General features: G+C 45.6%; 52 protein-coding genes and 2 tRNA genes (2 of these 54 running past the window's edge). 31 read left to right on the forward strand and 23 right to left on the reverse strand.

All coding sequences use genetic code 11. The annotated features are described in order from the left end of the window. Together K7R11_RS06030 and K7R11_RS06035 are read right to left on the reverse strand one after the other, a co-directional pair. Positions 1 to 687, reverse strand: the 5' portion of a protein-coding gene (locus tag K7R11_RS06030) for an LETM1-related biofilm-associated protein (RefSeq protein WP_224489473.1). Its footprint begins 522 nt before the window's first position; the window shows 687 of its 1,209 coding nt (coding positions 1–687); the start codon lies at positions 685 to 687; its stop codon lies off the left edge, out of view. A gap of 137 nt (positions 688 to 824) precedes the next feature. Next, complete coding sequence (locus K7R11_RS06035; RefSeq protein WP_224489474.1) at positions 825 to 1,373, reverse strand: DUF2911 domain-containing protein; 549 nt, start codon at positions 1,371 to 1,373, stop codon at positions 825 to 827. A gap of 269 nt (positions 1,374 to 1,642) precedes the next feature. On the opposite strand from K7R11_RS06035, the gene asnB reads away from it, so the two are divergent. The 5 genes from asnB (at position 1,643) to secDF (ending at position 10,888) form a co-directional block, all read left to right on the forward strand. Continuing rightward, the gene (gene asnB, locus K7R11_RS06040; protein WP_224489475.1) at positions 1,643 to 3,313 is read left to right on the forward strand and encodes an asparagine synthase B; all 1,671 of its coding nucleotides are present in this window, start codon (positions 1,643 to 1,645) and stop codon (positions 3,311 to 3,313) included. Positions 3,314 to 3,481: 168 nt separating this feature from the next. Continuing rightward, positions 3,482 to 5,422, forward strand: coding sequence for a DNA topoisomerase (ATP-hydrolyzing) subunit B (gyrB, locus tag K7R11_RS06045; RefSeq protein WP_224489476.1), 1,941 nt, complete (start codon positions 3,482 to 3,484; stop codon positions 5,420 to 5,422). An 85-nt stretch (positions 5,423 to 5,507) separates the two neighbouring features. Further along, positions 5,508 to 6,518: a DUF6588 family protein gene (locus K7R11_RS06050; protein WP_224489478.1), complete on the forward strand. Its 1,011-nt coding sequence runs from the start codon at positions 5,508 to 5,510 to the stop codon at positions 6,516 to 6,518. Between the two features lie 310 nt (positions 6,519 to 6,828). Then, a complete protein-coding gene (gene mdh / locus K7R11_RS06055) occupies positions 6,829 to 7,755 on the forward strand; it encodes a malate dehydrogenase (protein WP_224489481.1) in 927 nt (308 codons plus the stop codon). A 160-nt stretch (positions 7,756 to 7,915) separates the two neighbouring features. Then, positions 7,916 to 10,888, forward strand: coding sequence for a protein translocase subunit SecDF (secDF, locus tag K7R11_RS06060; RefSeq protein ID WP_224489484.1), 2,973 nt, complete (start codon positions 7,916 to 7,918; stop codon positions 10,886 to 10,888). Positions 10,889 to 11,001: 113 nt separating this feature from the next. Here secDF and K7R11_RS06065 read toward each other — a convergent pair whose 3' ends face one another. The 8 genes from K7R11_RS06065 to K7R11_RS06100 form a co-directional block, all read right to left on the reverse strand. After that, complete coding sequence (locus tag K7R11_RS06065; protein WP_224489487.1) at positions 11,002 to 11,436, reverse strand: hypothetical protein; 435 nt, start codon at positions 11,434 to 11,436, stop codon at positions 11,002 to 11,004. Between the two features lie 610 nt (positions 11,437 to 12,046). After that, a complete protein-coding gene (locus K7R11_RS06070; protein WP_224489488.1) occupies positions 12,047 to 12,532 on the reverse strand; it encodes a DUF192 domain-containing protein in 486 nt (161 codons plus the stop codon). Next, positions 12,522 to 13,346, reverse strand: a complete 825-nt coding sequence (gene lgt / locus K7R11_RS06075) for a prolipoprotein diacylglyceryl transferase (RefSeq protein WP_224489489.1) — start codon at positions 13,344 to 13,346, stop codon at positions 12,522 to 12,524. Before lgt ends, K7R11_RS06070 begins: the two co-directional genes overlap by 11 nt. A gap of 91 nt (positions 13,347 to 13,437) precedes the next feature. Continuing rightward, positions 13,438 to 13,671 carry a membrane protein insertion efficiency factor YidD gene (gene yidD / locus K7R11_RS06080; protein WP_224489490.1) on the reverse strand — a complete coding sequence of 78 codons (234 nt, stop codon included), beginning with the start codon at positions 13,669 to 13,671 and terminating at the stop codon, positions 13,438 to 13,440. A 31-nt stretch (positions 13,672 to 13,702) separates the two neighbouring features. After that, on the reverse strand, positions 13,703 to 15,190 hold the full coding sequence (cysS, locus tag K7R11_RS06085) for a cysteine--tRNA ligase (RefSeq protein WP_224489491.1): 1,488 nt from the start codon (positions 15,188 to 15,190) through the stop codon (positions 13,703 to 13,705). Between the two features lie 52 nt (positions 15,191 to 15,242). Further along, on the reverse strand, positions 15,243 to 15,923 hold the full coding sequence (gene folE / locus K7R11_RS06090; RefSeq protein ID WP_224489492.1) for a GTP cyclohydrolase I FolE: 681 nt from the start codon (positions 15,921 to 15,923) through the stop codon (positions 15,243 to 15,245). 285 nt (positions 15,924 to 16,208) lie between these two features. Continuing rightward, positions 16,209 to 17,726 (reverse strand): OmpP1/FadL family transporter, encoded by a 1,518-nt coding sequence (locus K7R11_RS06095; RefSeq protein WP_224489493.1) that lies wholly within the window; start codon positions 17,724 to 17,726, stop codon positions 16,209 to 16,211. Positions 17,727 to 17,778: 52 nt separating this feature from the next. Beyond that, entirely contained in the window at positions 17,779 to 19,035 is a 1,257-nt protein-coding gene (locus K7R11_RS06100; RefSeq protein ID WP_224489495.1) for a hypothetical protein, read from the reverse strand. 95 nt (positions 19,036 to 19,130) lie between these two features. Here K7R11_RS06100 and proS point away from each other — a divergent pair, with 95 nt between their 5' ends. The 6 genes from proS to K7R11_RS06130 all read left to right on the forward strand — a co-directional run bounded on the left by proS (position 19,131) and on the right by K7R11_RS06130 (position 22,892). Beyond that, a complete protein-coding gene (gene proS / locus K7R11_RS06105) occupies positions 19,131 to 20,606 on the forward strand; it encodes a proline--tRNA ligase (RefSeq protein WP_224489497.1) in 1,476 nt (491 codons plus the stop codon). Between the two features lie 85 nt (positions 20,607 to 20,691). Further along, positions 20,692 to 20,763: transfer RNA gene (locus K7R11_RS06110), tRNA-Glu, on the forward strand. Between the two features lie 65 nt (positions 20,764 to 20,828). Beyond that, a tRNA-Glu gene (locus K7R11_RS06115) sits at positions 20,829 to 20,900 on the forward strand. A gap of 71 nt (positions 20,901 to 20,971) precedes the next feature. After that, positions 20,972 to 21,226, forward strand: a complete 255-nt coding sequence (rpsT, locus tag K7R11_RS06120) for a 30S ribosomal protein S20 (protein ID WP_224489500.1) — start codon at positions 20,972 to 20,974, stop codon at positions 21,224 to 21,226. 123 nt (positions 21,227 to 21,349) lie between these two features. After that, positions 21,350 to 22,282: a peptidylprolyl isomerase gene (locus K7R11_RS06125; protein WP_224489502.1), complete on the forward strand. Its 933-nt coding sequence runs from the start codon at positions 21,350 to 21,352 to the stop codon at positions 22,280 to 22,282. Between the two features lie 64 nt (positions 22,283 to 22,346). Beyond that, positions 22,347 to 22,892 carry a YfiT family bacillithiol transferase gene (locus K7R11_RS06130; protein ID WP_224489503.1) on the forward strand — a complete coding sequence of 182 codons (546 nt, stop codon included), beginning with the start codon at positions 22,347 to 22,349 and terminating at the stop codon, positions 22,890 to 22,892. A gap of 9 nt (positions 22,893 to 22,901) precedes the next feature. On the opposite strand, the gene K7R11_RS06135 is transcribed toward K7R11_RS06130, so the two are convergent. Together K7R11_RS06135 and K7R11_RS06140 are read right to left on the reverse strand one after the other, a co-directional pair. Continuing rightward, on the reverse strand, positions 22,902 to 23,534 hold the full coding sequence (locus K7R11_RS06135; protein WP_224489506.1) for a peroxiredoxin: 633 nt from the start codon (positions 23,532 to 23,534) through the stop codon (positions 22,902 to 22,904). A gap of 116 nt (positions 23,535 to 23,650) precedes the next feature. Then, positions 23,651 to 24,208: a thioredoxin family protein gene (locus tag K7R11_RS06140; protein WP_224489508.1), complete on the reverse strand. Its 558-nt coding sequence runs from the start codon at positions 24,206 to 24,208 to the stop codon at positions 23,651 to 23,653. Positions 24,209 to 24,382: 174 nt separating this feature from the next. On the opposite strand from K7R11_RS06140, the gene K7R11_RS06145 reads away from it, so the two are divergent. Both K7R11_RS06145 and K7R11_RS06150 read left to right on the forward strand, forming a co-directional pair. Continuing rightward, positions 24,383 to 24,685: a phosphoribosylpyrophosphate synthetase gene (locus tag K7R11_RS06145; protein WP_224489510.1), complete on the forward strand. Its 303-nt coding sequence runs from the start codon at positions 24,383 to 24,385 to the stop codon at positions 24,683 to 24,685. Between the two features lie 14 nt (positions 24,686 to 24,699). Further along, positions 24,700 to 25,038, forward strand: a complete 339-nt coding sequence (locus K7R11_RS06150; protein WP_224489512.1) for a tRNA-binding protein — start codon at positions 24,700 to 24,702, stop codon at positions 25,036 to 25,038. Between the two features lie 164 nt (positions 25,039 to 25,202). On the opposite strand, the gene K7R11_RS06155 is transcribed toward K7R11_RS06150, so the two are convergent. From K7R11_RS06155 to K7R11_RS06185, 7 genes are all read right to left on the reverse strand, one after another. Beyond that, positions 25,203 to 26,303, reverse strand: coding sequence for a DUF6920 family protein (locus K7R11_RS06155; protein WP_224489513.1), 1,101 nt, complete (start codon positions 26,301 to 26,303; stop codon positions 25,203 to 25,205). A 277-nt stretch (positions 26,304 to 26,580) separates the two neighbouring features. After that, positions 26,581 to 27,297: a VIT1/CCC1 transporter family protein gene (locus tag K7R11_RS06160; protein WP_224489514.1), complete on the reverse strand. Its 717-nt coding sequence runs from the start codon at positions 27,295 to 27,297 to the stop codon at positions 26,581 to 26,583. A 117-nt stretch (positions 27,298 to 27,414) separates the two neighbouring features. Next, positions 27,415 to 27,807, reverse strand: coding sequence for a DUF1398 domain-containing protein (locus K7R11_RS06165; RefSeq protein ID WP_224489515.1), 393 nt, complete (start codon positions 27,805 to 27,807; stop codon positions 27,415 to 27,417). 245 nt (positions 27,808 to 28,052) lie between these two features. Beyond that, positions 28,053 to 29,495, reverse strand: coding sequence for a S41 family peptidase (locus K7R11_RS06170; RefSeq protein WP_224489516.1), 1,443 nt, complete (start codon positions 29,493 to 29,495; stop codon positions 28,053 to 28,055). A gap of 342 nt (positions 29,496 to 29,837) precedes the next feature. Beyond that, positions 29,838 to 32,345, reverse strand: coding sequence for a M14 family metallopeptidase (locus K7R11_RS06175; protein ID WP_224489517.1), 2,508 nt, complete (start codon positions 32,343 to 32,345; stop codon positions 29,838 to 29,840). Between the two features lie 80 nt (positions 32,346 to 32,425). Continuing rightward, complete coding sequence (locus K7R11_RS06180) at positions 32,426 to 32,809, reverse strand: PUR family DNA/RNA-binding protein (protein ID WP_224489518.1); 384 nt, start codon at positions 32,807 to 32,809, stop codon at positions 32,426 to 32,428. Between the two features lie 74 nt (positions 32,810 to 32,883). Continuing rightward, positions 32,884 to 34,644, reverse strand: a complete 1,761-nt coding sequence (locus K7R11_RS06185; protein ID WP_224489519.1) for an ABC transporter ATP-binding protein — start codon at positions 34,642 to 34,644, stop codon at positions 32,884 to 32,886. Between the two features lie 140 nt (positions 34,645 to 34,784). Here K7R11_RS06185 and K7R11_RS06190 point away from each other — a divergent pair, with 140 nt between their 5' ends. The 4 genes from K7R11_RS06190 (at position 34,785) to yajC (ending at position 37,807) form a co-directional block, all read left to right on the forward strand. Beyond that, the gene (locus K7R11_RS06190; RefSeq protein WP_224489520.1) at positions 34,785 to 35,888 is read left to right on the forward strand and encodes a Glu/Leu/Phe/Val family dehydrogenase; all 1,104 of its coding nucleotides are present in this window, start codon (positions 34,785 to 34,787) and stop codon (positions 35,886 to 35,888) included. Positions 35,889 to 35,979: 91 nt separating this feature from the next. Then, on the forward strand, positions 35,980 to 36,921 hold the full coding sequence (gene nusB, locus K7R11_RS06195; RefSeq protein WP_224489521.1) for a transcription antitermination factor NusB: 942 nt from the start codon (positions 35,980 to 35,982) through the stop codon (positions 36,919 to 36,921). Positions 36,922 to 37,024: 103 nt separating this feature from the next. Then, complete coding sequence (locus K7R11_RS06200; RefSeq protein ID WP_224489522.1) at positions 37,025 to 37,492, forward strand: DUF1573 domain-containing protein; 468 nt, start codon at positions 37,025 to 37,027, stop codon at positions 37,490 to 37,492. A 24-nt stretch (positions 37,493 to 37,516) separates the two neighbouring features. Further along, entirely contained in the window at positions 37,517 to 37,807 is a 291-nt protein-coding gene (yajC, locus tag K7R11_RS06205; protein WP_224489523.1) for a preprotein translocase subunit YajC, read from the forward strand. Positions 37,808 to 37,841: 34 nt separating this feature from the next. Here the strand turns inward: yajC and K7R11_RS06210 are convergent, their stop codons facing one another. Together K7R11_RS06210 and pepT are read right to left on the reverse strand one after the other, a co-directional pair. Further along, the gene (locus K7R11_RS06210) at positions 37,842 to 38,432 is read right to left on the reverse strand and encodes a DUF1801 domain-containing protein (protein WP_224489524.1); all 591 of its coding nucleotides are present in this window, start codon (positions 38,430 to 38,432) and stop codon (positions 37,842 to 37,844) included. 3 nt (positions 38,433 to 38,435) lie between these two features. Next, positions 38,436 to 39,671 (reverse strand): peptidase T, encoded by a 1,236-nt coding sequence (gene pepT, locus K7R11_RS06215; protein ID WP_224489525.1) that lies wholly within the window; start codon positions 39,669 to 39,671, stop codon positions 38,436 to 38,438. Positions 39,672 to 39,784: 113 nt separating this feature from the next. Here pepT and K7R11_RS06220 point away from each other — a divergent pair, with 113 nt between their 5' ends. From K7R11_RS06220 to K7R11_RS06265, 10 genes are all read left to right on the forward strand, one after another. Then, positions 39,785 to 40,798, forward strand: a complete 1,014-nt coding sequence (locus K7R11_RS06220) for a quinone-dependent dihydroorotate dehydrogenase (protein ID WP_224489527.1) — start codon at positions 39,785 to 39,787, stop codon at positions 40,796 to 40,798. 2 nt (positions 40,799 to 40,800) lie between these two features. After that, a complete protein-coding gene (locus tag K7R11_RS06225; protein ID WP_224489529.1) occupies positions 40,801 to 41,427 on the forward strand; it encodes a LysE family translocator in 627 nt (208 codons plus the stop codon). Positions 41,428 to 41,480: 53 nt separating this feature from the next. Beyond that, positions 41,481 to 42,137, forward strand: coding sequence for an HAD family hydrolase (locus tag K7R11_RS06230; protein ID WP_224489531.1), 657 nt, complete (start codon positions 41,481 to 41,483; stop codon positions 42,135 to 42,137). Continuing rightward, positions 42,134 to 43,000, forward strand: coding sequence for a hydroxymethylglutaryl-CoA lyase (locus K7R11_RS06235; RefSeq protein WP_224489533.1), 867 nt, complete (start codon positions 42,134 to 42,136; stop codon positions 42,998 to 43,000). The genes K7R11_RS06230 and K7R11_RS06235 overlap by 4 nt, the downstream gene beginning before the upstream one ends. A gap of 134 nt (positions 43,001 to 43,134) precedes the next feature. Next, positions 43,135 to 44,328 carry a DUF4856 domain-containing protein gene (locus K7R11_RS06240; RefSeq protein WP_224489535.1) on the forward strand — a complete coding sequence of 398 codons (1,194 nt, stop codon included), beginning with the start codon at positions 43,135 to 43,137 and terminating at the stop codon, positions 44,326 to 44,328. A gap of 61 nt (positions 44,329 to 44,389) precedes the next feature. Beyond that, positions 44,390 to 45,520 (forward strand): imelysin family protein, encoded by a 1,131-nt coding sequence (locus K7R11_RS06245; RefSeq protein ID WP_224489537.1) that lies wholly within the window; start codon positions 44,390 to 44,392, stop codon positions 45,518 to 45,520. A gap of 66 nt (positions 45,521 to 45,586) precedes the next feature. Then, a complete protein-coding gene (locus K7R11_RS06250) occupies positions 45,587 to 46,966 on the forward strand; it encodes an HTTM domain-containing protein (RefSeq protein ID WP_224489583.1) in 1,380 nt (459 codons plus the stop codon). Beyond that, entirely contained in the window at positions 46,947 to 49,373 is a 2,427-nt protein-coding gene (locus K7R11_RS06255; RefSeq protein WP_224489539.1) for a TonB-dependent receptor domain-containing protein, read from the forward strand. The genes K7R11_RS06250 and K7R11_RS06255 overlap by 20 nt, the downstream gene beginning before the upstream one ends. Positions 49,374 to 49,549: 176 nt before the next feature. Further along, on the forward strand, positions 49,550 to 51,022 hold the full coding sequence (guaB, locus tag K7R11_RS06260) for an IMP dehydrogenase (RefSeq protein ID WP_224489540.1): 1,473 nt from the start codon (positions 49,550 to 49,552) through the stop codon (positions 51,020 to 51,022). Between the two features lie 158 nt (positions 51,023 to 51,180). Continuing rightward, the gene (locus tag K7R11_RS06265; protein ID WP_224489541.1) at positions 51,181 to 51,735 is read left to right on the forward strand and encodes a fasciclin domain-containing protein; all 555 of its coding nucleotides are present in this window, start codon (positions 51,181 to 51,183) and stop codon (positions 51,733 to 51,735) included. Positions 51,736 to 51,782: 47 nt separating this feature from the next. Here the strand turns inward: K7R11_RS06265 and K7R11_RS06270 are convergent, their stop codons facing one another. Together K7R11_RS06270 and K7R11_RS06275 are read right to left on the reverse strand one after the other, a co-directional pair. Beyond that, positions 51,783 to 52,013 carry a hypothetical protein gene (locus tag K7R11_RS06270; RefSeq protein WP_224489542.1) on the reverse strand — a complete coding sequence of 77 codons (231 nt, stop codon included), beginning with the start codon at positions 52,011 to 52,013 and terminating at the stop codon, positions 51,783 to 51,785. Continuing rightward, positions 52,000 to 52,458 (reverse strand): SRPBCC family protein, encoded by a 459-nt coding sequence (locus K7R11_RS06275; RefSeq protein ID WP_224489543.1) that lies wholly within the window; start codon positions 52,456 to 52,458, stop codon positions 52,000 to 52,002. The genes K7R11_RS06270 and K7R11_RS06275 overlap by 14 nt, the downstream gene beginning before the upstream one ends. Before the next feature lie 137 nt (positions 52,459 to 52,595). Here K7R11_RS06275 and K7R11_RS06280 point away from each other — a divergent pair, with 137 nt between their 5' ends. From K7R11_RS06280 to K7R11_RS06295, 4 genes are all read left to right on the forward strand, one after another. Further along, the gene (locus tag K7R11_RS06280; protein ID WP_224489544.1) at positions 52,596 to 53,456 is read left to right on the forward strand and encodes a peptidyl-prolyl cis-trans isomerase; all 861 of its coding nucleotides are present in this window, start codon (positions 52,596 to 52,598) and stop codon (positions 53,454 to 53,456) included. A 41-nt stretch (positions 53,457 to 53,497) separates the two neighbouring features. Beyond that, positions 53,498 to 54,913 (forward strand): peptidylprolyl isomerase, encoded by a 1,416-nt coding sequence (locus K7R11_RS06285; protein ID WP_224489545.1) that lies wholly within the window; start codon positions 53,498 to 53,500, stop codon positions 54,911 to 54,913. A gap of 7 nt (positions 54,914 to 54,920) precedes the next feature. Further along, positions 54,921 to 55,874 (forward strand): AAA family ATPase, encoded by a 954-nt coding sequence (locus tag K7R11_RS06290; RefSeq protein ID WP_224489547.1) that lies wholly within the window; start codon positions 54,921 to 54,923, stop codon positions 55,872 to 55,874. Between the two features lie 182 nt (positions 55,875 to 56,056). Beyond that, positions 56,057 to 57,671, forward strand: the 5' portion of a protein-coding gene (locus K7R11_RS06295; protein WP_224489549.1) for an aconitate hydratase. The gene runs 656 nt beyond the window's last position; 1,615 of the gene's 2,271 nt are visible here — the first part of the coding sequence; the start codon lies at positions 56,057 to 56,059; its stop codon lies beyond the right edge, outside the window.

The following is a 57,671-nucleotide window of genomic DNA, read 5'->3' on the forward strand; positions in this document are numbered from 1 at the left end:
AAGAATATTAGTGTTCACCTCCAGAAGATCTTTATAACTGTAATAGTCCTTATTACCCCCTGCCGCACCATAGCGGGAGGAGGTTTCCAGTAGTTGCAGAAGCCGCTGATTGTATACCGAGTTGGTGTTCTTCGCGTCGATCACATGGTAGCTGAGGTTCATGATGATCTGCTCCAGCCGCTGTTCATTGCGCTTGAGGTTGCGCTCGCCATGCAGGTACCTCTGGAAATTAAGCACGTCTGTGAACAGCATGGAATTGGTAAGCATCTGGTTAAATGCCCGGGAAATAATATTGTCATTCAGGCTGATACGCTGGTGCAGGAGATATTCCAGCTGGTGCGAGGTCTTTCTTCCGGCCAGGAGTCGGTCGAAAAAGGAAAACTCTTCAATGTGTAGTAGCTGGTAAAAAACAGAGAGGTCCTCCAGGAAGTCGTTGAATCCGGCCTCCCGGCCCTTGTTTAACAGGTAAACATGATAGAGCGCACTTAACAGGTTGATCTTTGCTTTTTCCTCCTCAGAGATCAGTGCAGGAACAGGGATCCCTTTAAGGGTGCTGATGTTGATGCCATAGATGAATCCCATCGAACGGAAATGCTGGTAGAATTCCAGTTCGCTGTTCAGGTTGGAGGGGGCTTTGCGAAGCAAAGACCCGAATTTTTCGATCCATCCCTGTGCAGAGGGGTTCATATGCTCTTGTCTTTAGATGGGGATAAAATTACAACCTTATGGATAATCCCGGGAAAAGAAGATGTAATTACTTCGTTGTGGTAAACAAAAAAGACGCCATAAGGGCGTCTTTAATGTGTTTACATGCAGGGGTGTCTTTACTGGACTGCCTTAAATGGTACAGAGACTCTGGTGGTTCCCCATCCCATGTGCATGTTGGCCCCCTCCTGGGTAGGCTCAAATGCTATGGAAAAAGCATCCAGGGATTTACTGTCATTTCCTGCTGGCACATTAAAACGAACCACATCCTTGCTTTCGTCATAATTGTAAGCCCCCCAAACGTCGGTGTCGCTGTTCAGGATAATTGTCCATTCATCCTTTCCGGGAATGCTGAACAGAGAATAGGTGCCGGCTTTCACGGTTTGATCGCCCAGCATCATATCCTGGTAGAGGTGAACCTCAGTGGCCTCATTGGCTCCGGTTCTCCAGACTTCTCCGAAAGGAGCCAGGTCAACTCCGATCTGCCGCCCTTTTAGCTGGGGTCTGGAATATACGACCTTGATCAGAGGCGCAGCGCCCCGTTCCGGTCTGTAATAAGAAATATCGGCCGGACTTTTATCGAGTCCGCTGAATTCCTGGGCACTTAATTCGCTGCTGAGCCCCATAACCACAGCGAGAAAGAAAACAGTAAAAATGTTCCTGATCATAATGATGGTGATTTTAATTTGAAATAAAACTACAAAAACCAACGCGTATCCCCCAGTAAAATTGTGATCATCTTTGTTTTTGGGAGCATCTTTTTTGAGTGCTTACTTACGAATTGGCAGATTTTTGAGAGGGAACCGTGGATTTACAAAGAAATAGTAAGTATTATTATTGTTTTAATTTCAATTGTAAATCAATTAATGATTATTGGTTTAAAATATAAATACAAAGAATCATATTTGTTATGTATTGAAATCTAAATAACAACCTTATGTGTGGAATTGTTTGTGCCTTTGAGCTGAAAAGAAGTGCTGAGGTCCTCCGGCCTCAGATCCTGGATATGTCTAAAAAGATCCGTCATCGCGGACCCGACTGGAGTGGAATTTACAGTAATGAAAAGGTGATCATGGCTCATGAACGTCTGGCTATTGTGGATCCGGCGTCAGGGAAGCAACCCCTGGTGAGCCCCGATGGAAAATTAATTCTCGCAGCCAACGGGGAAATATATAACCACAGGGAACTCAGAAAGGAGCTGGAGGGGGTTTATGATTTTAAGACCGGATCCGACTGTGAAGTGATTCTCGGGCTGTATAAAAAATACGGAATGGATTTCCTGGATAAGCTGAACGGGATCTTCGGATTTGTACTTTATGATGTTGATAAGGATGTTTACCTGATCTCCCGGGATCATATGGGTATTATTCCGTTGTATACAGGAAGGGATCGTGAGGGTACATTTTATGTAGCTTCTGAGTTAAAGGCACTCGAAGGGGTGTGCAGCACCATAGAACTTTTTCCACCGGGGCATCGTTTCGGGTCTGATACAAAGGAACTGGTGCGCTGGTATGAAAGGGATTGGATGGATTACGAGGCAGTGAAGGAAAATAAAAGCAGCATTGCAGAGCTAAAGGATGCTCTGGAGGCTGCCGTGCATCGGCAGTTGATGAGTGATGTGCCCTATGGGGTGCTCTTATCCGGAGGGTTGGATTCTTCGGTTACTTCGGCCATTGCCAAGAAGTATGCAGCCAAACGAATAGAGAGTGATGACACCAAGGAGGCGTGGTGGCCTCAGTTACATTCGTTTTCCGTTGGGCTGGAAGGATCTCCGGACCTCAAGGCGGCCAGAGCCGTGGCTGACCATATAGGAACGATCCATCACGAGATCATTTTTACCCTTCAGGAAGGATTGGATGCTATTCGCGATGTGATCTATCACTTGGAAACTTATGATATCACCACCGTGCGTGCCTCCACTCCAATGTACCTGATGGCGCGGGTGATTCGTTCGATGGGAATCAAAATGGTGCTTTCAGGAGAAGGCGCAGATGAATTATTCGGGGGGTATTTGTATTTCCATAAGGCGCCTACGGCAAAGGATTTTCATGAGGAGACGGTGCGAAAGCTGGATAAGCTGCACATGTACGATTGTCTTCGAGCCAATAAATCACTGGCGGCCTGGGGGGTGGAAGGCCGGGTGCCCTTCCTGGATAAGGAATTTATGGATGTTGCCATGCGCATGAATCCCGATGATAAGATGATCAACGGGGAACGCATGGAGAAATGGCTGATCAGAAAGGCTTTTGAAGATTACCTGCCTGCAAGTGTGGCCTGGCGGCAGAAAGAACAGTTTTCTGACGGGGTTGGATACAGTTGGATAGACACCCTGAAAGCCGTAGTGGAAGAACAGGTAACCGATGAGCAAATGGCCAACGCGTCCTACCGTTTCCCTATTCAGACACCTGGCAGTAAGGAAGAGTACTTCTACAGGAGTATTTTTGAGGAGCACTTTCCTTCGGATGCTGCAGCGCTGAGCGTGCCTTCCGTGCCCTCTGTAGCTTGTAGTACTCCCGTAGCACTGGAATGGGATGAGGCATTTAAAAATATGAATGACCCTAGTGGAAGAGCAGTGGCATTTGTCCATGAAGAGGCCTATGTGAAGTGATTTAGCGAGTTGTTTGTCAGTGTTTTGAGAAAAAGGGAGCCATTGGCTCCCTTTTTCCACAATTGATGTTAATAACTTGGAGGCTTTAAGGGGCTGTAAATCCCATTGTTTGGCTGTGTTTTGTTATATTTGTCTGTTTGACAAAACGACCTAATATCTTAATAGTTTATGAGCGAAGAACTTAATAAGAAACAGTACTCGGCCGACAGTATTCAGGCGCTGGAAGGAATGGAGCACGTACGTATGCGCCCTTCCATGTATATTGGAGATGTGGGGGTAAGAGGACTTCATCACCTGGTTTATGAGGTGGTGGATAACTCTATTGATGAAGCCCTGGCCGGTCACTGTGATACCATTCGCGTGGCCATTAATGAGGATAATTCGGTTACGGTAGAGGATAATGGTAGGGGGATTCCCGTGGATATCCACAAAAAAGAAGGAATTTCTGCCCTGGAAGTGGTAATGACCAAGATCGGTGCCGGAGGTAAATTTGATAAGGATTCCTATAAGGTATCCGGGGGATTGCACGGAGTAGGTGTGTCCTGTGTGAATGCGCTTTCTGAGAGCCTTAAGGCTACCGTATATCGCGATGGTAAGATCTGGGAGCAAGAGTATGAAAGGGGTAAAACCCTGTACCCGGTTAAGGCCGTAGGGGAAACCGACCTTCGTGGTACGGTGGTTACCTTTAAACCGGACGATCAGATCTTTAAGCAGACCCTTGAATACAATTACGATACCCTTGCCAGCCGTATGCGTGAGCTGGCCTACCTGAATAAAGGAATACGTATTACCCTGACCGATAGAAGACACACCGATGACAAAGGAGAGTTTCTCGGAGAAGATTTTTATTCTGAGGAAGGACTTAAGGAATTCATCCGTTTTCTGGATGGAAACCGGGAGCCCCTGATCGAGGATGTGATCTCTATGGAAGGCGAAAAAAATGGGATCCCGGTAGAGGTAGCAATGATTTACAATACCTCGTTTAACGAGAACCTGCATTCCTATGTAAACAATATCAACACCCATGAGGGGGGGACCCACCTTTCCGGGTTCCGTCGTGGTTTAACTACCACCCTGAAAAAATATGCAGACAATTCCGGGTTGCTGGATAAGCTTAAGTTTGAGATCGCCGGAGATGATTTCCGGGAAGGACTTACGGCTATTGTTTCTGTTAAGGTAGCCGAACCTCAGTTTGAAGGGCAAACGAAAACCAAGTTGGGGAACCGGGAGGTAACTTCTGCGGTATCCCAGGCGGTATCTGAAATGCTTGAAAATTACCTGGAGGAGCACCCTAATGATGCCAAGACCATCGTGCAGAAAGTGATCCTGGCTGCCCAGGCCCGCCATGCGGCGAGAAAGGCGAGAGAAATGGTGCAGCGTAAAACCGTGATGAGCGGTGCCGGTTTGCCCGGTAAGCTGTCTGACTGCTCTGAGCAGGACCCTCAGAAATGTGAGGTGTTTCTTGTGGAGGGAGACTCGGCAGGTGGTACGGCCAAACAAGGACGGGATCGTAACTTTCAGGCTATCCTGCCCTTGAGAGGTAAGATCCTGAATGTGGAAAAGGCCATGTCGCATAAGGTGTTTGAAAACGAGGAGATCAGAAACATCTTTACAGCACTCGGGGTTACCATAGGTACCGAGGAAGATAGTAAAGCGCTGAATATTGAAAAGCTGCGTTACCATAAAATTGTCATCATGTGTGATGCGGATGTCGATGGTTCGCACATTGCTACCCTGATCCTGACCTTCTTCTTCAGGTATATGAAGGAGCTCATTGAGAACGGGTACGTTTATATTGCCACACCTCCGCTTTACCTTGTGAAAAAGGGTAATAAGAAGGAGTATGCCTGGAACGATAAGGAAAGGGATGTACTCATCGAGCAGTTCGGAGGTAATGTGAATGTGCAGCGTTATAAGGGTCTTGGAGAGATGAACGCTGAGCAGCTTTGGGATACGACCATGAATCCTGAGTTCAGAACCCTGAGGCAGGTTACCATAGATAATGGTAGTGAAGCCGATCGTATCTTCTCCATGCTCATGGGCGATGAGGTGCCTCCAAGGAGGGAGTTCATTGAGAAGAACGCCATCTATGCCAATATTGATGCGTAAGTAAAATTTTCATATTATTGTAAAATAAAACCCACTTTTTAGGTGGGTTTTATTTTTGATGTCTACAACAATCTAAATGCTTTTTATGAAAAAGATCCTGCTTATGGTTTTCCTGGGCGTCTCAGCAATGCTCCAGGCTCAGAATGATTTTGATGTAATTCTTGCTGCGGGGGTGGATGACGCACAGCGGTTTGCTTCAGACTACCTCAAACCCGGAACAAACGGACTGATGTACAGTATGAATAATGGGTGGTTTAACAGCGGCGAGGCTAAGCCTTTTTTAGGGTTTGAGGTCTCTGTGATCGCAAATGGCGCTTTGGTAAAAGACAGTCATCGCCAGTTTACCATGAATGTTGCGGATTATGAAAATATCACTTTTACCGATGGGGCTTCTTCAAAAATGGTGGCTACAGCCCTTGGGGAAAATAATCCTGATATCGATGTTGTTCTCACCTATGACGACCCGATCTTTGGAGATCAGACCGTGGAGGTCACCCTTCCAGATGGTATTGGTACCTCGGCATCTCTGATTCCTTCGGCTTTTTTACAGGTAGGCGTGGGCTTATTTAAAGGGACAGAATTGAAAGCGAGATTCGTGCCTAAAGTCCAGTTCGATGAAGTGTCTACAGAATTGTATGGGATTGGGTTGCAGCATGAGTTCACCAAATGGCTTCCGGCAGATAAGCTTCTTCCGGTTGCGGTTTCCGGATTGGTGGCCTATACTTCCCTGAACGGATCTTATGATTTCACCGCTTCATCGGGAATAGAAGGGGAGGATCAGCGCGTGGAAAACAAAACTCATACCTGGTTGTTCGAGGGTATCGTGAGTACGAGGCTTCCTGTCATTAACTTTTATGGGGCTTTGGGTTATATAAAGGGCGAGTCGGCCTCTGATATTCTTGGAACCTACAGGGTAACAAACGGATTGTTAACCACGGAGGATATTGTGGATCCCTTCTCTGTTCAAAGTGAAATAAGCGGCATGCGCGCTACTCTGGGAACCAAGTTAAAACTTGCATTATTCAGGCTGAACCTGGATTACACCTTTGCAGAATTCGACAGTTTTTCTGTAGGGCTGAATTTCGGGCTCAGGTAAAAAAAAAGGGAGGGTGTATAGTGCCTTTTTGAATTACCAAAGCTTAGATATTCAAAATTTAAAGGGGCCTTCTGCGTCGTGTAGGAGGCCTCTCCGTTTTCCGGGATGGCATCCAGAATGGAAATATCTGCTTTCGGGTCTGTTCGGGTACTCCTGCTAGCCGCTTTCTTTCCGGAAGAGGGACTTTTAAGGGGTGGTCAATAAATTGGTGCCCAGAAGGGATTTAGCAGCGATCTTTTGCAGTCGATTATGTTAAATTTACTAGCTTTGTGATCGCTTAAATCAACGTCTAAATTATAATCTTAATTATATGAAAGTAACAGTAGTAGGTGCAGGAGCCGTTGGAGCAAGTTGTGCCGAGTACATTGCTATTAAAAATTTCGCCTCTGAGGTGGTTTTAGTGGATATCAAGGAAGGTTTTGCCGAAGGAAAGGCTATGGACCTCATGCAAACCGCTTCTCTTAACGGATTTGATACTAAAATTACCGGTACCACCGGCGATTACTCGAAAACTGCAGGAAGTGACATTGCCGTGATTACCAGCGGTATTCCAAGAAAACCCGGAATGACCCGTGAAGAACTTATCGGGATCAATGCCGGCATTGTTAAAGATGTGGCGTCCAACCTGGTTAAGCATTCTCCTGATGTGATCCTGATCGTGGTAAGTAACCCTATGGATACCATGACTTACCTGGCTCATAAAGTAGCCGGTCTTCCTGAAAACAGGATCATCGGGATGGGAGGAGCCCTGGATAGTGCACGGTTTAAATACAGACTGGCAGAGGCTCTTGAAGCCCCGATCTCTGACGTAGATGGTATGGTGATCGGTGGGCATAGTGATACAGGAATGCTTCCGCTGACCCGTCTGGCTACCAGAAATTCTGTTCCTGTTTCCAAATTCCTTTCCGAAGAGCGTCTTGAGCAAGTAAAAGAAGATACAAAAGTGGGAGGGGCTACCCTTACCAAACTTCTTGGTACCAGTGCCTGGTATGCTCCCGGAGCAGCAGTGTCGGCTCTGGTTCAGGCTATTGCCTGCGACCAGCAGAAAATGTTCCCTTGTTCTGTTAAACTTAACGGGGAATACGGTTTGAACGACATCTGTATCGGGGCCCCTGTGATCATTGGTCGAAACGGAATTGAGAAAATAGTGGAGATCGAACTGGATGAAAAAGAACAGCAAAAACTGTCAGAAAGTGCAGATGGTGTAAGAAAAACCAATGCCCTTTTAGAGGTTTAGTTTACCTTACGATAGGTAACATATTAAGAATCAACCCTGTTGCACCCCTTGTGTTAACAGGGTTTTTCGTGTTTTAAATCCCATGAAAAATAATTGTCAGTTCATATGGTATATGCTATATTTGGCCGTTTGAAAGAATTGACCATTAAATAATTTAAGAATGCAGAACAAAGGACTTATCAGACTTTTTGCTATTTTATTCGGTATCGTCAGCATTTATCAGCTGTCGTTTACCTTTGTAGCAAACAAGGTGGAAAATGAGGCCGAAACTTATGCCCTGAATCAGGTTACTGAAACCGAAGAAGATTATGTGGCAAAGCGGGAGGCTGTTGAATCGAGGTATTTGGATTCGCTGTCTAACCAGGAAGTTTTTAACCTGGGAGTCAGTAGTTATACCTACAGTGAAGTAAAGGATAAAGAGCTTAACAAAGGTCTTGACCTGAAGGGGGGTATCAATGCTATCCTTCAGATCTCGGTTAAGGATATTCTAAAGGGGCTTGCAGACAACTCTAAGGACCCGGTATTCAACGAGGCCCTGGCCAGAGCTGACGAAGCTGCTAAAGACAGTCAGGACGATTATGTAGAGCTGTTTTTCCAGGAATTTGAAGCCGTATCTAACGGATCTACCAAGTTGGCTTCTCCGGATATCTTCGCAAACAAAACACTGAGTGAAGAGATCAACTTCCAAATGTCTGATGAGGAGGTAAAACCAATTATCAGAAGAAAAATTGATGAGTCTGTTGTTTCAGCTTTTGAGGTACTGCGTAAGCGTATCGATAAGTTTGGTGTAACGCAGCCCAATATTCAGCGTTTGGGAACTTCCGGGCGTATTCTTGTGGAGCTTCCGGGAGCTAAGAATGTAGAGCGGGTGAAGAACCTGCTTCAGAGTACAGCCCAGCTGGAATTCTGGGAAACCTTCAAAACCGAAGAAGTTACCCCTTTCCTCATCAGTGCCAATAATACCCTGAGAGATCTTGTGGAAACCAAGGAAGAAGTGATCGAAGAGGAAACTTCTGAAATCGATTCTTTGTTGTCTGATGTTGCTCAGGACTCTCTTGATATCGCAGAGCAAAACAATCCGCTTTTCGATCTTATCGTAAGCGCCGGATTCCAGGGGTCTCCAATGGTGGCTACAGTAGCGATCAAGGATACCGCAGAGTTTACGTCATACCTGAAAAAGCCGGAAGTAAGAGCACTTCGCCCTGCTTCTCTTCAGTATGCTAAATTTGCGTGGGGTATCCCGGCCAAGAATGCTGAGGTGGTAAACCTTTACGTGCTTAAGAGTAATCGTAATGATGAGCCTGCAATGAACGGAGATGTGATCACCGATGCAGCTCAAACCTTTGATATCGCAGGTCGTCCTGCAGTATCCATGCAAATGAACACCCGTGGTGCTAAGATATGGGAAGAACTTACCGGAAAGGCTTTCCGCGAAGGTGGAAATATTGCCATTGTACTCGATAATATTGTGTATTCAGCTCCCGGAGTATCCAAGGGTGCTATTACAGGAGGAAATTCTGAGATCTCAGGTGACTTTAGCCTGGAAGAAGCAGATGACCTTGCCAACGTGCTAAGGGCTGGTAAACTTCCTGCCTCAGCAGAGATCATTCAATCTGATATCATCGGACCGTCCCTTGGACAGGAGGCTATCGACAGCGGTATGACCTCTTTCCTTATCGCCATGGTGCTGGTGCTGATCTGGATGGTATTCTACTACGGTAAAGCCGGTATTTTTGCAGATATAGCCCTGGTGTTTAACATCGTACTGATCTTTGGAGTGCTGGCCGGATTAGGTGCTGTACTTACCCTGCCAGGTATTGCAGGTATCGTACTTACCATTGGTATGTCTGTGGATGCCAACGTACTGATCTTTGAGCGTGTTAAAGAGGAGGTGAAGAAAGGAAAAGGACAAATGCAGGCCATCTCTGATGGTTTCAGTAACGCCCTGTCTTCCATCCTTGATGCGAACATCACTACCGGACTTACGGCGATTATCCTGTTGTTATTTGGTACAGGTCCTATCCAGGGATTTGCGACTACCTTATTAATAGGTATTGCCACATCGCTGTTCACTGCCATTTTTGTTACCCGATTGTTGATCGAATGGTACCTGAAGAGTGGTAAGAACCGTCTTGATTTTTATACCGGATTAACCAAGAATCTTTTTGCGAATATCAATGTTGATTTCCTGTCTAAGCGCAAGATATCTTATATATTCTCAGCAGTTTTAGTATTGGTTAGTGCTGTGATGTTATTTACCAAAGGACTTGACGGAGGTGTTGATTTTGTCGGAGGACGTTCTTATACGGTACGTTTCGTAGATCCGGTTAATCCAACTGAGATCGCTAACGATCTGTCGGAAGACTTTGGTACCGCCGAGGTAAAGACTTATGGGGATCCTAACCAGGTGAAGATCACTACCAAATACAAGGTGGATGAAGATGGTGCTGCGGTAGATGAGGAGATCCAGAAAACCATGTTTACCACACTTCAGAAGTACCTTCCGGACGGAATTACCTATGAGGAGTTTATTCATGGAAGTGGTGAGAAAACCATTGGTATTGTTCAGGCTATTAAAGTAGGACCTACCATTGCGGATGATATTAAGAAGAATGCGGTGTGGGCTATTCTCGGCTCTCTTGCCATCGTGTTCCTGTATATACTGTTGCGATTCAGTAAATGGCAATTCTCTCTTGGAGCGGTTACTGCCGTATTCCACGATGTGGTTATAGTGCTTGGTATTTTCTCTGCATTCTCCAGCATTATGCCGTTTAACATGGAGATCGACCAGGCATTTATCGCGGCTATCCTTACCGTGATCGGTTACTCGCTTAACGATACAGTGGTTGTGTTCGACCGTATCCGTGAGGTGATCAAGGAGAAAGGATGGAGAGGCGGAGAGAATGTTAACGAAGCGCTTAACAGCACGCTCAGCCGTACCCTGAATACCTCGCTTACCACCTTGGTGGTGCTTCTGGCCATCTTCATCTTCGGAGGAGAGTCGCTGAGAGGATTTATGTTTGCAATGATCATAGGTATCATTGTGGGTACTTACTCATCGCTTTTCATCGCTACTCCGGTAATGTTTGATACCCTTAAGTCTAAGGGCGAACGTAAGAAGAAAGCCGAATAAGTTTTGAATTGAACAGGATCTGACAAAGATCTTCTCAATACTAAAAAAGCCATCTGAATTTCAGATGGCTTTTTTAATTCCCTGGAATTAACACAGGACATTGTCAAAGTTAGCTAGGATCTTAACGAGCTTGTGAATACGCGAATTCCGGAAACAGATGGTTTAGGGATGGCATTTTCCCGGATGGGATAATCGCATACTTTACACTCTAAAGGTGAATTTGACAACGGGGTTCCCAAAGCAGGCTGGTCATTGTTAAGGATGTCCTGATAAGTTAGCCAGACGGGTGCTGCGGTACATTCTTCCTGAACATATCTCAATTTTTCTGACTTACAACGCGGACAACAAACTTTTGAGCTTTCCGTCTGCTTTGATTTTTCATTATGTTCGATGAGAATCCTGATCCGTGTCTTGGTCAGGTTTCTTTCCCGAAGATAAAGTTTGATCTGTTGTTGGGTCTCAGAGGCCAGGTTGATCGCCGTATAGGTTGCAAAATACGCCAGTTCAAGATCTGTTAATTCTCCGAGAGCCGCTCTTATAAGATTCATATTTAGATAGTTAGATTGTTTTTCAAATATATACAGAATTACCACTTATAAAAGTGGTTTTCGACCAAATGCAGGGGTGCAGTTATCAACAAAATGTTGATAATCAGTCATGTGGAAAAGCTTTTTAAGGGCTGTATTTTAAGGGGGTGATCTGTAAAACGCTGTAAATCAAGGATTAAACGCAGGCTATCGCTTTTAAGTAACTGTAAATTAGATTGTTGATAACTGTAATAAGAGTTTTTAACCGATCAGATTACTGGGTTTTTATTACGGGGGTCGTTTTTATGAAGGTTTTATGATAACTCTTGCCGGAATACTTTTGTATTCTTCAGGCCGTCCGGTATTGTTCTTTATATAAAAGGGTTTTGCCTTTAGAAAAGAGGAGAATAATGCTCTTTATTTGGTTTTCTCTTCCCAGGTGTGAAACGAAGACTGATTGGGATCCGTTGTCTTGTGGTGCAAATAGAGGAGGAGGTAGGGTGTAAGACCGGGAAGATGGGATCTGGTTATGCGGTATTTATTTTTAGCGGAAGTGAGCTGTGTTTTCCTCTGAACGGAGGACGAATACCCCGATAATAAGCTAGGGGCAATACCCTACCCGGGAAAGGAACTACTTTCCGTCATCCATTCTTTTTACGGCTATACTGTCCTGAATGGAAATATTCCAGAGGTCTGCAGTTCCTGCATTTAATTCCAGTACATATTTCGCAGGGTACTTGGAGGGGAGGGATGCTTTGTCAAAAGGGGTTGCATTTTTTACAATGCTAACGATCCTGCCGTGCTTGTCTGCGTAAAGAATATCCAGGGCGATAAGGGTGTTTTTCATATAAAAGGCTCTGGGTGCCTCCTCTTCAAAAATGAACCACATTCCCTGGTCTTGCTTCATGGATTCCCGGTACATGAGCCCGGTTTGACGCTCATATGGGGTTTCTGCGATTTCAATTTCGAGTTGGTCTACAAGGAGGCTGTCGCCTTTATAGATCTGAGCAGTGGCCTCCCTGGTAAAGGTCACCGGGGTTTCGCTGATCGCTCGGGATTTTTCCTCCTTGCAGGCCGTTAGAGCGAGAAACAGCAAAAGCAGGGATCTACGCAACATGATTTCTTTTTCTGAACATAAAGTAAAAACCGGCGATGATAAAAGGAATGCTAAGCCATTGTCCGGTGGTAAATATTCCTAATGCCGACTCAAATCCACCCTGGGATTTTTTGTAGAATTCAGCAATGAATCTTACTGTCCAAAGCAGTACCAGGAATAATCCGAATATATATCCGGGTTGATCCTTTTTATTGGTTCTCCAGTACACGGCCCAGAGGATGAGAAAAACGATCACGTAGCCAAAGGATTCGTAAAGCTGTGCGGGGTGCCTTGGGAAATCTTCTCCCAGTCTTTTGAAAATAACCCCAAAGTCGGTGTTGGTGGGTTTACCAACGATCTCCGAATTAAAGAAATTACCCAGGCGAACGAAGATGCCTCCAAGTGCAACCGGGATAACGATTCTGTCCAGAATCCAGATCACCGGTTTTTGGATGATCTTTTTGCTGTAGAGGTACATGGCGATGATGATTCCTATAGCCGCTCCGTGGCTGGCAAGTCCCTGGAACCCGGTAAACCGGAAACTGGGGCTGAATTCAAAGGGCAGGAAAACGCTTAGCGGGTCTTCAAGGAATACCTCTGGTTCATAGAATATAAAGTGTCCGAGGCGGGCCCCAAGCAAGGTGGCGATCACGGTGTAAATAAATAAAGGGTCCAGTTTTTCCACGGAGATGCCTTCGTTTTCATAGATCTTTTTCATGATCCACCATCCGAGAGAGAAGGCAATGATAAACATCAGGCTGTAATAGCGAAGCGGAAAGGATCCGATATGGAACAGAACTCCGTCAGAGTCCCAGGTAAAACTTAGAAAATGCATGTTCGGTTATGTTTTGCAGGTAAATATAGATAATTCACCTCTATATTCTGTTGTGGTCGGAGGCCAATTGTTAACAAGGCCGTGAACAGTATCACGGCACCGGGTCGTAGCCCGATCCTCCCCAGGGGTTACAACTGGCGATACGTCTTACAGCCATCCAGCCCCCTTTAAAAAGACCGTGTTTTTTAAGCGCTTCCAGGGTGTACTGGGAACAGGTGGGGGAGTATCTGCATGATGCCGGGGTGTAAGGGGAAATAGCTACCTGGTAGAACCTGACCAGAAAGATGAACGGGCTGATTAAAATATTTTTTAAGGTCCACTTCATCTTATCAGGTACGCTCTATTGGGTTTGACATTTAATTCAGCTGGAAAGAAGTACCTTCCTTCCCATCCTTTAGCTGGATGCCTATTTCAGCCAGTTCGTCCCGGATCTTATCGGCTGCGGCAAAATCCCTGTTAGCCCTTGCTTCTGCCCGCAAATGGATCAGCAGTTCAACTGCTCCGCTTAACTTGTCTGCTGACGATTCCTCGGTTTTATTTTCATCCACAAGGCCCAGGACTTCAAAAACGAAGCTGTTCATGGTGTCTTTAAGCAATTGCAGGTTTTGAGCATCGATCGTTTCCTTGCCTTCCTTGATCAGGTTGATGTGTTTTACGGCATCGAATAGCCTGGCTATAAGGATAGGGCTGTTGAAGTCGTCATTCATGGCGTCATAACATTCCTGTTTCCAGGAGGTCACATCGAAATCACTCTTCTGCGCATCGGCTTCGAGTTTGTCAAGGTCTTTAAGCCCTTCCATAAGGCGTTGAAAACCTTTTTCTGACGCCTCAAGGGCTTCATTGCTAAAATCCAGGATACTGCGGTAGTGTGCCTGCAGCATAAAGAATCTCGCAACGGTAGGAGAGAATGGTTTGCTTAAAATGTCATTATTCCCTGAAAAGAGTTCATAGGGAAGAATGTTATTCCCGGTAGATTTTGCCATTTTCTTTCCGTTAAGGGTAAGCATATTGGCGTGCATCCAGTAATTTACCGGGGAAGTGCCCTTCGATGCTTCGTTCTGAGCGATCTCACACTCATGATGCGGAAATTTTAAATCCATTCCACCGCCGTGAATATCAAAGTGTTCTCCGAGATATTTGGTGCTCATGGCAGTACATTCCAGGTGCCATCCCGGAAACCCGTCACTCCATGGCGAAGGCCACCGCATAATATGCTGGGGTTCCGCTTTTTTCCAAAGAGCAAAATCCTGAGGATTTTTTTTGTCGCTTTGTCCGGCCGTTTCACGGGTATTGTGGATCATGTCTTCGATATTTCTGCCGCTGAGTTTCCCGTAGTGGTGTTCTTCGTTGAATTTTTGCACATCAAAGTACACCGATCCGTTAACCTCATAGGCAAACCCATTGTCAAGGATCTCTTTGATCACTTCGATCTGTTCGATGATATGTCCGGTGGCAGTAGGTTCGATGCTCGGAGGAAGGTTGTTGAATTTATTCAGGGTATTGTGGAAATCTACCGTATACCTCTGGACCACCTCCATTGGCTCTATCTGCTCCAGCCTTGCCTTTTTTGCAATTCTGTCTTCCCCTTCGTCAGCGTCATTCTCCAGGTGTCCGGCATCGGTTATGTTACGGACGTACCTCACCTTGAATCCCAGGTGTTTGAGGTAGCGAAACACCAGGTCAAAAGAAATAAAGGTCCTGCAATTTCCAAGGTGAACATTGCTGTATACGGTAGGACCGCATACATACATGCCTACATGGCCTTCGTTTATAGGTTCAAAAACTTCTTTTTGTCCGCTAAGTGAATTGTGAATCTTTAATTGCTGTTCCTTGTATAATTGCATAGCCAGGCTATTCTCGTGATAGATATGTTTGCAGGATCGGGTTGTATCGGGTCTAGAATTCGGTATCTAAGTTAATATAATCCAGGAATTCTCTGCGCACCGCTGCATCTTTAAACTTTCCTCCGAATTCAGCGGTAACTGTGCTGCTTTCGATATCGCGGATCCCTCTTGAATTTACGCAAAGGTGTTTGGCGTCAACCACACAGGCCACGTCTTTTGTTCCGAGAGCCTTTTGTAGCTCCTGAACGATCTGCATGGTCATGCGCTCCTGTACCTGGGGCCGCTTCGCATAATAATCTACGATACGGTTCATTTTGGATAAGCCGATAACAGAGCCGTTGGAAATGTAGGCAACATGTGCTCTTCCTACGATAGGTAAGAGGTGGTGTTCACAGGTGGAGTACACCGTGATGTTCTTTTCCACCAGCATTTCCCCGTATTTGTATTTGTTCTCGAAAGTGGACGCTTTGGGCTTGCGTTCAGGGTGAAGTCCTGCAAAGATCTCTTTGACAAACATATTGGCTACCCTTCTCGGGGTACCTCTCAGGCTGTCGTCGGTAAGGTCCAGTCCCAGGGTTTCCATGATGCTGTATACCTGGGCTTCGATCCCTTCGATCTTTTCATCATCCGATATTTCGAAGGCATCATCCCGAAGCGGGGTTTCTGCCGAAGAACCAATGTGTTCATTACCCAGTTCTTCGTATTGCTCTTCCAGTGCTTTGTCTATCTTCATTTCTTAGTATAAAATTTAATGCCGTTTCAGGCACGGCATTCGGCCTTCCCTCAAAGCTAATGATAAGTCTTAGCAGTTGGAAAAAAATAGACTGCAAAGATAAGTATTTATCGACTATTGACGTAACGCCATCAGAAAGTTGTCTGATTTTGACATTTCGTTAACGCATCGCCAGCTTGTCGTTGTGCGACAAAGCCCTCAGGCGCCAATACGGTCGGTGCTTTCGGGCTTGTGTGTCGTAATTTTCTGAATGTATGATGCCTGAAAATGTTGTGTACTTGCTTTTTAGAATTTGATCGAATAGCTCAGTACCCAGTTGGAGAGCTCGGTGTTGATGCCGGCCTGGGTATTCATGTTAGGATAAAGGGCCTGGTTGCGATCCCTGTCGCTGGTTGCCCAGGCAAAATCCAATTGGCTGCCCCCGAAATTGATCCCTGCACCGAGGGAGTATCCGGTGAGGTCCCCAATGGCATTACTATTTTGGTAAGGGGTTTCTTCGAACCGGTATCCGCCTCTGAAGCTCCAGGCGCCTAATCGGAATTCGGCCCCAAGTCTGAGGGAAGACACAGCCTTGAGCTCCTGGTTCATCAGGCTGTTCTGTTCTGCAAAGAAAGGGTCGTTGCTGGGGCGAAGACGGGCATTACTCATGTCCTGGTAGGTGTAATCCATACTTATCAATCCGCTTTTCCCAACTACAATGGCTCCACTGGCCATATACTTGGAAGGAATACGAATGGAATAATCCGGAAACCTGTAAATAACATCAGGGTATACTTCGATGAGCTCAACTTGTCCGTTATCCGAATTCAGGAGGTCAGTATTGATGGCCTGCCAGAGTTCATCGGTTAGGTTGTACCAGGTAGGGGTTTGGTAGGAGGCTCCGAACCTTAGGCTTTCGCCCAGTTTTGCGATGATCCCTGCGTTTGCCGAGAAACCACTTCCGAAGGTTAAAAGTTCATTATCGAATTGAACGTATTGGAGAGGCGAATCGGGGTCGTAATTAAATTCGTCAAACCGAACGATCTTTCGCCGGTCTACGGCATGCAGGTTAATGCCTATTCCCATATACAGGTTGCTATTGTGCTGGGCACCCATATTAAAGGTGAACTTACTGTCGGTTCCCCTTGTGATAATGCGTTGTTCCTGTTCAAGTCCGCTGCCAAGAATTGCGTTGGAAACATAGGTGTTGGAATTGCTGCCTGAGGGGTTGATGACAAAAGCCTGGTAGCCCAGGAACCCCTGTTGCGCATTATACCCCAGGGAATTTCCGATATTGATATAAGCGTCTGTTATGGTTTCTCCACTGAGTACGCTCAGATCGTCCGGGGAGAAGCCGTTCGCATTGGCGATGAAATAATCGGCTACCGACTGGGCGCCTCTTCCGCTTATAAAAATATCATTGTCAAAGTTGGTTTGTATGTCGTAGTTGAAGCCCATGGAAAACTTTTTCCATCCGCTTTTCTGATCCCGGTTATTGAATACCAGGACTCCACCGGCCTGGTTCAGTTCGAAATTCGTATCTCTGTTTACCGACGTGGTATTTCCAAATCGGGCGACGTTTCTGTTTTGGTAGATCGATCCGGTAAAGGTGAACGTGGAATAATTGAATACCGCTGAAGCAGCAGGATTGTTATTCAGGGCAGAAAGGTCTCCCCCGAGGGCGCCAAAAGCCCCGCTCATCGCCTGGTATCGTGCTGTTCCCAGCAGGTTCGTGGTTCCCAGTGCGGTTACATCACTAATGTCCTGGCCATAAAGGGAAGACATAAGAAGTCCGGGGATCACTATAGATAGTAGTCTTTTCATTTTTGAAGTTTTAAGTGGTTCGGATTGACAGATAGCCCTTGTATAACGGGATTTAGTTATTTCCCCGGCCACCTCCGCGACTGCCTCCACCGCGCGATCCGCCTCCTCTTGAGCCTCCGCCGCTGCTTCTCACAGATCCTCCGCCTCCGCCTCGGGAGTATCCTGAACCGGATCTTCCTGAACTACCGGAAGGACGGGCAGAAGGAGAGCGTCTGGAAGAATTGCTGCGGTTGTAATTGCCCGATGAGTTTGCACGTCCCGAAGGTCGGGAATATGCATCAGATCTGGAGTAAGGGGAACTCTGGTTATATCTCCGCTGCAATGTGGAGTTGCGATTGCCTGTGGAATACCCTCTGCTACCCACCCGAACTCCGGCAGAGTTGGAGTAACCCCGACGGGTTTCGGCCTGTCGGTTACTGTATCCGGAACGGGTTGCAGCCGTAGTCCGGTTGCGGTCTGAGTACTGCGAGCTCCTTGCGGCGGTTCGGTTTCTGCCGGAATACTGGGAATTCCTTGCGGTGCTTCGGCGAACCGAGTCGGTGTAGTTTCTCAGGTCGTTGTAACGGGTGCTTCTCCTGGTGTTGGCATAAGCATAGTTTGGAGATCTTCGATATGGGTTGTACCCGTAATAGGGGTAGCCCCAGCCGTATCCCCAACCCCATCCGGGACCATACCATCCGCCATACCAGCCCGCACCGTAAAAGCCTGCATAACCCCAGTAGGGAGAATTCCAGCCCCAGCCCCAGCCCCAGCCGGGACCGTACCAGCCGCCATACCAGCCATTCCAGCCACCGTACCAGCCGTTCCAGCCCCATCCGGGACCCCAGAACGGATCATACCAACCGCCCCAACCCCAGCCGGTGTTCACTATCGTGACATCCATGCCCTGTGGATTGTCTCCCCATCCGGGATTGCCCATTTGGTAATCCATGGCATAGTTAATATTCACCTGGGTGCTGTCTGTGACATCTGTACTGTCTACAGAGGAATAGCCGTCGATATCTGTAAATACATCCTGCTCATCCATCTGGGTGATCATGCGATCCAGGGTTTGAGAGGTGTTACTGAAGTAATTTTCAAAATTGGTCATGATATCAGGATCCGAAGTATTGTCCTGTGGTCGCTGATTGTTTTGTGATTGCCGGGTTTGCGGCCTGTCCTCTTCATAATATACAATATCATCGCTGTAGATGCCGTCATTCCCGTAATAAGAAGCGGCTTCAAATGAGCCGCAGGACACCACCAAAAAGGCCATGGCCATCAGGCTCAGGTAACGGTTTTTGAAAAGAGGAGTGTATGACGGTTTCATATTGATATTTTTATTGTTGAACATAACAAAATTAGTTAGTTTTGCCAAACTAATTACAGCATAAGGGATTCAATATTTATGCCAAACTAAGGTAAATGGGTAAGAAATTAACTAAAAGATCGGAAGACTATTCAAAATGGTATAACGAATTGGTTGTCAGGGCCGACCTTGCGGAGAACTCCGGGGTTCGCGGTTCCATGGTGATCAAACCATATGGATATGCGATCTGGGAAAAAATGCAGGCGCAACTCGACAAAATGTTCAAGGAGACCGGGCATGAAAACGCTTACTTCCCTTTATTCATCCCTAAATCCTACCTTAGCCGGGAGGCTGCACACGTAGAAGGTTTTGCAAAAGAATGTGCAGTAGTCACTCATTACCGCCTTAAAAATGCGGAAGATGGCAGCGGAATCATCGTAGACCCGGATGCCAAGCTGGAAGAGGAGCTTATTGTGCGACCTACCAGTGAAACCATCATCTGGGATACCTATAAAAAATGGATTCAGTCTTACCGGGACCTTCCCGTTCTGGTAAACCAATGGGCCAATGTGGTGCGATGGGAGATGCGAACCCGATTATTTCTCAGAACCTCTGAGTTCCTCTGGCAGGAAGGGCATACTGCCCATGCCACAAGGGAGGAGGCTATAGAGGAGGCAGAGCTGATGATGAATATCTATGCTGAATTTGCAGAAAGCTTTATGGGGGTTCCTGTTATTAAGGGGCTGAAAACCGAGAGTGAACGCTTTGCAGGAGCTCTGGAAACCTATTGTATAGAGGCCTTGATGCAGGACGGGAAGGCCTTACAGGCCGGAACTTCGCATTTTCTGGGGCAGAATTTCGCCAAGGCCTTCGATGTGAAATTTGCCAATAAAGAAGGGCAACAGGAATATGTGTGGGCCACCTCATGGGGGGTATCTACCCGACTAATGGGGGCTTTGGTGATGACCCACAGCGATGATAACGGCCTGGTGTTACCACCTAAGCTTGCACCGATACAGGTAGTGATCGTTCCTATCTATAAGGGAGAAGAGCAACTTCAGGCGATTTCCGAAAAAGTAGAAGGTGTGGTAACGGAATTACGATCCAGGGGAATTTCTGTGAAGTTCGACAACAGAGATACCCATAAGCCGGGATGGAAATTCAATGAATATGAGCTCAAAGGAGTTCCCGTGCGACTGGGAATCGGTATGAGGGATATGGAGAATAATACCTATGAGGTAGCCCGCAGAGATACGCTCGAGAAACAAACCATTGCTGCAGACCAGGTGGTGGATCATGTGGAAGCGTTACTGGAAGCCATCCAGGAGAATATCTACAGAAAGGCGCTGGCTTATCGGGAAGATCATATTACCGAGGTAAATACCTTTGAAGAGTTTAAAGATGTTCTTGAAAATAAGGGCGGATTTATCGCTGCGCATTGGGACGGAACTCCGGAAACCGAGGAGCAGATCAAGGAGCTTACCAAGGCTACGATCAGGTGTATTCCATTGAATAACAATGCGGAAGAAGGAGCTTGTGTGCTTACAGGTAAACCTTCAAAGCAACGGGTGCTTTTTGCCAAGGCCTACTAGGCGAAAAAAAAATGCAAAAAAAATACAAGAGGCCTTGCAGCATTTAAAATTGTTTGTATTTTTGCATCCGCTATCAAGAAAAAAAGGTCCGTTCGTCTAGGGGTTAGGACGCCAGGTTTTCATCCTGGTAGCAGGGGTTCGAATCCCCTACGGACTACGAAGATTAAGTTTATTGATTATTACCCGCTGCCTGTAAAGGCAGTAATCTCGAAAGAGATGGATGGTCCGTTCGTCTAGGGGTTAGGACGCCAGGTTTTCATCCTGGTAGCAGGGGTTCGAATCCCCTACGGACTACTGAATATTGTAAAAACGATTTATGTAGAACAGAGGTACTGTTCTACCTCTGATTAAACACAAAGGAAAAGATGGCAAATCACAAGTCGGCGTTAAAGAGAATCAGAAGAAACGAAGCAGTTCGTTTAAGAAACAGATATCAGCACAAGACCGTGCGTAACGCGATCAAAAAGCTGCGTAACACAGAGGATAAGAAGGAAGCTGCTACTTTGCTGCCTTCAGTTGTTGCAATGATTGACAAGCTGGCAAAAAGAAATATCATTCACAGCAATAAGGCTGCGAATTTGAAATCTGGTCTTACCAAGCGTGTAAACGCTCTGGCATAAGGCAGCGTAAATAATACAGCATACTAAAACGCTCCCGGTTAGGGAGCGTTTTTTTATGCCTTTCCGGGAAAGAGGCATTTCCGGGAAAAACTTAACTTTGCAGCAATATTAAAACCAAAGGACATGCAAGACGGTATATATGCAAAATTTGAAACCAGTAAGGGAGAGATCCTGGTGAAACTTACTCATGATAAAACGCCGGGTACGGTGGGTAACTTTGTAGCCCTTGCAGAAGGGAATCTTGAAAATACGGCCAGACCACAGGGGAAACCCTATTATGATGGATTGAAATTTCACCGTGTGATCAATGATTTTATGATCCAGGGAGGATGCCCGCTCGGAACCGGTACGGGAGATCCCGGCTATAAATTTGACGACGAATTTCATGCAGAGCTGAAGCACGACAGACCAGGGGTATTGTCTATGGCCAATGCGGGCCCCGGTACCAATGGAAGTCAGTTCTTTATCACTCATGTGGCCACCCCCTGGCTGGATAACAAACACACCGTGTTTGGTTTCGTGGAGCAAGGTCAGGAGGTAGTGGATCAGATCGCCCAGGGAGATCTTATAGATAATCTCACCATCATACGCGTAGGAGCGGAAGCCGAAGGCTGGAATGCCATAGAAGCTTTCAGAACTTTCGAGAAAAGCCGGGAAAAGCGTATAGCCGAGGAAAAGAAAAGAGCTGAGGATGCATTGGAAAAACTCGCCGCCGGATTTGAAAAGACCTCCAGCGGACTGCGGTATAAGATCATTCAGAAGGGCAGTGGTGTAAAGGCCGGAAAGGGCGATACAGTTTCTGTTCACTATAAAGGACAACTGGATAACGGACAGGTTTTCGATTCGTCTTACCGACGAAATCAGCCAATTGAGTTTAAGCTTGGCGTGGGTCAGGTAATCCCGGGATGGGATGAAGGTATCGGGCTGCTCAGCGTTGGCGATAAGGCCCGGTTTGTAATCCCGTCTCATCTTGCTTACGGAAGATCGGGAGCAGGAGGGGTTATTCCACCGGATGCAACCCTGATCTTTGATGTGGAGTTGGTGGACGTGAAATAGATCATTTTATAAAATCAAATAAAATCCTGTTACCTTATCTTTAGGCAACAGGATTTTTTATTTTATGGAAAAACAAGAATTGGAATTATTGCGCTATCCCATCGGGCGCTTTGTTTTGCCCGGGAAACCCTCTTTGGAAGATGTGGAAAAGAGCATTTCAATAATCAAGGCTTTCCCGGAGCTTCTGAAAGGGGAGGTAGAGGGGTTGGATGACGCCCAACTGGATACCCCCTATCGTCCTGAAGGCTGGACGCTTCGACAGGTAGTGCATCACGTTGCTGACAGCCATATGAATGCCTACATTCGGTTTAAGTGGACTCTTACTGAGGATACACCGGAAATTAAAACCTACAGGGAAGGGGAATGGGCCAAACTTCCGGATGTGAACGGTACCCCGATAGAGATGAGTATGTCACTTTTAGAAGCCCTTCACAGGAAATGGGTGTATCTTCTTAAAGCTCTAAACCCGGGACAATGGCAGCTTGTGCTGTATCATCCCGGATTCGGTAAGGAAATAATCCTCTCCCAGTTGGTGTGCCAGTACAGTTGGCATTGCATGCATCACCTTGGGCATATCAGAAGTCTTAAGGAAAGCAATAACTGGCCATGACCTCATGCACTAAGGTTGCGGGGTAAGCCGGAGATAGGGCTTTACCTCCTTAAATCCCTTAGGGAAAAGTGTTTTGGCCTCTTCGTTGGATACAGAAGGACTTATTACGACTTCTTCACCCTGTTTCCAATTGGCTGGGGTGGCTACTTTTTTATAGGCTGTTAACTGCAGGGAGTCGATCACCCTGAGCAGTTCATCAAAATTTCTTCCCGTCGATGCCGGATAGGTGATCATTAGCTTAATGGTCTTGTCCGGTGCGATCACAAATACAGAACGTACAGTGAGTGTATCGTCGGCATTGGGGTGTATCATCCCGTACATATCACTCACCTTTCGGTCTTCATCCGCAATAATAGGGAAGTTGACCTCTGTGTTTTGGGTTTCATTGATGTCCCGGATCCACCCCTTGTGGGATTCGGTTCCATCCACACTCAACGCCAGAACTTTGGTGTTGCGCTTTTGAAAGGCATCCTTGTATTTGGCTACGGTTCCTAATTCTGTGGTGCATACCGGAGTATAGTCTGCAGGATGAGAAAATAGAATTCCCCAACTGTCTCCCAGGTATTCGTAAAAATCGATGGGTCCTTCACTGGTTGCTGCCTGAAAATTCGGGGCCTTATCCCCTAAACGTAAATTTGACATGATTTCTGAATTTTATTACTCTACTAAGCTAGTAGAATTCAAACAGAGATCACTTCATTCTTCTTATAAAACACTGTTAAAATTTTCATTATCAAGGCAATGGGGGATCCTGTAGATCAGGATTTCCATTTTATCCCGCAGCCTATAGAGGGCTTTTGTTTTTTATAGGTTTTCATACCCATGAGAGAGGCGTCGAGGGCGGTTCGGATGTCGCGTCCGCTCACCGGCATGCTGTTTCCGGGACGGGAATCGTCAAACTGACCTCTGTAGATGAGTTCAAGCTGGTCGTCGAAGACATAGAAATCCGGAGTACAGGCAGCGTCGTATGCCTTGGCTACCTCCTGGGTCTCGTCATAAAGGTAAGGGAAGATAAAGTCGTGCTCTTCGGCATTCTCCTTCATTTTGTGAGGAGCATCTTCCGGGTATTTTTCAATGTCATTACTTGAAATGGCTACAAAACCAACTTCTTTATCGACAAAGTCCTTGGCCAGCTTGGAAATGCCTTTGTTGATATGTCTTACATAAGGGCAGTGATTGCAGATGAACATGACCACGGTAGCCTTTTCGCCGTAAACATCGCTAAGCTTGAGTTTTTTCCCGGATACGGTATCTAAAAGTTCAAAATCCGGTGCCTTGGTGCCAAGTGGGAGCATATTACTTTCTGTTTTTGCCATAATGTATGTGGTGTTTTTTAGGTATTTCCAGAAATATACAATTATTCTTTAACACCGCTAAACTTATCCCGTATTGAGATCTGATATCTATGGGATTTTTGAGGACATTGTGTTTGGCAATGGGGGTAATGTTTTGTAACTTCCTGTTAACCAAGATATAAACATCAAAACGTTATGGAAAACACATATCCGAGTCTCTCGGTGGCTATAGAGGCCCTAAAGAAGGAAGGGTATTCACACGATTTCAATCTTCATGAAGAAGGGATCGAGAATAAATCGAATGGCACCCTGCATAAGGCTGAAGATCTGAAGGTGGTCAAACATTTTCGCTTTGAAGGAAATACCAACCCCGACGACAGTTCTGTACTCTATGTTATAGAGGCATCGAACGGCGAAAAAGGATTGCTGGTTGATGCTTATGGTGCCTACTCAGACCAGATCCCCAGGGATATCCTGGATAAATTAAAAATGCTTTAATTCCGGAAATGGATATGGGGGAAATTACCTGGAAGGATTTTGAAAAGATCGAGATCAGGGTGGGTACTGTAGTGTCTGTGGAATGTTTTCCGGAGGCCAGAAAACCCGCTTATAAGATAAAGATCGATTTTGGGACGGAACTTGGTGTTCGAAAGTCCTCTGCCCAGATCACCGATATCTATGATCGCTACGATCTGTTGGGGAAACAGGTAGTAGCTGTCGTGAATTTTCCCCCAAAGCAGATCGCTAACTTTCAGAGCCAATGCCTGGTGCTGGGGGTGGTCGGATCGGAGCCTGGGGTGGTATTGTTGCAACCGGAACGCAAGGTGGCCAACGGGACGCGGGTGTTGTAGGTCATTTAGGAATTTAAAAGCCTTTTCCCGACCCTGCCTGAGATCGTTCAATAAACCCGGTATCAAAAAATTCAAGGGAGATCTAAAGTACCTTCCTGAAAGTTCCTTTTTTCCCTTGATCTATAAGGAAAAGATATAATATTAGAACGGGTATAGGGTTTCGGTTATTGCTTTATCTCCTGGTTGTATTCAATAGTTCCAATGTTCAATTTTAACCAGGTCCATTGCCCGGTGTTTAAGTGCCAGGTTGCCTCGCAGGCGGTGGGTATTTTGATTCCGTTACGCACTTCAGTTTCAGTTGCGGTTACTATCCACTTTACAGGTTCTTCGTCCTTATTATTCATAAACCGCGTGGTGACAAATTTTTCAAACTGTCCGTTTTCATCAAAATAAAATATCCCTGAACCTTTTGTTCCTTTGTGTTCCATGGTGGCCCTGGCAGAAAGATCATCCAGGCCCTCCCATTGAATATAGTCGTTCAAAGCTGCCGTTGGGAACCAAACGATCTCTGCTAAGTAGCGCTGTATGGTTGCTTCATCCGTTTTTGCATTATTTTTCGCATGTGCCACCGTAAAAAGAGAAAACAGTTTAATGAGCATTTCGCCTTTCCCGTTTTCGAATTTATCCCTGCCTGACATGCTTAAAAACGGGGCGATCTTTGTTTCCAGGTTCCAGTGAAAAGCAGGGGGGTGCACCGTGAAATATTGTTCGGCCGAGGCCTTGATCCATTTTTTCTGGCCTGGTTTTAGCCTGAGCTCCAGTTCCTGGGTGAGATGTACATTGGAGATCAAAGGTTTCCCAGTAATACCACTATGAAAGAGCCACTTTTGAACTGCAGGGGGTAGGGCAGAGAGGTCGGCTGCATTGACTATCCTGTCGTTAATGGTTTTCAAATGCTGAAATAATACACTTCTTTCCTTTTCGATAAGTTTCCGAAAGCGAAAATCAGCATAGCTCAGAATTACCGCTAGGAGAAGCACTACATTTACCAGGGTTCCTGTTTTAGCATCCGACCAAAGGGAAAGGATGAGCACCTGGGAGGTAATGGAAGCGATACAGCAAAACAACCACCATGCCTGAGAACGTATCCTGTAAAGGAAAAGGGTAATGGCGAAGAGCAGGAAGGCCAGAAGCCAGATCATCCCTGCAAATTTTGAAACAGGTTGAGTTATTCCCTGGAAACCGGGAAATACAAATGCCTTGAAAAAACCGAATAGGTGAATTAGTCCGTGAATTCCTATGATGAGCGTTAGCGCTATTCGCATTGTATTTCCTGTTAGTGGTGGGAAGTTGGTGTCTTTGTTCCTTAATGTAAACTTCACGATCCTCCGATGTGTTCTTTATTCTCCAAATAGAGAGAGGGGGCTGATCTTCCTAGTCATCCTGGCTAAAGTTAGGAGCATCTGTTGGGATTTTAGAGGCTTGTTCCCGGTTCAGGGTTAGGGTTGGATTGTAAATAGTTGATTTCCAATATAGAAAAAATAATAGAATCACAGAGAGCAAAAAGGGCGTGTAAGCATCCTTTTTAACCTTGATGGTTTTTTATCCAATATTCACGTTGAATAAATACCCCACCAGCGCAGTGAGCCCCATAGCCACAGTACCCCAGAATGTAATTCGAATAACCGCTTTTCTGATACTGGAACCTCCGGTTCTGGCGGCTAAAGCACCCAGTACGATCAGGAAAAATAAGGCAAAACCATAAAGCGAATATTCCATGGTTTGCAAAGGCAGGAACAGTGTTACCAAAAAGGGTAGTAAACCGCCAACCGTAAATGCCGCCCCGGAAGCAAATGCGGCTTGTATGGGTTTGGCCTGGCTGATCTCATTAATGCCTAATTCGTCCCTGATATGCGCTCCTAATACGTCGTGCTCTGTGAGTTCTTTAGCTACCGACAGGGCCGTTTCCTTTTTGAGTCCTCTTTGTTCGTAGATCTCTGCCAGTCTTTGCAATTCGATATCCGGCATTTCTTTTAATTCTTGTTTTTCCCTTTCGATATCCGCCTTTTCAACATCGGTTTGTGAACTTACTGAAACATATTCTCCGGCCGCCATCGATAACGCCCCGGCAACCAACCCGGCTAAGGTGGCCAGGATAACAGGTTCCCGGATATCACTGGCAGCGGCAACCCCGATGGCAATACTCGCGGTAGATAAAATACCATCGTTGGCTCCAAGAACAGCCGCTCTGAGCCAATTACTTCGGTGTATATAATGGATATCCAGGTAATGGTCCAATTCCTTTGATTTTGTTGCCATCTGTATATGTGGTTTAATTTTAAGTCCTGCAGGGGTTATCTCTGCTTACTGGTTTAAGTGCTGATGCTCTTTCCGTAACGGGAAGAGGCAGGTTACTTGCTGACTCTGATACATGCATCAGGGTTTGGGTATAGGTTCAATAAGTAATTTCCGACCTTTTTTATCCAGATAGGTAACGGTCATTTCCTTCATATGAGTGGTCCATTTTTCCACTCCAGCCTCTGCAGCCTGTTCGCAAAATGTCGAATAATCCGTTTGCCCCTGCTGGTGAATTGAAATGGCGTGTTTCAGACGATCGGATGAACTTTGTTCATTTACAGGAAGTTTGGGGTATTTTGGCATTGCGTCAAGGCTAAAGTTGTTCAATCCATAATACGTGGTTCTTCCATCTGAAACATAATTGTCGTAATGCGTTACCCCAATGTTTCTCAGTTCTTGTACAAATTGAGGGAAGTCTGAACCACTTTTCACTTTGGAAAAAGCTTCTTGAATCTGATCTGTTGAAAACATACCTCCTTTATTTGGTTATTAATGATTCCATGGGTTCAGGATACAGGTTTCAGTAAGACTTTGGTTTCGATACTTCCCGGCGCTGGGCTGTTACTATTGCCTGGAATTCATGGGGAGGGCAGGAGGGGCTTTATGAAATTACTATTTTTTAGCGTAGGGGGCAAGAGCTTGTATGACCGCGGTAGCCAGATTATAGTTTAATATTCATGACAGGATGTTCAGAATTCTCTGCATATGGCTACCCATTATCGGATATAGGTGTCGATAATATATTCCAAAGGGTCTTCTTCCAAGCCAATACTATCGTCGGGTTCAACAGATTTTAATCCTTCCTCTTGGTTATTAGCGACATTATACACTGAAGAGACCTGATATGATAGTTTTGAATGAGGCAGAGTGAAATTGGCCAAGGCAAATCCGTTGAAGGAATATAAATTACCTGTTGGCTGTCCAATGATCTTTCCCATATTATAGTACTTAAACATTTCTGCAAAAATGGAGCCTGCTGAAAAGGTGTTATGGTCTGTGATCAGGTAAACATTTCCATGGAATCTTTCTTCTTCAGGCAGGGGTTGTTTCAATTCATAATTGACCGTTACCATTTCATTTTGTTTTGCTCCGTAAAAAATTCTTGAATATTCATTAACCAAATAAATGGGTTTAAACCACCGGATCGTTTCAGGAACAAACCTTCTGTCAAATGCTTCCTTAAATTCAGGGGTTATTTTCCAGTACGCTTTTGAAAGTTTTCTAAAGGGCTCTTTGGCGAAATATTTTGCCAAATGTTCGCCATAGCTGTCAGTTCCTCCACTGTGTCTCCGAAAATCCAATATTAAATGCGATATATTATGTTCTGCCAATGATCTGAAGGATTGCTTGAAAAAGTTTTTAATTTCATTTTCATCACCATTGAAGTTGACAATTTTCAATAATCCTGCATCATTGTTTAAAATTTTAAAACTATTGGAGTCGGTTTCGCTTTTGGCCGAGTTTTTCCGACTTCCCCATTTTACCCCCTTTAAAACGATGGAATCTAAAAAGGTTGATTCATCGTTTTTGTATTGAATGGCGAATTCAGAGCTCCAATCGTAGGTCTTCCATAAATAGAATCCAAAATCGTCTGAAATTTCAAGAAGTTTAAGCGAGTGGGTTTCTTTTGCAGCGTGTTGAAGTAAATCCCTGATGATATCTCTTGCCGATATTCCATTTATTTCTGTTATTTCTGTTCCATCAGATAAATCCTGTTCGGTGTTTTGATTGTTTGAAATACGTATTTTATCTTTTTCAATTCTGGCAGATAAGGGGAAAAAGCGGTTTTGTTTTTTAACGTAATCTGTTAGGACATAGCTGTCTTCTATTTTAGAATGAGCATCGTTATAACTGATTATGATTCTATCCAAAAGTCTCCAGAAATTTATTCTCGTTAAACTATCTGGAAGATGCGTTTTAAGAGAGTCAACCTTTGAAAGGAGGCGTTCTTTTTGAATAAATCGATAGGGATTGGGATGTATCTTTTCAATGGTGGCAGTTAAAGTATCAATGTCATTTATCATTTCTTTTTTGGTCAGGTAACTATCGGTCTCAATAAACCTGATGGAATCATCCATGGGTGGATCAGTCCTTAACAGGAGATAGCTCAACACAACTAACAAGCTTATAACTATTAACCAAACTATTTTCTTTTTCATCTTTTTTGATGGTCTGATTGTATTATGCTTCAGGGGAGTTTAAATACTAAGAGAGAACCAAAAGAGCAGGACATATTGGGAAAAGAATTAATGCAGAAAGTGAGGAAGAGGGAAGGCTTGGTAGCAGCCCCTTGTTGAATTAGAATATTAACTATTTGCAGTTCCTTTAGGGGGGAGGGTCTTAAACTTAAGTCTTTTAATTCTCTTTCCCTTTTTTGGATAAATCGTATCCCTGATATCACCTTTGATTTTTTTGGTTTTGAAATATTACGTACAACTTATTTGTAAACATAAAAAAAGCATCCCGATGAGGATGCTTTTTTCTTGTTGATTTTCATTTTGTTACATGATGTTTCCGAAGAAAATGGTGTTCATCAGGAGCTTATTGGTACCATACCAAAAGGCTCTGAAGTTGGTGTTGTCTGTAAATCCGCTTACCTGGCCACGGCCCATATTGTTGGTCTGGAAGGGAACACTGTTCTTTAAGAGTTCCAGGTTCTCTTCAGAGATGTATCCGCTTAATAATGGGTTCTCTGTATAGCGGATCGGGTTGTTGTAGCTTTGTTCGTCCGGTTTTAAAAAGATATTCGTATTTCTGAACATGGCCACTTCGTCATTCTTGTACCCCCAGTTCACAGGATGGGAGCGATCGGTCTTGGTATTAAAGATGGCTCCCCCGGTTACCTGGGCTCCTCTGAAATCTTCTTTTTGTTCAAAGCTAATATTTTTAGCCACCGGCTCCTGCTCGGCCTTTTTGTATTCGGTCTTGAGCATGCCTTTGGATTTAAGCCACTCTACAGAATTTCTGTACCCGATCAGGTTACCACCTTCTTTGACCCATTCCTTGAGTTTGTTGACCCCGCTCTCATCAATTGCCCAACTGCTCATGCTCGGCATAATGATGGCGGTGTATTCAGAAAGGTCGGTTCTGTTAAAGTACCCCAGGTCCAGCTTGGTTAGGGAAATATCATAACGCTGGTCAAAGAGGTGCCAGATCTCTCCTGCGTCATAAGAGCGGATACCTTCGCCTACCAGGATGGCGATCTTCTGGGGTTGAACCGGCTCGAAATCGCCGCTTCCCAGGTCGATCCCCTTGGTGAGGCCGGTGTTTACCCCGTAAATAGTCAGGTGACTGTTTTTTGCAATGTCCTCGAGGGTGCTGAACATGGCGTCGGCATCCATTTTTTGTCCTTCCACAGGGATCATTATGGTACCGTAATCATAAGTTCTTCCTTCCACCTCGAAAGGAGTTCTGGCTACCTTGGCTCTCAGACCTGCATTTAAGATCGTATTCAGGGCCTTAGGGGTGTAATACTCATGCCATTCGAAGAGGTAGGCATAATTGCTTTTCGCGCTTACCTGTCCCTGGTTTAATTCCGGAGTTACAGGGGTGGTGTTGCGAGGTACCGACTTCAGGGTGGTGTAATCCAGGTTGAAGGCCAACGGGAAGGTCCAGGCGCTGATATCATAAAAAAGACTGTCCTGGAAGGTGGTTCTTTTTTCGAACATAGCCTGTACCAGCCTTGCATTCTTCTGGGTTTTAGGGATGATATAGCTATACCCCCGTTTGTAGGTCTTGTTATCTACGGTGATAGCCTCGGAAGGTGAGAGAAGTTCCACCTCGTGTCTTTTAAGGATCTCAGCAAGATGGTAGGTCTTGGCGGCATCTTTCTCGTCTCCGAAGATCCAGTTTTGACCTTCAGAGGCTACTTCCCTGTAGAAATCTCTCATGTAGCCGAGTATGTCTGTGCGCAGGGCGTTGGCTGCCTGAAGGGTGGAAAGTCCGGTGGTAAACTGGTTTCTGATGGTAAAAGGAAAGGTTAGGACTCCATTTTCACTTTCCTGCATATGTCCTCTTGAACTTCCTTGCTCGAAAAGGATACCGATACTTCCGTTTACATCCGGAAAGGTGGAGCCTTTTCCGTAGTAGTAATCGTCGTAGTTCTCCTCTGAAAAGTAGAGGGAGCCGATCTTGTCCAGGGCTGCCGCATGGTATTTGGCGATCTCTCCTGTTAATTTCTGGTTCATATCCGGGCTAAGCGGATGCACCCTCATGGGTTCTCCCGGCTGAAAGAAGAACGTGGAATTGGTGCCCATTTCATGATGGTCGGTAAGGATATTGGGCATCCACTTATGGAAGGTGGCAATACGCGCCCTGCTTTCCGGCAGTTGCACGGGAAGCCAGTCCCGGTTCAGGTCAAACCAGTAGTGGTTTGTTCTTCCTCCGGGCCATACCTCGTGATATTCCCGGTCATTAGGATCCGGGGTCATGTTTGAATTCTTATTAGTGTTTGCCCAGTAAGCAAAGCGTTGCAAACCATCGGGGTTGAAACTTGGATCGAAGAGGATGACCGTATTTTTAAGCATGGTTTCGATCTCAGGTCCTTCTGCTGCCGCCAGGTGGTAGGCGAGGGCCATAGAGGCGTTGGAGCCGCTGGGTTCGTTCCCGTGAATGGAAAAGCCCTGATATACTACGATGGGCATTTCAGAGACGTCCTTGGAGGTATCCCCTTTTACCAGGGAAAGGTGTTCCTTTCTGATGCTTTCCAGGTTAGCATGATTTTCCGGTGCGGTAATAGTAAGCAGGATCAGCGGACGGCCCTCATAAGTAGTGCCGCGGTTTTCCAGGGTAATCCGGTCCGATGCCTGGGCAACGGCATACATATAGGTAAGGAGCTTGTCATGGGTAACATGCCATTCTCCTACCTCGTGACCTATAATGGATTCAGGAGTAGGAATGTCCTGGTTATAGGTCGTGTTTTCAGGCAGGTAATACGATAGTTCAATGCTGTCCTGGGCAATAGCCATAAAGCCCAGGAAGCTCATCATTAGAGTAGTGAGTGTTTTCATAGGGGTGTAAATTTGGTTTTTTTTAACAAAAAAAGCCACCTTCTTTTTGGAAGGTGGCTTTAGTGTATTGTAGCAATGCATTAAAGGTCCTCGAAACTGATGTCGCTGAATTTTTCAGCTGTAGCACTTTCATTTACGGTATCTTCAGATTCGTGATTGCGTTCTTTTTTAAAGTCTTTCTGGTGACGTTCGGAGATCACTTCTTCTCCTTTTTCCTCGATAACGAAGTTGGTCATTTCTTCCAGGATCTCCTGGAAAGAATGAAAGTCTTCCTTGTAGAGATAGATCTTGTGTTTCTTGTAATGATAAGATCCATCATCGTGAGTAAACTTTTTACTTTCGGTTATGGTGAGGTAATAATCTCCAGCCTTGGTGCTTCTTACATCAAAGAAATACGTTCTTCTTCCGGCTCTTAAAACTTTAGAGAAAATCTCATCTTTCTCTTCAAAACCTTTATCGCTCATAATCTCTCCTAAGTGCTTTAATTAAATGTTAACAAAATCAAAAATGTAAAAAAAAATGAAATATACCAACAAATTCAGGAGTTTTCTTTTTCTGACAATTGGGTTAAGTAAAGTTCCTTATAATACCCTTCCTGGCTTATTAATTGATTGTGAGAACCTTGTTGTATGATATGGCCCTCGTCGAGTACGATAATTTTATCTGCATTTTTTGCCGAAGAGATCCTGTGGCTAACAATTATGGTGGTGGTACGGTCTGCCACCTCTTTTAAATTGCCCAGAATTTCCTCTTCTGTTTCGGTATCTACAGCAGACAGGCAGTCGTCAAAAAGATAGATTTTCGGATCTTTGATCAGGGCTCTGGCTATAGATACCCGTTGTTTTTGTCCGCCACTCAGGGTAATACCCCTTTCGCCCAGGATGGTGTCATAGCCTTTGCTGAACCCTGCAATGTTCATGTGTACGGCAGCCTGTTTTGCTGCCCCTACAATCTCTTCTTTGGAGGCGTCTGCCTTTCCGAATCGGATGTTGTTACCGATGGTGTCTGAGAATAAAAAGGCATCCTGGGGTACGGCTCCGATGTTTTTACGCAGGGATTCCAGGTTAAAAGTTTCAATGGGTTGGTCGTCTATGCGAATCTCCCCGGAAGTTACATCATACAACCTGGCGATCAGTTCGAGAATGGTCGATTTTCCCGCCCCTGTTTTTCCGATAATGGCCAGGGTCTCCCCGGATTCTATTTTAAAACTGATATTTTTAAGGGCTGTGATGTTGGTGTCGTCATAGGTGAAGCTCACATTGTCGAATTCGATCTTCCCGCGGATGTCTTTTTCCGGAACCTGTGGACTTTTGATCTCCGGATCTTCGTTGAGAAATTCATTGATCCTTTTCTGGGATGCTTCCGCCATTTGTACGATAGAGGTTACCCAGCCAACGGTGGCCACAGGCCAGGTGAGCATGTTCACGTAAATGATGAACTTCAGGATGACCCCGGTGGTGGCGATCTCACCATTGATGTATTGAATACCTCCCATATAGATCACGAAGAGGTTACTAATTCCGATAAGGAGGATCATGAGTGGAAAGAACCATGAATTCACACTGGCCAGGGCCATACTGGTCTGTTTGCCCTGGTTGGCCAGTTGTTTCCATTGTCCGTTCACGCTGGCTTCGATACCATAGGCCTTGATCACAGAGATCCCTGAAAAGGTCTCCTGTGTAAAGGTGGAGAGCTCAGAGAGGAATTCCTGGACCTTGGTACTCCTCATATGAATGATCCGGCTGATCCGGTATATGAGTATCGACAGTATCGGAAGAGGAATCAGGGTGTAAAGGGCGAGTTTCGGTGCGGTATAGAACATCAGCGGAATAACACATACAAACAGGGTAAGGGTCTGAATGCTGTACATCAGGGCAGGACCGCCGTACATACGCACTTTTCCCACATCCTCGCTAATGCGGTTCATTAAATCCCCGGTACGGTTCTTTTTGTAAAAGTTCAGGCTTAGCCGTTCGTATTGATCGAACACCTCGTTCTTCATATCGAATTCGATATACCGTGAAACATTAATGATGGTTTGTCGCATCAAAAAGGTGAACAGGGCCGAAAGAGCCGCCGATGCAATAATGATAATAATGTTCTTTAAAAGAATGGATTTAATGCTTTCGATGTCTGTAGCCCCTTCCAGAAGGTAGGGCTCGATCGCATCAACAGAGTACTGAATGTACTCCGGCATGACCAGGGAAAAGACCCTGGCTATGATCGTGATTACCACGCCGATAAGGAGTTTCCATTTATATTTCTTAAAGAATTTGTTAATATATCGAAGTTCTTTCATAGCAATATTGGAAAAAATTCAAAACTGATAATAATTCAATACAGGGGCCCTGAGGGGTTTTTATATTGAATAATCCTTTATTTTTGTACTTATTTTTTGATAATATCTAAATTCAAAACAAACCAAACTCTAATAATAAGATGGTTTCAGATGTAATAGCTTCGGCTGAAATTAAAAAAGTTGACCCGGTATTTGGTCAGCTTTCTTTTAATGATCATGAACAGGTTGTTTTTTGCCAGGACAAAGATACAGGTTTAAAGGCAATAATTGGTATTCATAACACTGTTCTCGGGCCGGCATTGGGCGGAACCCGCATGTGGAATTATGCCAGTGAATGGGAAGCGCTGAACGATGTGCTGCGACTCTCACGGGGGATGACCTATAAATCGGCGATCACCGGACTTAATCTTGGTGGTGGGAAGGCCGTTATAATAGGGGATGCCAGAACTCAGAAAACACCGGAGCTGATGCGAAGGTTCGGGGAGTTTGTGCATTCACTTAGCGGGAAATATATCACCGCTGAAGATGTGGGAATGGAAACTTCTGATATGGATACGGTGCGGGAAGTAACGCCTTTTGTTACCGGGATCTCAGAAGATAAGGGGGGTGCCGGAAACCCTTCTCCTATCACTGCCTATGGGGTGTTTATGGGGATGAAGGCAGCGGCCAGGTACCAGTTCGGAGACGACAGTCTTGAAGATAAGAAGGTGCTGGTACAAGGTGTAGGTCACGTTGGGGAGACCCTGGTAGAGTACCTTACCAATGAAGGTGCCCGGGTCTTTATAAGTGATATCAATGAAGCGCGTCTGGAAGCCCTTCGCCTCAAATACAATGCCATTATCCTGGAAAGTAACCAGGTGTACAATGCCGATGTTGATATTTATGCGCCTTGTGCGCTCGGGGCTACCCTGAACGATGATACGATCGGGTTGCTAAAGGCTAAAATCGTAGCCGGGGCAGCAAACAACCAGCTGGCCGACGAGCTGCGCCACGGACAGATGCTCAAGGACAGGGGCATTGCCTATGCGCCAGATTTCCTTATCAATGCCGGAGGTATCATCAACGTATATGCCGAGCTGGAAGGATACGGGAAGCATGAGATCATGAGAAAAACTGAAAATATTTTCAATACTACGCTGGATATCTTTGCGCATTCTGAAAATAATGGATGTACCACTCATCAGTCTGCCCTGCGTATTGCTCAGGAGCGTATTGATAACAGAAAAATGGAAGCTAAAAAATAAGGACGGGTTTCTAAAATAGTTTTATTTTTGCAAGGCGAAAGTTGAAAATAACTTTCGCCTTTATTTTTCAATATTATAAGTTCTTTTAAGCATGTTAACAAGGAGACACATCAGGGTGAAGGTAATGCAGTCGATTTATGCTTTTATTCAATCCCAAAATTCTGATCTGAAGAAAGAAGAGAAATTTTTGAATGCCAGTATGGAGAACATGTACGGACTTTACCTCTATCTCCTGGGGCTCCTTAAAGAGATTCAGGCGCATTCTGAAGAGCAACTGCAGCTTTCTCAAAAAAAGTACCTGGCCACCAATGAGGACCGGAATCCCAACCGAAAATTTGTAGAAAACAGGTTGCTGAAAACCCTGAGTGAGAACGAAGCGCTTGCGGAAAAGCTCAAGAACCGGGGCCTGAGTTGGGAGCTTGAAGACGAATATGTGAAGATCCTCTGGAAGGCGATCCGCGAAAGTGAACTTTTCAAGGAATATATGAGTTCCGGAAAAAGTGATTTTGAAGAGGATAAACGTTTTATACACGATATCTACCAGGAGATCATTGCGCCTAATGACAAGCTTTTCGAGCACCTGGAAGATAAAAAACTCACCTGGGTAGACGACCTTCCTCTGGTAAACACCCTGATCCTGAAGATGATCAAAAAGTGGAAGGCCAACGCCCCTGAAGACTATTTTCAGCCGCCTTTATATAAGGATGAGGATGATATGGATTTTGCAAGAGATCTGTTTCGTAAGACCATCCTGAATGATGAGAGCATCCAGCAGGAAATTGAAGGGAAAACCCCCAACTGGGATACCGAGCGTATTGCAGAAATGGATAGCATCTTGCTGAAGATGGCCATCTGTGAATTTCTCAAATTCCCATCTATTCCGGTAAAGGTTACCATTAATGAGTACCTGGAGATCGCCAAGGAATATTCTACACCAAAAAGCAGCATCTTTATTAACGGGATCCTCGACAAACTGGTCAAGGAGTACCAGGCCAATAATTCTTTAAATAAGGTTGGACGCGGCTTGATGTAATAAAATATTTCTTTACATTTGACTTTTTAAGCAATTTATTAACTCAGGAATTACCCGAAATCCGGGTGATGACAACATTCAATACACTCAAATCAAAACGATTATGAAAAGAGCAATTTTACTCTCGGGAGTTGTAGCATTCTTAGCTTTTACTTCTTGTAAAGAAGATGCTTCATCAAAGGTGAAAAGTGAAAATGTGGAAATGGCCCAGCAACGCGACGAGGCGGCTTCCAAGGTTCCGGAAATGACCTTTGAGCAAACCGAACACGATTTTGGCGAAATAGTACAGGGTACTCCTGTGGAAAAGGTATTTACCTTTACCAATACCGGAGACGCCCCTTTGATCATCACAAATGCAAGCAGCAGCTGTGGGTGTACCATTCCTAAATATCCGGAAAACGAGCCTATCGCTCCGGGAGAATCAGGAGAGATCCTGGTGAAGTTTAACGGAAGCGGAATGAATGCGGTTTCTAAAACCGTAAGGCTTATTACCAACACCGAAAAAGGAACCGAGCAACTCAGGATCAAGGCTTTCGTAACGCCTAAGGATGCTGCCCAGCCGGATGCTTAATTATAAATCATTTTAAAACACTAAATGGAGGCACTAAATCAATTTGCTCCTTTTATTCTGATCTTTGCGGTAATGTATTTCTTTATGATCCGTCCGCAGATCAAAAAACAAAAACAGGAGAAAAAATTTGCACAGGAATTAAAAAAGGGAGACCGGGTAATCACCAAGAGCGGACTGCACGGGAAAATCGTAGACCTTGGGGAAGATGATACCTGTATTATCGAAACCATGGCCGGGAAAATGAAGTTTGAACGATCTGCTCTGTCTCTGGAGCTTTCGCAAAAACTGAACCCAGCGGCTCCCAAAAAGAAATAAAGAAAAAAGCACCGATCAAATCGGTGCTTTTTTTTTAACTCCTGTATTTATCGTTGAGTCCTTCTCCATTTTCAATCAATTCTTTAATCCTTTCCAGCCGCTTTAATTTGGTGGTATCCCGCCTGGCCTCGTTAATGTAGGACGAGAACTCCTTCTGTTTATAGAGAGGGAATGCCTCAAAGGCTTTTCTTAGGACTGGTGATTGCGCAAGTGCATCCTCCAGTAAAGGGGCGTTTTCTTCTGTGTGTCTGTCCCTGTTTTCGGCAGAAGCCTGCGGGCCTTCGTCTGCGAATTCAAGGGTTTCCCTTAAAAACTTTCTGAGCTGCTCCGTATCCATCTCACTGATATCGCGAAACTTCCACTGCCTCAGGTATTTCGTTTTTCCTTGTTGGGTATTCTCCAGTACTCCCGATGCATCCTGAAGACGGTGACCTTCATAGAACCATAAGGAGAAGTGATGCTTAAAGGCAGCCATTCCTAAACAATTACGCCCATTAGCCATATAAACCGGAATATTCCATTTTATGTGTTCTTCAAAAGGGAATTCCAGGATCACAGTGCGCAATTGTTCCAGTCCGGTTTTCCACACGGTATGGGAAGCTATGTAGCTGCTCACCGGGTCCATGGTCTATCGGTTCTGGTATTGTTCTGCTGTAAGGCTGGCAATTTTCACGATCACTTCGGTCGCTTTTTCCATACTTTCAACTGGTACGTACTCAAAAGGTCCGTGAAAGTTGTGACCTCCGGCAAAAATATTCGGACATGGTAGTCCCATATACGACAATTGTGAGCCATCTGTTCCGCCGCGAATAGGCTTAATAATGGGCTGGATCTTCAGTGCCCTCATGGCCTGTTCGGCAATTTCAACGATATGTTTTACGGGCTCAACCTTTTCTCTCATATTGTAATACTGGTCTTTGATCTCCAGGCTTGCAACCGCACCGTATTTGGAGTTCATGTCGCTAACGATCTTTTCCAGCAAAGCTTTACGGGCTTCAAATTTGTCTCGGTCGTGGTCGCGGATAATCCCCTTGATCTCGGTATGCTCAATGTCACCTTTAATGTCGGGGAAATGGAAAAAGCCCTCGCGTCCGCTGGTATGCTGAGGAACTTCCCTTGGGGGCAGGAGGCTGAGGAATTCTGTAGCAAAAAGCACGGAATTTTTCATTTTGCCTTTGGCATAACCGGGGTGTACGCTTTTACCTTTAAACCTGACCACTGCCGAAGCAGCATTGAAGTTCTCAAATTCCAGTTCCCCGATCTGCGACCCGTCCATAGTGTAAGCCCATTCGGCTCCAAATTTCTTGACATCAAATTTATGGGCACCTCTTCCGATCTCTTCGTCGGGGGTGAACCCTACGCGAATTTTCCCATGCTTTATTTCAGGGTTCGCGATCAGGTATTCCATGGCGGTCATGATCTCGGCGATCCCGGCCTTATCATCTGCTCCAAGTAAGGTAGTTCCATCTGTGGTGATCAGGGTTTGCCCTTTGTAGAGATTTAAGTCCTCAAAGTATTCCGGAGAAAGCACCATATTTTTCGCTTCATTCAGTACGATGTCTTTGCCGTCATAATTCTCAATGATCTGCGGATTTACATTGGTTCCTGAATAGTCCGGAGTGGTGTCAAAATGGGCGATGAAACCGATCACGGGAACCTCGTGATCTAAATTAGACGGAAGGGTGGCCATGATGTAGGCGTTTTCATCGATAGATACTTCTTCCATGCCTATCTCCCGAAGTTCTTCCACCAGTTTATGGGCCAGGTCCCATTGCTTTTTGGTGCTCGGGGTAGTGGGCGAATCCGGGTCGCTTTGGGTGTCTACGGTGATATAGCTTATAAATCGGTCCTTTATATTTTTCATCGAAATAATTTTTATCAAAAATACTATTTCGGTCGCATTTCCGGGTTCATATTCCTTTAAATTACTTCCTTATGTAGGAGGTTTCAATTATTTTTGCCCAAACTAAGTTCTGCATGTATAAAGCCTTAATTCGTCCGCTGTTATTTAAATTCGACCCAGAAGAGGTTCATCATTTCACTTTTAAAATGATCAAAACCCTGCACGGTATTCCCGGGGTGGCTTCCCTGATCAGGGGGTGCTACCAGGTGCAGGATAAGCGTCTCGAAAGGGAGGTGTTCGGATTGAAGTTTAAGAATCCGGTGGGGCTCGCAGCTGGCTTCGATAAGGATGCCAGGTTGTTTAATGAATTGTCTGATTTTGGATTCGGATTCGTGGAGATCGGTACTTTAACTCCGAAACCCCAACCGGGAAACCCCAAAAAGAGGCTGTTCCGGCTGAAGGAAGATCAGGCGGTGATCAACAGAATGGGCTTTAATAACGGGGGAGTGGATGAGGCTGTTGAGCGTCTCAAAAAGAATAAAGGCGTTCTTATAGGAGGAAACATAGGGAAGAATAAGGTAACTTCCAATGAGGAGGCGGTTAACGATTATGTGTATGCCTTTAACGCCCTTTTTGATCATGTCGATTATTTCGTGGTCAATGTGAGTTCTCCCAATACGCCCAACCTCAGGGCGCTTCAGGATAAAGCCCCCCTTACGGCCCTGCTTAAGACCCTGCAGGAGTTGAATAAGAAAAAGGAACAGCCCAAACCTGTGCTCCTTAAGATAGCCCCGGATCTTAGTGACGAGCAGTTGCTCGATATCATTGATATTGTAAAGGAAACGGGCATTGCCGGGGTGATTGCAACCAATACCACCATCGAGAGAGAAGGCCTGAAGGATACCAATAAGGAAGAAGCCGGAGGGTTGAGCGGTAAACCCCTTACGCAACGATCGACGGAGGTGATCCGTTTTCTGGCTGAAAAGAGTGGAAAGGCATTTCCAATTATAGGGGTGGGGGGTATCCACAGTGCTCAGGATGCCCTGGATAAACTGGATGCCGGAGCAGACCTGGTGCAGCTCTATACCGGCTTTATCTACGAGGGCCCGGCATTGATCAAGGCTATTAACAAAAAACTCCTGGGCTGATTTTGAATGCTGAGATCCTCTATGCTTTCATGCTTTCTTCGGCTGTACTGGCCCTTTCGCCCGGACCGGACAATATATATGTGCTGCTTCAAAGCCTGGTGCATGGTGTAAAATTCGGCCTGGCTACCGTTGCCGGTCTTATGACCGGATGCCTGGTGCATACCAGCCTGGTGGCTTTTGGGGTCTCTGCGCTTATCAGGGAAAGTCCGTGGCTCTTTATGGCTGTAAAGATCTTTGGAGCCTGCTATTTGTTCTACCTGGCCTTTATGGTTTTTAAAAGCGATGGCTCCATAAAACTGGAGACCGGAGGCGTGGCTAAAAAATCTACCGGGGCATTATATGTGCAGGGTTTTTTTATGAATGTGCTTAATCCGAAGGTTTCCATTTTCTTTCTGGCTTTTTTTCCGGGATTCCTTTTCAGCGATTCCATAGATACCGTCTGGCAGTTTTATATCCTTGGCGCACTCTTTATTCTCGTGTCTTCGATCGTGTTCTCTTCCATAGCTTTACTGGCAGGTAAAATCTCAGGGTATTTGCGGAATCATAAGAATAGCGGAATGGTGTTTAAATGGGTGCAGATCGTGGTGTTTGTACTGATCGGAGTCTTTATTCTGCTATCAGAAAATTAGTTGTTTATAGGTAGGAGGTTCGCTATCTTTGGAGGAATCTCGAAGCCGTTTTTATGAACAGATTTCTCATCTTTGATATGGATGGGGTGCTCATTAACAGTGAGCCCTTTCACAAGGAAGTACTCGAAGAAGTGTTCAGGAGAAAAGGGTTGTCTATGGATGACTCCTATTACAACAGCCTTGTGGGAATGTCCAATAAGGCGATCTGGCTCAAGGCTAAAGATGATTTCTCCTTGTCGCCCGATATTGCGGATCTCATGAAATTTCACCAGGACCTGTTTTTTGACATGCTTGAAGACAGGCACATTCCGCAGCCCGAAGGTATGCCGGAACTGCTGGAGCGTATCAGGAAGCTTGGGGTGCGATGCTCCCTGGCTTCATCCTCCCCGATGAAGCTTATAGATGTGTTCGTGGATCGGATGGGCATTGCACCCCTGCTGGATCACAAGGTCAGTGGTGAATCCCTCCCGCGTAGCAAGCCATTTCCTGATATCTTTCTAAAGGTGAGTGCACTTTACGGGGTTCCTCCGGAGAAGTTCTGGGTGATAGAAGACAGTGCACATGGCGTGGAGGCGGCAGTTGCTGCAGGAATGCAATGTATAGGGTACAGGAATCCGTTTTCAGGGAATCAGAACCTGGAGAAGGCACATATGGAGATCGTGCACTTTGATGAACTAAATGATACGGTACTGCAGAAGCTATGGAAATGACAAACCGCGTAAAACTTATCGAATGTCCCCGGGATGCCATGCAGGGAATTCGGGATTTTATTCCCACAGAAAAAAAAGCTGCTTACATTCAGGCCCTGCTGCGATGCGGATTTGATACGGTCGATTTCGGGAGTTTTGTGTCGCCAAGGGCGGTGCCGCAAATGAAGGATACAGCCGAGGTACTTGAAAAGCTTGACCTGACGACCACCAATAGCAAGCTGCTGGCCATCGTTGCCAATGTAAGGGGTGCATCCGATGCAGCTGTCTTTGAACAAATTGATTACCTGGGATACCCGTTCTCGATCTCAGAGAACTTTCAGATGCGTAATACCCACAAAACCATAGATGAGAGTATCGGGATTCTCCAGGAGATCCTGGAGATTGCCGGCAATTCGGGGAAGGAAGTGGTGGCCTATCTGTCTATGGGTTTCGGAAATCCCTACGGTGATCCCTGGGATGTGGAAATCGTAGCCGGATGGACCGAACGGCTCCATAAGATGGGGGTTCGTATTCTTTCCTTGTCTGATACCGTTGGGAGTTCTACCCCGGAGGTGATCGATTATCTATTTTCGCAACTGATACCCGCTTATCCGTCTATGGAGTTCGGGGCACACCTGCATACCAACCCGCAATCCTGGCATGAAAAAGTGGACGCAGCCTACAAGGCCGGTTGCCTCAGGTTTGATGGGGCTATACAGGGGTACGGGGGGTGTCCGATGGCTAAGGATGAGTTAACCGGAAACATGCCAACTGAAAAACTGATCTCTTACTTCAACTCTGTAAAAGCCGACACCAATGTACGGGCGATGAGTTTTGAAAGTGCCTACAACGAGGCCCTGAAGATTTTCACGAATTATTATTAGGCTTGTCTATTACTGTAAAGGATATCATTAATATTTTTTATTTAAATTTAATCTAAATAAGTTTTCTCAAAGGAAAATTCCTCTTTATTTTTGCGGACAACTAAACTTGTTATTTAAAATTAATCTAAATAAAAATGCGTAAAAATATTCTTGGAGTTTTTGCTCTTGCCCTGACTACCTTGTCATGTTCAAATGATGATACCCCTTCCCCGGATATTAATGAAGTACCTGCCACTTATACCTTTACAAGAAACGGAGTTTCAACGGTGAGCTTTGATGGGCAGACTACCAGGATTTTGATGGGAGAAGAATTAATTGCCGGATTGCTTGATCCTGCTAAAGATATACAGGCTTTGACCGCGATGTTTACTCATGCCGAAGGCGATGCTGATTTTACAGATGCTGCTTTGAATGCATCAGGGAAAAATATATACAGCAAGACGGCTGCATCGAGAGATTATTTTTCAACGAATACCACCTTGTCTAATGAGATCAAGGCCGACTTTAAGGGTTGGCTCGAGGGACAGGTTAATGAGGTTTTTCCTGTATGGGAACAGGCGGCGGCAGCCGGAACTCCTGGTTTTATTCAGGAAGCCGGTGGAGGAGCTGTCCGTTACGTGAATGCCAAAGGACTGGAATACGACCAGGCGTTCTCAAAAAGTCTGATCGGAGCCTTAATGACAGATCAGATTCTGAATAATTACCTGAGTTCTTCGGTGCTGGATGAAGGGACCAATGTAGATAATAACGATGCGGGTATAACCGAAGAAGGAAAGCCCTATACAGCGATGGAGCATAAATGGGATGAGGCTTACGGGTATCTTTATGGTACTTCGACTGATGCTTCCAATCCTGGGTTAGGGGAAGATTCCTTCCTTAACAAATATCTGGGGCGTGTCGAAGGAGATGATGATTTTGCAGGGATTGCCGATGAAATCTTCGATGCTTTTACCTTAGGACGTTTTGCCATCACTGAAAAGGATTATGAACTCCGCGATATTCAGGCCAATATTATACGTGAGAAAATATCTGAAATTATAGCCATCAGAGCCGTATACTACCTGGAATATGGTAAGGCCGCTATGGAGTCTGGTGATATGGGAGCTGCCTTCCATGATCTTTCCGAAGGATTTGGGTTCATTTACAGCCTGCAATTCACCAGAATGCCCGGAACCAATGCTCCATATTTCACAAACGAAGAAGTCAACGGTTACCTGGAGACACTTATGGCCGGAGACGGATTTTGGGATGTTGATGCTGCAACCCTTGAAGCAATGGCTTCAGAGATTGCTTCCCGATTTGATTTTACCGTAGCCCAGGCCCTCTAATATTACCCTGGTTCGGGTCAGAACGCGCTGATCTGGATCGGTTTTTAAAAGCAAACAGATTATGAAGAAGTTATTCAAAAATTCCTGGAAAGCCCTTTTAATGGCTGTGTTCCTTGTGGGATGCAGCAGTAGCAGTGATAGTGATGGCGGGGATGAAGCCACCGATCAGTTCGACAGGCAGGCCATGTTAACACATTGGGCGGACAATATTATTATTCCTGCGCTTGAAGACCTGGAGTCGGATCTGAGCAGTCTTCAGGCTGCAAAGGATGCCTTTGTTGCAGCGCCTGATCAGGCCGGTCTCGATAATCTGAGAGCTGCCTGGCTTGAGGCCTACCAAACGTGGCAATACGCCGAGATGTTTAACATTGGCAGGGCAGAAAGTATTTTATATAATTTTCAGATGAACGTATACCCGGTAAATGTTGCCGATATCCAAGGCAATATTGCTTCGGGGTCATACGACCTTTCCAGTGTCAATAATCACGATGCAGTAGGTTTTCCTGCCCTTGATTTTATGTTATTCGGTACCGGAAACAGCGATTCTGAGATTCTGGTACAATATACCACGGCAGCTGATGCTGAAGGGTATCGCAACTACCTCTCTGACCTCACCAATCGCATGCTGGAATTAACTTCGGAGGTCTTGTCAGACTGGAAATCCCAATACAGAGACAGCTTTGTTTCCAACACCGGAAATACAGCAACGGCTTCTGTGAACAAGCTTACCAACGACTATATATATTACTACGAACGGGCATTGCGCGCCAATAAAGTGGGTATACCCGCCGGGGTGTTTTCGCTGGATCCGCTTCCGGATCGGGTTGAAGCATATTACAATAAGGAAGTTTCGAAAGCATTGGCCCTTGTAGCCCTGGATGCTGTTCAGGATTTTTTCAATGGGAAGTCTTACGGAACAGGTCCGGTAGGAACCGGGTTTTCAGCCTACCTTGATTACCTTAGGACCCTTCACGGAGGAGAAGACATCAGTGCTTTGATCAATACACAGTTTAATGCGGCCCGCACGCAGATGGAGACGCTGGACAATAATTTTGCCAGTCAGATCGCCACAGACAACAGTATGATGACCAAAACCTATGATGAGCTTCAAAAAGCAGTGGTCCTGCTTAAGGTGGATATGGTGCAGGCCATGAACATTACCATTGACTATGTTGACGCAGATGGTGACTAAGATGGTCATCAATCGGGAATAAAATAATTTATGGTTCCCCGGTACTTTTCCCGGGGAACTTTTTATATGGGGATAGCCTTTAAGAAATATTTCGACACCTATACAGATGCAGCGCCGTTGGTCGTGTTCCGGATCTTTTTTGGAGTCATGATGCTTTTAAGTATGGTGCGTTTCTGGGCAAACGGGTGGATCGAAAAGCTCTACCTGGAACCCCGGTTCCATTTCTCCTTTTACGGCTTTGAGTGGGTGAAGCCTTTAGGAGGCTATACCTATCTCCTCTTTGTGATTTGCGGGTTATCTGCTGTTTTTGTAGCCCTGGGGTATCGGTACCGCTGGGCCATAGTGGTATTTTTCCTGTCGTTCACCTACATAGAGTTGATGGACAAAACCACCTACCTCAATCACTATTACTTTATCAGTGTATTGAGTTTTCTTATGATCTTTCTCCCTGCAAATGCGCGGTTTTCACTGGATGCCGTTAGAAGGGGAGTAGCCTACAGGCAGGTTCCGAAATGGACCATCGATACGGTCAAACTCATGCTTGGTATCGTGTATTTCTATGCGGGACTGGCAAAGATCAATTCAGACTGGCTTTTCAGGGCCATGCCGCTTAAGATCTGGCTGCCATCAAAATACGATCTGCCCTTTATTGGCGGGAATCTCATGCAACAGGAATGGTTTCATTACGCCATGAGCTGGTCGGGCATGCTCTATGATCTGGCGATACCTTTTTTGCTGCTCAACCGAAGAACCAGGGGGGTGGCATTTGCTCTGGTGGTATTTTTCCATGTCTTTACCAGGGTGCTTTTTCCGATCGGGATGTTTCCTTACATCATGATCGTCTCAGCCCTGATCTTTTTTGATGCCGGTTTGCACAATCGTATTTTAGATATTCTGAAAGGGGGGCTAAAAATTACAGGCGCCGGAAAGGGTGCAGCTACCCCGACGATGGCTCCCAGATTTATTTTTTTACCGCTAAAGAGAAAAGGGGTACTCGTTATACTTTCCCTGTTCTTTGCGATCCAGTTGCTCTTTCCGTTTCGTTACCTTCTGTATCCCGGGGAGCTGTTCTGGACCGAAGAAGGGTACCGGTTCTCCTGGAGGGTTATGCTTATGGAAAAAATGGGGAATACCACCTTCAGGATCGTAAATGGAGAAACGGGAAAATTCTTTGAGGTGGATAACGCAGATTTTCTTACCACCTTCCAGGAAAAGCAAATGAGCTTTCAGCCCGATTTCATTTTGGAATACGCTCATTTTCTGGGAGACCATTTTAGCGCCCAGGGACATGAAAATGTGGAGGTATATGCCCGTAGTTACGTGGCTTTAAATGGCAGGAGAAGTGCTCCTTTCATCAAAGAAGATGTGGATCTGTACCGCCAGAAAGAATCGTTTAAACATAAAGATTGGATATATCCATTTAAAGATGAGATCAAAGGATTATAGTTTTATCATATGCTTTTTAATAGCTGCCTTCAGCTATGCGCAGGTTGCTGTGAAAGGGGTAATTACCGATGCAGAAACAGGGGAACCACTTCCCTTTGTGGAAATCTATGACAAGGAAAATGGGTTGCTTACCACTACTGATGTTAACGGTTCTTATGCATTTACCACAAGGAAGGAAGCACTCACTCTGGTGTTTTTTTCCTATGACCACGCGATCCGGGAGGTAGTGATTTCATCCACGGCGACTGCGGAGAACCTGGATATCGCACTGGAGCCTTTACAGGTCAACCTAACGGAGGTGGAAGTTACCGCGAGGCGTAAACGGGTTTTTGAATTATCCAGGTTAAAAGATGTTGAGGGTACGGCCATCTATGCCGGGAAAAAGACGGAGGTGGTGCTGGTAGACCAGTCTATGGCTAACCTGGCGGCTAATAATGCCCGGCAGATCTACAGTAAGGTATCCGGCCTTAACATCTTTCAAAATGACGATGCCGGACTCCAGCTGAATATCGGTGGGCGTGGACTCGATCCCAACCGGACTTCCAATTTTAATACCCGCCAAAACGGATACGATATCAGTGCGGATGTGCTGGGGTATCCTGAAAGCTATTATTCTCCGGCTTCAGAAGGGGTAAAGGAGATCCAGGTCATACGAGGAGCCGCATCCCTTCAGTACGGGACGCAGTTTGGGGGGCTGGTTAATTTTAAAATGAAGGAGCCGGTTAAGGACCGGTCTTTGGAACTGATCACCAGGAACACTTTGGGAAGTTTTGGCTTGTATACCAATTTTACCTCCCTGAGCGGTACAAGTAACCAATGGAGCTATTATTCTTTTTTCAATTATAAAAAAGGAGACGGCTTCCGGCCGAATTCTCAATTTGAATCTAAGAATGCCTATGGCTTTGTGGGGTATCAACTAAATGATCGCACCTCAATATCAGGTGAGTTAACCTATTTAAGGTACCTGGCGCAGCAGGGTGGTGGGCTTACCGATGCGATGTTCGAGGAGGATCCCTTCCAAAGTAACCGCAGCCGGAACTGGTTTCAGGTAGACTGGTTACTTTACAACCTTAAGCTGGAACACGCATTCTCCGATCAGACTAATTTCACCTTTAATTTCTTCGGTCTTAATTCTTCCCGTTATGCCCTGGGATTCCGAACCAACAGGGTAGACCAGGTAGACCCGGGAACCGAGCGCGACCTGATTCTGGGAGATTTCAAGAATTACGGATTTGAAACGCGCTTACTTCACAATTATGAATTGTTGGGTAAAAAGGCGACTTTTTTAACCGGGGTGAAGTATTATAATGCAAAGAACTTTCAACAACAAGGGCCGGGAAGTGATGGGACCGGTCCGGATTTCGACTTCTATACTGAGGAGTTTCCGGACTATCCTCAGCAATCGTCTTTTGAGTTGCCAAACCTGAACCTGGCTTGGTTTGGCGAGCATATCTTTTACCTGACCGACAGGTTTTCGGTAACCCCAGGGTTCCGTTTGGAATACATCAGAACCCAAAGTGATGGATTTTATAAAAGAATAAATACCGATGGCGCGGGCAATGTGATCCTGGAAGAAACCATAGAAGAGAACAAGGATTTTGAACGCGATTTCCTGCTCCTTGGCCTGGGGCTTAGTTACAAGCCGGTAAGGGGACTGGAAGCCTATGGAAATATATCCCAGAATTACCGTTCGGTAACTTTTTCAGATATCAATATCAACAATCCTGCCTTTGCGGTGGCTCCTGATATCACCGATGAAACCGGATATACCATCGACCTGGGATTGCGGGGAAATTACAAGGATTATTTGAGCTATGATATCGGGGGATTCGCCATGTTCTATAACGACCGGATCGGGTTTGTGCAGAAAGGACTGCCCGACGGCCGTGTGATCAGTGAGCGCGGCAATGTGGGTGATGCGGTTATGTATGGTCTGGAATCCCTGGTGGAGTTCAGCCTTGGAAAAATAAGCGGACTCTCCGGAGATTTTACCTGGACTTATTTTGTGAACCTGGCATTAATAACTTCGGAATATACGGCTTCCGAGCAACCGGGTATCGAGGGCAATGCCGTAGAATTTGTTCCTGATGTGAATTTGAAAACAGGGGTGCAATTTGGGTACAGGAACCTGATGGCTAATGTGCAGTACAGTTACCTTTCCGATCAGTTTACGGATGCGACCAATTCGGTGGAATCCAATATCAGTGGAGTGATCGGGCAGATTCCGGCCTACGACATCCTGGATCTTTCGCTCTCCTGGAGTTACAAAAGATTTAAGGTGGAAACAGGAATTAACAATGTGCTGGATAACACCTATTTTACCCGCAGAGCCACCGGGTACCCCGGGCCTGGCATCATCCCATCGGCACCGAGAAACTGGTACGCCACCCTGCAGTTCAGGCTTTAGAATCCCCAGCTGGAAATTATCTGGTAATAGAGGGGGCAGCGTCTTTACACCAGGGTAAACGGTTTTTTTACAATAGAACCTTCCGGGTTAAGCATGGATTTATTTTAAGAGTTTTCTATGATTGCCTTCCCTGAAAAAAGCAGTATATTTGCATGCAACTAAATTAGAAGTTGCATATGAAAGCACATGATGCTAAAATAGTAGGTGAAGGCTTAACTTACGACGATGTCCTTCTTGTTCCGAACTATTCGGAAGTTCTTCCAAGGGAGGTGAATATCCAGACAAAATTTACCCGTAACATTACGATTAACGTTCCTATCGTATCTGCAGCTATGGATACGGTTACGGAAAGTGACATGGCCATTGCCATGGCCAGGGAAGGTGGTATTGGAGTGCTGCATAAGAATATGACGATCGAACAGCAGGCCTTCCATGTGCGCAAGGTAAAGCGGGCGGAAAGTGGAATGATTATCGATCCTGTAACCCTGCCGCTCGATGCCACGGTGAAAGATGCAAAGAACAGTATGAAGGAACACAGCATCGGGGGGATTCCTATCGTAGATCAGGAGGGCTACCTCAAAGGTATTGTGACCAACCGTGACCTGCGTTTTGAAAAGAATAATGGCAGAGCAATTGTCGAGGTGATGACCAAGGAAAATCTAGTGACTGCGGGTGAAGGAACTTCCCTTGCAGATGCCGAAGATATTCTTCAGGAAAATAAGATCGAAAAACTGCCGGTGGTGTCTAAGGATAACAAGCTTATCGGACTGATCACCTTCCGTGACATTACCAAACTTACCCAAAAACCTATAGCCAATAAAGACTCTTTCGGAAGACTTCGCGTTGCTGCAGCCCTTGGTGTTACCGCAGATGCGGTTGAACGCGCAGAAGCGCTTGTAGCGGCAGGTGTGGATGCTGTTGTAATTGATACTGCCCACGGGCATACCAGAGGGGTGGTAACCATTCTGAAAGAAGTAAAAAAGAAATTCCCGGAACTCGAAGTGGTAGTGGGGAATATAGCGACCCCGGAAGCTGCCAAATACCTGGTAGATGCCGGAGCAGACGCTGTGAAGGTGGGGATAGGTCCCGGATCTATCTGTACTACCAGAATCGTTGCAGGGGTTGGGTTTCCTCAATTTTCTGCTGTACTGGAGGTGGCCCAGGCCATTAAAGGTAGTGGCGTACCTGTGATCGCAGACGGTGGTATTCGATATACCGGGGATATTCCTAAGGCTATTGCAGCCGGAGCCGATTGTGTGATGCTTGGTTCCCTGCTTGCCGGAACCAAGGAGTCTCCTGGTGAAACTATTATATATGACGGAAGAAAATACAAGTCGTACCGCGGTATGGGGTCTGTAGAGGCGATGACTAAGGGAAGTAAAGACAGGTATTTCCAGGATGTGGAAGATGACCTCAAGAAGCTGGTGCCTGAAGGTATCGTAGGACGGGTTCCTTACAAAGGAGAACTTTACGAAAGCATGCATCAGTTCATTGGTGGTTTGAAGGCCGGAATGGGGTATTGCGGTGCAAAGGATATCGAAACCCTGAAGGAAAATGGTCGTTTTGTTAAGATCACCTCCAGCGGTATTACCGAGAGCCATCCGCATAATGTGACCATAACTAAGGAAGCGCCTAATTACAGCAGGTAGTCTTCCTTTTGTATAGAAAACTAAAACACCCCTGTTCCGGGGTGTTTTTTTTGGCTATTAACATAATGTTTAATGTATTTAATTAAATTTTAAACAAAATAACAAGGTTTAACTGATTGATTTTCATAGATTTACCATTGAATTTAAAAATGAAAACTATGAAACGATCAATCAAGACTTTTATTCTTTCCTTGTTATTGGTAATTGGCTTTGGGCCACTTGCATCTCAAGCACAGCACTCTGAAGCAGAAGCTTCGGAAGGTGCTGCAGCACAGTCAGTCGTTGGTGTAGCCGCCAGCAATGCTGATTTTTCCACCCTGGTAACGGCAGTTCAGGCTGCTGAATTGGTGGAAACTCTTGACGGTGAGGGTCCATTTACAGTTTTTGCACCGACCAATGAAGCCTTTGGAAAATTACCAGAAGGTACGTTGGAAACTCTTGTGCAACCCGAAAACAAAGATCAGTTAACTTCCATTTTAACCTATCACGTGATTGCCGGGGAGTACGATGCGGCTGCAGTGTTGGAAGCTATTCAAACGGCAGGCGGTTCCTTTACCGTAGAAACTGTTCAGGGCGGCATGCTAACCATAAGTGCGCAGGATGGAAATGTGATACTTACCGACGGTCAGGGCAACACCTCTAAAGTAATTATGACAGATGTTCCGGCTTCCAACGGGGTAATCCATGTAATAGACACCGTAGTATTACCGTAACAGTTAAAGAATATTGATATAAGAAACCACCTGTAAAGGTGGTTTTTTTATGCTACCACGGCACGATGAGGTTTGAGTCGGTCCCGTATTTGTTTCAGATGCGCCTCCGAGATAACAAGCGTGGCTATGGCGTGATCTTCGCTCATCATTTTATGCCCGGACTCCCATTCTGAAAGAGCTTCCATCCGGCAGTAGTCCTTGAGGTGGATCTCATGGTGTTTTGCGGTGTCAAAGGCGGAGGGCCCATAAAAGTCCCAGATGAACTTAATGCGTCTCATGATGTACGGTTACCCCTTTCTCGGCAAAATTTTTAAAGTCTTTCATATAGTCCCTGCTCTGCTTTTTAAAGGCAGACGGCATCAGGAACCCCATGACCTTCATATAGATATTGGTAAACCGGAACTCGGATTCCGATTTCCATAGGGTGCCGTTTTCTGTGGGGATAAAATAGTTTCTTTGAAAGTTCAGTACCCCGTTGGTTTGATAATCCAGGTGCAATTCCCTGGGCTGATCTACCTTGGTAATGGTTTCGGTCAGGGTCATCTTTCTCTTTCCGATCTGGTATTTCAATTTGCTTTTACAGCCTTTTTTTCCAGGTACCCCGTCCAAATGGGAAACACAGATTAACCCTTTTTGCCAGTGCTTCAGGTTCTCCGGATCCATCAATAACTCAAGAACTTCTTCTGTGGGGCGCTCAATTTCTATTGATAATTCATACTTCATAGTGGGGGATGTTAGGAGGAATTCCATGTCAAGGTACAAAAATCAGGCATACCTTCCCATAGGTATTTTATTTTCAGGGGTATGTAATCTTGCTTAATTTGCCTTAATTTTTAAATTTGCGCGACAAGATCCGTGATATGAAAAGAATTTGGAATTATTTTCCAGTATTGTTAGCCCTTTTGGCTTTATTTTCCTGTACCTATCTTAAAAAGGTAGAGGAGGATGACGCGGTGGCACGCGTAGGGGAGCAGTATTTACTTCGGGATGATTTGGAAGGCGTCTTAAATGGCAATATAAGCGCTGAAGACAGCCTGGTTGTGGTAAACAATTACATCAACGAGTGGGCCAAGGATCAGCTTCTGTTTGAAAGGGCCAGGATCAATATATCTGAAGTAAAACAGGCAGAATTCGAAGAACTGGTATCTCAGTATCGCGCCGACCTTTATATAAATGCCTATAAGGAAGCTCTGGTAAATAAGGGAATGGATACGGTGGTGAGTCAGGCCGAACTGGTTGCCTATTACGAGGCGAATAAACATAATTTTCGCCTGAATGAAGACCTTATGAAGTTGCGCTATATCAGTATCCCGAAAGATTTTAACGGGTTGGATGAAGTGAAAAAGGCTTTTGAAGAGTTTAAGGATGAAGATATTGCACTGCTGAGAAACAAAGCCTTAAAATTCAGATTTTACACCTTCGATGATTCCACCTGGGTAAGGGGATCAGAGGTGGTGAAAAAGATTCCGGTGTTAACCCCTGATAATAAGGATGAATATTTAAAAAAATCACAATTTTTTGAGCTTTCCGATTCTTTAGGGGTATATTTGGTAGCCGTAAAAGATGTGCTCAAACGTACCGAAACTCCCCCTTTGGATTATGTGGAACCTACCATTAAGAAGATCCTTCTTAACAAGCGTAAACTCGAATATATAAGAACATTGGAACAGGAGCTTCTCGACGAAGCGACCCGGGACAAGGAGTTTGAAATTTTAAAATAACTGTAAACAGGCACCTTTGGGTGTAGCGTAAAGATAATTAGATGAAGAAATTTTGTATTGCTGCCGGTCTGGTCATATGTATGAATACTTTTGGATTTTCCCAGGATTCTCTTGCTCAGGCAGAGTTTACTGAAGTAGCTGTATCTTCTGATACTACCAGGGTGGTTAAGGAACGCAAGAAGATAGACGGAGTGGCCGCCGTAGTAGGGGATTTTGTGATCCTTGAATCGGATATTGATAAGCAGTATATCGATATGGAGCTTCAGGGGGTGGATGTAAAGAGTATTGCCCGTTGCGAAGTACTGGGGAACCAGATGGAAAATAAGCTCTATACCCACCAGGCCATTCAGGATAGTGTGGTGGTGGCCGATTCTGAGGTGAACTCTTATGTGGATAACCAGGTGTCGCAGCTTTCGGGACAGCTGGGAAGTATGGAGAAGGTACTGAAGTTCTACAATAAGGATTCGGAAAAGGACCTTCGCGATGAACTTTTTGAAATCATTAAAAATGCCCAGCTTTCGATGCGGATGCAGGGTAAGGTGGTAGAAGAGGTTGAGATCACCCCTGAAGAAGTTCGGGAGTGGTACGATGGCCTTCCTTCAGAAGACCGTCCTTATTTCGGGGACGAAGTGGAAATAGCACAGATCATTAAGCAGCCGGAGCCTTCTGAAGAAGAAGTGCAGAAGGTGATCGACAGGTTAAAGAGTATTAAAAGGGATGTGGAAGAGAACGGAAGCAGTTTTGCCATCAAGCAGACCCTGTACTCGGAAGATCCGGGCAAGGTTCAAAATGGTGGGGTATATTCCATTAAGAAGAGTTCTCCTTTTGTACAGGAGTTCAAGGATGTGGCCTTTTCGCTTAAGCAGGGAGCGATCTCTGATCCCTTTAAGACCCAGTTCGGATACCACATTATTTACCTGGAGAAGGTGAGGGGGCAGGAGCGCGATGTAAGGCATATCCTGTTGATGCCGGAGGTGTCTGATGACGATCTTCAGGAGGCCAGGGAAGAACTGGAGGAGATCCGTCAGAAGATCATTGACGGGGAATTTACTTTTGAAGAAGCAGCAAGAAATTTTTCAGACCAGAAAGAGACCAAATTTGACGGTGGGGTGCTCAGAAATCCTAAAGATATGAGTACACGCTTCGAACTCACCAAAATGGATCCCGTGCTGTACAGCCAGGTAAGTCCGCTGGAAGGCAATACCATTTCCAGACCTATTCTCGGGGAGACTGACAACGGAGGTTCTTATTATAAGATCATCAAAGTAAACAAACGGTTTAAGGCGCACCAGGCCGATTACATCCAGGATTATGTAAAAATCAAGGAATTGGCCCTGAAAGAAAAGCAGTTAAATCAAATAAAGGAATGGATGGACGAAAAGATAAAAGATACGTATATTAGCGTAAGTCCATCGTACCAGGCTTGTGACTTTAGCAATAACTGGTTGAAAAAGTAAATTCCCTATGTCTGATGTAGTCGCTGCTAAGCATCTCGTTGAAAAACACCAAGCTTTAAAAAAGGAGATCGCCCGTGTAATTATCGGGCAGGAAAAGGTGATCGATGAGATTCTGTTGGCGATTTATTCCGGAGGACATGCCTTGTTGATTGGAGTGCCCGGGTTGGCAAAAACACTTATGGTAAACACCATTGCCAAGGCCCTGGGGCTTGAATTCAAAAGAATTCAGTTTACCCCGGACCTAATGCCCAGTGATATTCTCGGAAGTGAAATTCTTGACCGTGACCGGCAGTTCCAGTTCATAAAAGGACCGGTATTCGCCAATATCATCCTGGCAGACGAGATCAACCGTACCCCACCCAAAACACAATCGGCCCTGCTGGAAGCCATGCAGGAACGCGCGGTAACCGTAGCAGGAAGGCACTACACCCTGGATCTTCCCTACTTCGTGCTGGCTACTCAAAACCCGATCGAACAGGAAGGTACCTATCCTTTGCCCGAAGCCCAGTTAGATCGCTTCATGTTCGCTATTGAGCTGGATTACCCCTCATACGAGGAAGAGGTGGAGGTGGTTAAGGCCACTACTGCCGATAAGCAATATCGGGTAAATGCCCTTTTCAGTGCAGAGGAGATCGTCGAGATCCAGCATCTGGTGCGCCGTATCCCGGTGCCTGATAACGTGGTGGAATACGCCGTGAACCTGGTGGGGAAAACCCGTCCGAATTCGGAAAAAGCTCCGGAAGTGGTGCGAAATTATGTGGACTGGGGAGCCGGACCCAGAGCTTCTCAAAACCTTATTCTTGCCGCCAAGGCTATGGCATTGATTAAAGGAAAATACGCTCCCGATATCGAAGAGGTCAAACAGGTGGCCCTTGGTATTCTCAGGCATCGGGTATTGAAAAACTACAAGGCTGATGCTGAAGGCATCTCTGTAGAGCAAATCATCGCTTCTCTTTTGTGATTGCGATCCCCTCGATTTTTAGGAATTTGTTACTTCGTGCTCTTCTAAATTGATAACTTTTAAATTATCGGAAGCATTCTTATAAGAATCTTGAAGAGTGTTTAATGTTTTCTCAAATCCTTTAAAAATCCTTCTGTTTTTTGTAATTTCGCAACACTTTTGAATTTTATAAAAATCAATTTATGGCTTTTGATATTGATATGATTAAAAAGGTATATGCTTCCATGCCGGAGCGTGTTGATAAAGCACGTGCTCTTACCGGGAAGCCGTTGACCTTGTCAGAAAAAATATTGTACTCACACCTTTGGGATGGGAATCCTGATAAAGTGTATACAAGAGGGAAGGATTATGTAGAGTTTTCTCCGGACAGGATTGCCTGCCAGGATGCTACTGCGCAAATGGCCCTGTTGCAGTTCATGCACGCAGGAAAGCCTAAAGTGGCAGTACCCACTACCGTACACTGCGACCACCTTATCCAGGCAAAAACAGGAGCAGAAGCCGATTTAAAACGCGCCAATGAAACCAGTAATGAGGTGTTTGATTTCCTCGAGTCTGTTTCCAATAAATATGGGATCGGATTCTGGAAGCCCGGAGCAGGGATCATTCACCAGGTAGTTCTTGAAAATTATGCGTTTCCCGGAGGAATGATGATCGGAACCGATTCGCATACGGTGAATGCCGGAGGACTCGGGATGGTTGCCATCGGGGTAGGTGGTGCTGACGCCGTGGATGTGATGGCCGGAATGCCCTGGGAGCTGAAGTTTCCGAAACTTATCGGGGTTAAACTTACCGGGAAGCTTTCCGGATGGACTGCGCCTAAAGACGTGATCCTTAAGGTGGCAGGTATCCTAACTGTAAAAGGTGGTACCGGAGCTATCGTGGAATATTTCGGAGAAGGAGCAACTTCGATGTCTTGTACCGGGAAAGGTACCATTTGTAACATGGGAGCTGAAGTAGGAGCTACGACTTCCACCTTCGGATATGACGAGTCTATGGATCGTTACCTGCGTTCAACAGGAAGAGCAGATGTGGCAGATGCTGCAAATGAGGTGAAAGAATACCTGACTGCCGACCCTGAAGTATATGCCAACCCGGAACAGTATTTCGATCAGGTGATCGAGATCAACCTGGATGAGCTGGAGCCACATCTAAACGGACCATTTACTCCGGACCTGGCCACGCCGATCTCCAAGATGGGAGAGGCTGCCAAGGAGAATGACTGGCCACTTAAAGTAGAGTACGGTCTGATCGGTTCCTGTACAAACTCTTCTTATGAGGATATTTCCAGAGCTGCCTCCCTTGCCAAGCAGGTAGCAGATAAAAAACTAAAAACAAAATCGAACTTTACCATTACTCCGGGGTCTGAGCAGGTGCGCTATACCATCGAGAGAGACGGGTTTATCGATACCTTTAACAATATTGGGGCTACGGTTTTCGCTAACGCCTGCGGACCCTGTATCGGGATGTGGGATCGTTACGGCGGGAACGCTGCCGATCAGGAAAGAAATACTATCGTACACTCCTTTAACCGTAACTTTGCCAAGCGTGCAGACGGAAACCCGAATACCCTGGCCTTTGTGGGATCGCCTGAGTTGGTTACTGCCATTGCCATTGCCGGCCGACTGGATTTTAACCCGGTTACAGACACTCTGATCAACGAAGATGGGGAAGAAGTGAAACTGGACGAGCCAAGAGGTTACGAATTGCCGCCGGAAGGCTTTGCAGTGGAAGACGCCGGTTATGTTGCTCCTGCAGAAGATGGAAGCGATGTATCGGTTGTGGTTGCTGATGATTCAG

Source organism: Robertkochia flava (genome assembly GCF_020166515.1).
GTDB classification, from domain to species: domain Bacteria; phylum Bacteroidota; class Bacteroidia; order Flavobacteriales; family Flavobacteriaceae; genus Robertkochia; species Robertkochia flava.

Bases quoted from the DNA above. Each gene is read 5' to 3' on its own strand.
- K7R11_RS06275 (WP_224489543.1), bottom strand. From the start codon at position 52,458: ATGAAGTATGAATTATCAATAGAAATTGAGCGCCCCACAGAAGAAGTT.
- K7R11_RS06160 (WP_224489514.1), bottom strand. From the start codon at position 27,297: ATGGCAACAAAATCAAAGGAATTGGACCATTACCTGGATATCCATTAT.
- K7R11_RS06135 (WP_224489506.1), bottom strand. From the start codon at position 23,534: ATGTCAAATTTACGTTTAGGGGATAAGGCCCCGAATTTTCAGGCAGCA.
- K7R11_RS06170 (WP_224489516.1), bottom strand. From the start codon at position 29,495: ATGAAAAAGAAAATAGTTTGGTTAATAGTTATAAGCTTGTTAGTTGTG.
- K7R11_RS06210 (WP_224489524.1), bottom strand. From the start codon at position 38,432: ATGGACCCGGTGAGCAGCTACATAGCTTCCCATACCGTGTGGAAAACC.
- yidD (WP_224489490.1), bottom strand. From the start codon at position 13,671: ATGAAGTGGACCTTAAAAAATATTTTAATCAGCCCGTTCATCTTTCTG.
- K7R11_RS06035 (WP_224489474.1), bottom strand. From the start codon at position 1,373: ATGATCAGGAACATTTTTACTGTTTTCTTTCTCGCTGTGGTTATGGGG.
- K7R11_RS06240 (WP_224489535.1), top strand. From the start codon at position 43,135: ATGCGTAAAAATATTCTTGGAGTTTTTGCTCTTGCCCTGACTACCTTG.
- K7R11_RS06235 (WP_224489533.1), top strand. From the start codon at position 42,134: ATGACAAACCGCGTAAAACTTATCGAATGTCCCCGGGATGCCATGCAG.
- proS (WP_224489497.1), top strand. From the start codon at position 19,131: ATGGGTAAGAAATTAACTAAAAGATCGGAAGACTATTCAAAATGGTAT.
- K7R11_RS06140 (WP_224489508.1), bottom strand. From the start codon at position 24,208: ATGGCAAAAACAGAAAGTAATATGCTCCCACTTGGCACCAAGGCACCG.
- pepT (WP_224489525.1), bottom strand. From the start codon at position 39,671: ATGAAAAATATAAAGGACCGATTTATAAGCTATATCACCGTAGACACC.
- K7R11_RS06050 (WP_224489478.1), top strand. From the start codon at position 5,508: ATGAAAAAGATCCTGCTTATGGTTTTCCTGGGCGTCTCAGCAATGCTC.
- K7R11_RS06180 (WP_224489518.1), bottom strand. From the start codon at position 32,809: ATGAGCGATAAAGGTTTTGAAGAGAAAGATGAGATTTTCTCTAAAGTT.
- asnB (WP_224489475.1), top strand. From the start codon at position 1,643: ATGTGTGGAATTGTTTGTGCCTTTGAGCTGAAAAGAAGTGCTGAGGTC.
- K7R11_RS06130 (WP_224489503.1), top strand. From the start codon at position 22,347: ATGGAAAAACAAGAATTGGAATTATTGCGCTATCCCATCGGGCGCTTT.
- secDF (WP_224489484.1), top strand. From the start codon at position 7,916: ATGCAGAACAAAGGACTTATCAGACTTTTTGCTATTTTATTCGGTATC.
- K7R11_RS06255 (WP_224489539.1), top strand. From the start codon at position 46,947: ATGAGATCAAAGGATTATAGTTTTATCATATGCTTTTTAATAGCTGCC.
- K7R11_RS06230 (WP_224489531.1), top strand. From the start codon at position 41,481: ATGAACAGATTTCTCATCTTTGATATGGATGGGGTGCTCATTAACAGT.
- K7R11_RS06200 (WP_224489522.1), top strand. From the start codon at position 37,025: ATGAAAAGAGCAATTTTACTCTCGGGAGTTGTAGCATTCTTAGCTTTT.
- K7R11_RS06070 (WP_224489488.1), bottom strand. From the start codon at position 12,532: ATGTTGCGTAGATCCCTGCTTTTGCTGTTTCTCGCTCTAACGGCCTGC.
- K7R11_RS06175 (WP_224489517.1), bottom strand. From the start codon at position 32,345: ATGAAAACACTCACTACTCTAATGATGAGCTTCCTGGGCTTTATGGCT.
- K7R11_RS06290 (WP_224489547.1), top strand. From the start codon at position 54,921: ATGTCTGATGTAGTCGCTGCTAAGCATCTCGTTGAAAAACACCAAGCT.
- K7R11_RS06285 (WP_224489545.1), top strand. From the start codon at position 53,498: ATGAAGAAATTTTGTATTGCTGCCGGTCTGGTCATATGTATGAATACT.
- K7R11_RS06190 (WP_224489520.1), top strand. From the start codon at position 34,785: ATGGTTTCAGATGTAATAGCTTCGGCTGAAATTAAAAAAGTTGACCCG.
- K7R11_RS06125 (WP_224489502.1), top strand. From the start codon at position 21,350: ATGCAAGACGGTATATATGCAAAATTTGAAACCAGTAAGGGAGAGATC.
- K7R11_RS06270 (WP_224489542.1), bottom strand. From the start codon at position 52,013: ATGAGACGCATTAAGTTCATCTGGGACTTTTATGGGCCCTCCGCCTTT.
- gyrB (WP_224489476.1), top strand. From the start codon at position 3,482: ATGAGCGAAGAACTTAATAAGAAACAGTACTCGGCCGACAGTATTCAG.
- folE (WP_224489492.1), bottom strand. From the start codon at position 15,923: ATGAAGATAGACAAAGCACTGGAAGAGCAATACGAAGAACTGGGTAAT.
- K7R11_RS06145 (WP_224489510.1), top strand. From the start codon at position 24,383: ATGGAAAACACATATCCGAGTCTCTCGGTGGCTATAGAGGCCCTAAAG.
- rpsT (WP_224489500.1), top strand. From the start codon at position 20,972: ATGGCAAATCACAAGTCGGCGTTAAAGAGAATCAGAAGAAACGAAGCA.
- guaB (WP_224489540.1), top strand. From the start codon at position 49,550: ATGAAAGCACATGATGCTAAAATAGTAGGTGAAGGCTTAACTTACGAC.
- K7R11_RS06280 (WP_224489544.1), top strand. From the start codon at position 52,596: ATGAAAAGAATTTGGAATTATTTTCCAGTATTGTTAGCCCTTTTGGCT.
- K7R11_RS06220 (WP_224489527.1), top strand. From the start codon at position 39,785: ATGTATAAAGCCTTAATTCGTCCGCTGTTATTTAAATTCGACCCAGAA.
- nusB (WP_224489521.1), top strand. From the start codon at position 35,980: ATGTTAACAAGGAGACACATCAGGGTGAAGGTAATGCAGTCGATTTAT.
- K7R11_RS06095 (WP_224489493.1), bottom strand. From the start codon at position 17,726: ATGAAAAGACTACTATCTATAGTGATCCCCGGACTTCTTATGTCTTCC.
- K7R11_RS06150 (WP_224489512.1), top strand. From the start codon at position 24,700: ATGGGGGAAATTACCTGGAAGGATTTTGAAAAGATCGAGATCAGGGTG.
- K7R11_RS06250 (WP_224489583.1), top strand. From the start codon at position 45,587: ATGGGGATAGCCTTTAAGAAATATTTCGACACCTATACAGATGCAGCG.
- K7R11_RS06165 (WP_224489515.1), bottom strand. From the start codon at position 27,807: ATGTTTTCAACAGATCAGATTCAAGAAGCTTTTTCCAAAGTGAAAAGT.
- K7R11_RS06100 (WP_224489495.1), bottom strand. From the start codon at position 19,035: ATGAAACCGTCATACACTCCTCTTTTCAAAAACCGTTACCTGAGCCTG.
- yajC (WP_224489523.1), top strand. From the start codon at position 37,517: ATGGAGGCACTAAATCAATTTGCTCCTTTTATTCTGATCTTTGCGGTA.
- cysS (WP_224489491.1), bottom strand. From the start codon at position 15,190: ATGCAATTATACAAGGAACAGCAATTAAAGATTCACAATTCACTTAGC.
- K7R11_RS06065 (WP_224489487.1), bottom strand. From the start codon at position 11,436: ATGAATCTTATAAGAGCGGCTCTCGGAGAATTAACAGATCTTGAACTG.
- K7R11_RS06155 (WP_224489513.1), bottom strand. From the start codon at position 26,303: ATGCGAATAGCGCTAACGCTCATCATAGGAATTCACGGACTAATTCAC.
- K7R11_RS06245 (WP_224489537.1), top strand. From the start codon at position 44,390: ATGAAGAAGTTATTCAAAAATTCCTGGAAAGCCCTTTTAATGGCTGTG.
- K7R11_RS06265 (WP_224489541.1), top strand. From the start codon at position 51,181: ATGAAACGATCAATCAAGACTTTTATTCTTTCCTTGTTATTGGTAATT.
- lgt (WP_224489489.1), bottom strand. From the start codon at position 13,346: ATGCATTTTCTAAGTTTTACCTGGGACTCTGACGGAGTTCTGTTCCAT.
- mdh (WP_224489481.1), top strand. From the start codon at position 6,829: ATGAAAGTAACAGTAGTAGGTGCAGGAGCCGTTGGAGCAAGTTGTGCC.
- K7R11_RS06185 (WP_224489519.1), bottom strand. From the start codon at position 34,644: ATGAAAGAACTTCGATATATTAACAAATTCTTTAAGAAATATAAATGG.